At 58.3% G+C, this 57,671-nt stretch carries 48 protein-coding genes, 1 pseudogene and 1 riboswitch (1 of these 50 running past the window's edge); of the genes and pseudogenes, 11 read left to right on the top strand and 38 right to left on the bottom strand.

Going from position 1 to position 57,671, the window contains the following annotated elements; all coding sequences use genetic code 11:
- From ACFO3S_RS22755 to ACFO3S_RS22700, 12 genes are all read right to left on the bottom strand, one after another.
- Positions 1–207, bottom strand: the 5' end (the start) of a protein-coding gene (locus tag ACFO3S_RS22755; RefSeq protein WP_378100820.1) for a TetR/AcrR family transcriptional regulator. It extends 879 nt beyond the left edge of the window; only the first 207 of its 1,086 coding nucleotides appear in the window; the start codon lies at positions 205–207; its stop codon lies off the left edge, out of view.
- A 22-nt stretch (positions 208–229) separates the two neighbouring features.
- Positions 230–754 carry an NADPH-dependent FMN reductase gene (locus tag ACFO3S_RS22750; RefSeq protein WP_378100741.1) on the bottom strand — a complete coding sequence of 175 codons (525 nt, stop codon included), beginning with the start codon at positions 752–754 and terminating at the stop codon, positions 230–232.
- Complete coding sequence (locus ACFO3S_RS22745) at positions 751–1,257, bottom strand: flavin reductase family protein (protein WP_378100739.1); 507 nt, start codon at positions 1,255–1,257, stop codon at positions 751–753. The genes ACFO3S_RS22750 and ACFO3S_RS22745 overlap by 4 nt, the downstream gene beginning before the upstream one ends.
- A gap of 30 nt (positions 1,258–1,287) precedes the next feature.
- Positions 1,288–2,610, bottom strand: a complete 1,323-nt coding sequence (locus ACFO3S_RS22740) for a zinc-binding metallopeptidase family protein (RefSeq protein WP_378100737.1) — start codon at positions 2,608–2,610, stop codon at positions 1,288–1,290.
- Positions 2,607–3,236: a cysteine hydrolase family protein gene (locus tag ACFO3S_RS22735; protein ID WP_378100736.1), complete on the bottom strand. Its 630-nt coding sequence runs from the start codon at positions 3,234–3,236 to the stop codon at positions 2,607–2,609. The genes ACFO3S_RS22740 and ACFO3S_RS22735 overlap by 4 nt, the downstream gene beginning before the upstream one ends.
- A gap of 51 nt (positions 3,237–3,287) precedes the next feature.
- Positions 3,288–4,352, bottom strand: a complete 1,065-nt coding sequence (locus ACFO3S_RS22730; protein WP_378100734.1) for an LLM class flavin-dependent oxidoreductase — start codon at positions 4,350–4,352, stop codon at positions 3,288–3,290.
- Positions 4,353–4,393: 41 nt separating this feature from the next.
- The gene (locus tag ACFO3S_RS22725) at positions 4,394–5,539 is read right to left on the bottom strand and encodes an ABC transporter substrate-binding protein (RefSeq protein WP_378100818.1); all 1,146 of its coding nucleotides are present in this window, start codon (positions 5,537–5,539) and stop codon (positions 4,394–4,396) included.
- Between the two features lie 79 nt (positions 5,540–5,618).
- On the bottom strand, positions 5,619–6,476 hold the full coding sequence (locus ACFO3S_RS22720) for an ABC transporter permease (RefSeq protein ID WP_378100732.1): 858 nt from the start codon (positions 6,474–6,476) through the stop codon (positions 5,619–5,621).
- 1 nt (position 6,477) lies between these two features.
- Complete coding sequence (locus tag ACFO3S_RS22715) at positions 6,478–7,257, bottom strand: ABC transporter ATP-binding protein (protein WP_378100730.1); 780 nt, start codon at positions 7,255–7,257, stop codon at positions 6,478–6,480.
- A 706-nt stretch (positions 7,258–7,963) separates the two neighbouring features.
- Positions 7,964–9,196: a serine racemase VanT catalytic subunit gene (vanT, locus tag ACFO3S_RS22710; RefSeq protein ID WP_378100728.1), complete on the bottom strand. Its 1,233-nt coding sequence runs from the start codon at positions 9,194–9,196 to the stop codon at positions 7,964–7,966.
- A 102-nt stretch (positions 9,197–9,298) separates the two neighbouring features.
- Positions 9,299–10,357, bottom strand: coding sequence for a D-alanine--D-serine ligase VanG (gene vanG / locus ACFO3S_RS22705; RefSeq protein WP_378100726.1), 1,059 nt, complete (start codon positions 10,355–10,357; stop codon positions 9,299–9,301).
- A 301-nt stretch (positions 10,358–10,658) separates the two neighbouring features.
- Entirely contained in the window at positions 10,659–11,162 is a 504-nt protein-coding gene (locus ACFO3S_RS22700) for a YwhD family protein (protein WP_378100724.1), read from the bottom strand.
- Between the two features lie 234 nt (positions 11,163–11,396).
- On the opposite strand from ACFO3S_RS22700, the gene ACFO3S_RS22695 reads away from it, so the two are divergent.
- The 4 genes from ACFO3S_RS22695 to ACFO3S_RS22680 all read left to right on the top strand — a co-directional run bounded on the left by ACFO3S_RS22695 (position 11,397) and on the right by ACFO3S_RS22680 (position 18,125).
- Positions 11,397–13,490 carry a HelD family protein gene (locus ACFO3S_RS22695; RefSeq protein WP_378100722.1) on the top strand — a complete coding sequence of 698 codons (2,094 nt, stop codon included), beginning with the start codon at positions 11,397–11,399 and terminating at the stop codon, positions 13,488–13,490.
- 953 nt (positions 13,491–14,443) lie between these two features.
- On the top strand, positions 14,444–16,441 hold the full coding sequence (locus tag ACFO3S_RS22690) for a M1 family metallopeptidase (protein ID WP_378100720.1): 1,998 nt from the start codon (positions 14,444–14,446) through the stop codon (positions 16,439–16,441).
- Between the two features lie 11 nt (positions 16,442–16,452).
- Positions 16,453–17,268: a hypothetical protein gene (locus tag ACFO3S_RS22685; protein ID WP_378100718.1), complete on the top strand. Its 816-nt coding sequence runs from the start codon at positions 16,453–16,455 to the stop codon at positions 17,266–17,268.
- A 216-nt stretch (positions 17,269–17,484) separates the two neighbouring features.
- A riboswitch (cyclic di-AMP (ydaO/yuaA leader) is annotated at positions 17,485–17,626 on the top strand.
- A 4-nt stretch (positions 17,627–17,630) separates the two neighbouring features.
- Positions 17,631–18,125, top strand: a complete 495-nt coding sequence (locus ACFO3S_RS22680) for a C40 family peptidase (protein ID WP_378100717.1) — start codon at positions 17,631–17,633, stop codon at positions 18,123–18,125.
- A gap of 102 nt (positions 18,126–18,227) precedes the next feature.
- Here the strand turns inward: ACFO3S_RS22680 and ACFO3S_RS22675 are convergent, their stop codons facing one another.
- The 8 genes from ACFO3S_RS22675 to ACFO3S_RS22640 form a co-directional block, all read right to left on the bottom strand.
- A complete protein-coding gene (locus ACFO3S_RS22675) occupies positions 18,228–19,679 on the bottom strand; it encodes a hypothetical protein (RefSeq protein ID WP_378100715.1) in 1,452 nt (483 codons plus the stop codon).
- Positions 19,666–20,202 (bottom strand): RNA polymerase sigma factor, encoded by a 537-nt coding sequence (locus ACFO3S_RS22670; RefSeq protein WP_378100713.1) that lies wholly within the window; start codon positions 20,200–20,202, stop codon positions 19,666–19,668. The genes ACFO3S_RS22675 and ACFO3S_RS22670 overlap by 14 nt, the downstream gene beginning before the upstream one ends.
- A gap of 293 nt (positions 20,203–20,495) precedes the next feature.
- Entirely contained in the window at positions 20,496–21,968 is a 1,473-nt protein-coding gene (locus tag ACFO3S_RS22665; protein WP_378100711.1) for an FGGY-family carbohydrate kinase, read from the bottom strand.
- A 54-nt stretch (positions 21,969–22,022) separates the two neighbouring features.
- Entirely contained in the window at positions 22,023–22,859 is an 837-nt protein-coding gene (locus ACFO3S_RS22660; RefSeq protein WP_378100709.1) for a carbohydrate ABC transporter permease, read from the bottom strand.
- A 4-nt stretch (positions 22,860–22,863) separates the two neighbouring features.
- A complete protein-coding gene (locus ACFO3S_RS22655) occupies positions 22,864–23,787 on the bottom strand; it encodes a carbohydrate ABC transporter permease (protein ID WP_378100707.1) in 924 nt (307 codons plus the stop codon).
- A gap of 19 nt (positions 23,788–23,806) precedes the next feature.
- Positions 23,807–25,153, bottom strand: coding sequence for an ABC transporter substrate-binding protein (locus ACFO3S_RS22650; RefSeq protein ID WP_378100706.1), 1,347 nt, complete (start codon positions 25,151–25,153; stop codon positions 23,807–23,809).
- 41 nt (positions 25,154–25,194) lie between these two features.
- Positions 25,195–26,619, bottom strand: a complete 1,425-nt coding sequence (locus ACFO3S_RS22645) for a sulfatase family protein (protein WP_378100704.1) — start codon at positions 26,617–26,619, stop codon at positions 25,195–25,197.
- A gap of 2 nt (positions 26,620–26,621) precedes the next feature.
- Positions 26,622–27,653: a zinc-dependent alcohol dehydrogenase family protein gene (locus tag ACFO3S_RS22640; RefSeq protein ID WP_378100702.1), complete on the bottom strand. Its 1,032-nt coding sequence runs from the start codon at positions 27,651–27,653 to the stop codon at positions 26,622–26,624.
- Between the two features lie 174 nt (positions 27,654–27,827).
- On the opposite strand from ACFO3S_RS22640, the gene ACFO3S_RS22635 reads away from it, so the two are divergent.
- On the top strand, positions 27,828–28,718 hold the full coding sequence (locus ACFO3S_RS22635) for a LysR family transcriptional regulator (RefSeq protein ID WP_378100700.1): 891 nt from the start codon (positions 27,828–27,830) through the stop codon (positions 28,716–28,718).
- A 248-nt stretch (positions 28,719–28,966) separates the two neighbouring features.
- On the top strand, positions 28,967–30,154 hold the full coding sequence (gene spoIIP, locus ACFO3S_RS22630; protein ID WP_378100698.1) for a stage II sporulation protein P: 1,188 nt from the start codon (positions 28,967–28,969) through the stop codon (positions 30,152–30,154).
- 67 nt (positions 30,155–30,221) lie between these two features.
- On the opposite strand, the gene ACFO3S_RS22625 is transcribed toward spoIIP, so the two are convergent.
- The 7 genes from ACFO3S_RS22625 to ACFO3S_RS22595 form a co-directional block, all read right to left on the bottom strand.
- Complete coding sequence (locus tag ACFO3S_RS22625; RefSeq protein WP_378100696.1) at positions 30,222–31,658, bottom strand: alpha-L-fucosidase; 1,437 nt, start codon at positions 31,656–31,658, stop codon at positions 30,222–30,224.
- 107 nt (positions 31,659–31,765) lie between these two features.
- Positions 31,766–33,547: a glycoside hydrolase family 35 protein gene (locus ACFO3S_RS22620; RefSeq protein WP_378100816.1), complete on the bottom strand. Its 1,782-nt coding sequence runs from the start codon at positions 33,545–33,547 to the stop codon at positions 31,766–31,768.
- Positions 33,548–33,608: 61 nt separating this feature from the next.
- Positions 33,609–34,481 (bottom strand): carbohydrate ABC transporter permease, encoded by an 873-nt coding sequence (locus tag ACFO3S_RS22615; RefSeq protein ID WP_378100694.1) that lies wholly within the window; start codon positions 34,479–34,481, stop codon positions 33,609–33,611.
- 1 nt (position 34,482) lies between these two features.
- On the bottom strand, positions 34,483–35,367 hold the full coding sequence (locus ACFO3S_RS22610; protein ID WP_378100692.1) for a carbohydrate ABC transporter permease: 885 nt from the start codon (positions 35,365–35,367) through the stop codon (positions 34,483–34,485).
- 88 nt (positions 35,368–35,455) lie between these two features.
- Positions 35,456–36,886 carry a carbohydrate ABC transporter substrate-binding protein gene (locus tag ACFO3S_RS22605; RefSeq protein ID WP_378100689.1) on the bottom strand — a complete coding sequence of 477 codons (1,431 nt, stop codon included), beginning with the start codon at positions 36,884–36,886 and terminating at the stop codon, positions 35,456–35,458.
- A gap of 174 nt (positions 36,887–37,060) precedes the next feature.
- A complete protein-coding gene (locus tag ACFO3S_RS22600) occupies positions 37,061–38,629 on the bottom strand; it encodes a response regulator transcription factor (RefSeq protein ID WP_378100687.1) in 1,569 nt (522 codons plus the stop codon).
- Positions 38,622–40,430, bottom strand: a complete 1,809-nt coding sequence (locus ACFO3S_RS22595) for a cache domain-containing sensor histidine kinase (RefSeq protein ID WP_378100686.1) — start codon at positions 40,428–40,430, stop codon at positions 38,622–38,624. Before ACFO3S_RS22595 ends, ACFO3S_RS22600 begins: the two co-directional genes overlap by 8 nt.
- A gap of 234 nt (positions 40,431–40,664) precedes the next feature.
- Between ACFO3S_RS22595 and ACFO3S_RS22590 the strand changes: the two are divergent.
- Positions 40,665–41,483, top strand: a pseudogene (locus ACFO3S_RS22590) (ABC transporter transmembrane domain-containing protein); the annotation flags it as partial.
- Entirely contained in the window at positions 41,472–42,794 is a 1,323-nt protein-coding gene (locus tag ACFO3S_RS22585) for an ATP-binding cassette domain-containing protein (protein WP_378100814.1), read from the top strand. The pseudogene ACFO3S_RS22590 and the gene ACFO3S_RS22585, both read left to right, overlap by 12 nt.
- 764 nt (positions 42,795–43,558) lie before the next feature.
- Here ACFO3S_RS22585 and ACFO3S_RS22580 read toward each other — a convergent pair.
- The 6 genes from ACFO3S_RS22580 to ACFO3S_RS22555 form a co-directional block, all read right to left on the bottom strand.
- Positions 43,559–44,815 (bottom strand): hypothetical protein, encoded by a 1,257-nt coding sequence (locus tag ACFO3S_RS22580; RefSeq protein ID WP_378100684.1) that lies wholly within the window; start codon positions 44,813–44,815, stop codon positions 43,559–43,561.
- A complete protein-coding gene (locus ACFO3S_RS22575) occupies positions 44,815–45,912 on the bottom strand; it encodes a DUF58 domain-containing protein (protein ID WP_378100682.1) in 1,098 nt (365 codons plus the stop codon). Before ACFO3S_RS22575 ends, ACFO3S_RS22580 begins: the two co-directional genes overlap by 1 nt.
- A gap of 2 nt (positions 45,913–45,914) precedes the next feature.
- The gene (locus tag ACFO3S_RS22570; protein WP_378100812.1) at positions 45,915–46,877 is read right to left on the bottom strand and encodes an AAA family ATPase; all 963 of its coding nucleotides are present in this window, start codon (positions 46,875–46,877) and stop codon (positions 45,915–45,917) included.
- A gap of 89 nt (positions 46,878–46,966) precedes the next feature.
- The gene (locus tag ACFO3S_RS22565) at positions 46,967–47,824 is read right to left on the bottom strand and encodes an ABC transporter ATP-binding protein (protein WP_378100680.1); all 858 of its coding nucleotides are present in this window, start codon (positions 47,822–47,824) and stop codon (positions 46,967–46,969) included.
- Between the two features lie 1,350 nt (positions 47,825–49,174).
- Positions 49,175–49,513 carry a TFIIB-type zinc ribbon-containing protein gene (locus ACFO3S_RS22560; RefSeq protein ID WP_378100678.1) on the bottom strand — a complete coding sequence of 113 codons (339 nt, stop codon included), beginning with the start codon at positions 49,511–49,513 and terminating at the stop codon, positions 49,175–49,177.
- 163 nt (positions 49,514–49,676) lie between these two features.
- Positions 49,677–51,614: an ABC-F family ATP-binding cassette domain-containing protein gene (locus tag ACFO3S_RS22555; protein ID WP_378100676.1), complete on the bottom strand. Its 1,938-nt coding sequence runs from the start codon at positions 51,612–51,614 to the stop codon at positions 49,677–49,679.
- 184 nt (positions 51,615–51,798) lie between these two features.
- Here ACFO3S_RS22555 and ACFO3S_RS22550 point away from each other — a divergent pair, with 184 nt between their 5' ends.
- Positions 51,799–52,941, top strand: coding sequence for a zinc-dependent alcohol dehydrogenase (locus ACFO3S_RS22550; RefSeq protein ID WP_378100674.1), 1,143 nt, complete (start codon positions 51,799–51,801; stop codon positions 52,939–52,941).
- A gap of 31 nt (positions 52,942–52,972) precedes the next feature.
- Positions 52,973–53,404: a universal stress protein gene (locus ACFO3S_RS22545; RefSeq protein ID WP_378100672.1), complete on the top strand. Its 432-nt coding sequence runs from the start codon at positions 52,973–52,975 to the stop codon at positions 53,402–53,404.
- A gap of 100 nt (positions 53,405–53,504) precedes the next feature.
- Here the strand turns inward: ACFO3S_RS22545 and ACFO3S_RS22540 are convergent, their stop codons facing one another.
- Together ACFO3S_RS22540 and ACFO3S_RS22535 are read right to left on the bottom strand one after the other, a co-directional pair.
- Positions 53,505–53,936: a DUF6157 family protein gene (locus ACFO3S_RS22540; RefSeq protein ID WP_378100671.1), complete on the bottom strand. Its 432-nt coding sequence runs from the start codon at positions 53,934–53,936 to the stop codon at positions 53,505–53,507.
- Between the two features lie 130 nt (positions 53,937–54,066).
- Entirely contained in the window at positions 54,067–54,822 is a 756-nt protein-coding gene (locus ACFO3S_RS22535) for a class I SAM-dependent methyltransferase (RefSeq protein ID WP_378100669.1), read from the bottom strand.
- 168 nt (positions 54,823–54,990) lie between these two features.
- Between ACFO3S_RS22535 and ACFO3S_RS22530 the strand changes: the two genes are divergently transcribed.
- Complete coding sequence (locus tag ACFO3S_RS22530) at positions 54,991–55,743, top strand: 3'-5' exonuclease (RefSeq protein ID WP_378100667.1); 753 nt, start codon at positions 54,991–54,993, stop codon at positions 55,741–55,743.
- Positions 55,744–55,816: 73 nt separating this feature from the next.
- On the opposite strand, the gene ACFO3S_RS22525 is transcribed toward ACFO3S_RS22530, so the two are convergent.
- The 3 genes from ACFO3S_RS22525 to ACFO3S_RS22515 form a co-directional block, all read right to left on the bottom strand.
- Positions 55,817–56,161 carry a DUF4190 domain-containing protein gene (locus tag ACFO3S_RS22525; protein WP_378100665.1) on the bottom strand — a complete coding sequence of 115 codons (345 nt, stop codon included), beginning with the start codon at positions 56,159–56,161 and terminating at the stop codon, positions 55,817–55,819.
- Positions 56,162–56,313: 152 nt separating this feature from the next.
- Positions 56,314–56,757: an Hsp20/alpha crystallin family protein gene (locus ACFO3S_RS22520; protein ID WP_378100664.1), complete on the bottom strand. Its 444-nt coding sequence runs from the start codon at positions 56,755–56,757 to the stop codon at positions 56,314–56,316.
- A 58-nt stretch (positions 56,758–56,815) separates the two neighbouring features.
- Positions 56,816–57,436, bottom strand: a complete 621-nt coding sequence (locus ACFO3S_RS22515) for a M15 family metallopeptidase (RefSeq protein ID WP_378100662.1) — start codon at positions 57,434–57,436, stop codon at positions 56,816–56,818.
- Between the last annotated feature and the right edge of the window lie 235 nt (positions 57,437–57,671).

The raw sequence follows: 57,671 nt of genomic DNA, 5'->3' as shown, positions 1-57,671 counted from the left end.
CCACTGCTCGAACAATCGCGTTACGACTTCCATATACAGCTTCTCTTTGGAATCGAAGTAATAGTGGATGAGCGCCTGGTTGACGCCCGCTTTCGCCGCGATGTCGTTCATCCGACAGCCCGCGAACCCGATTCGGGCGAAAATATCCTCCGCCGCGTTCAGAATTCGCTCCTGCACCGTCGTTTTGGCTTCATCCAACGTTTGCATGACCAATTTTCTTCGTCTCCTCTCATGCCCCCTTGCCGAGAACGGCTCTGCGCAGCGCCCTTGCCGAAGTCTCGTACCAATCGCCGACCGTCTCCGGCAGCCGATCGATCTGGGAGTCTATTACGTACAGCCCTCGCGTCGGGCAGACGGCCCCGACCTCGACCAGCAGCGGCCGCAGATGGGCTTCCACCGCCAGACTATGCTGAGGAGCCGCCCCGACCATGACCGGAATGGCCGTCACGCCGGACAGGGCATCCATCGGCAGCTGGTCGACGAACAGCTTCAGCAAGCCGGTATAGGTCGCCTTATACGTCGGGCTGACGAACACGGCCACATCCGACTCGCATACGCGCCGAACGATTCGTCCCACGCCGGGATGCCCCCACTCCAGAAGCGAGCTGCCGTGATCCGCCAGGTCGACCAGTTCCACGTCGGACGTCTCGCCATCGGCGGTTAACCGGGCGGCAAGCTGGCCGGCAAGCTCTTCGGCGACGCCGTACGTCTTCGACCGGCTTCTCGGATTGCCCACGATCGCCGTAATCCTCATGACGCCTCCGCCCCTTCGGGAAGACTGCCCGCCAGCCTTCCGTACTTCCCTCCGAAGAAGACGAGGGGGGCTTGCTCCGTCGAAGAGACGACAAGCTTCATGCCGTCTCCGAGCAGAATTTGATGATCGCCGCCCTCTACCGCCCGGCGCAAGCCGCATTCGACGTAGGCCAAGCAGCCATCCAGCACAGGTACCCCCATCTCTCCGAAGGTATACGGAATCCCCTCGAACTTCTCCGTCCCTCCCTTGCGCGCGAACGCCCGGGAGACCGCTTCCTGCTTCTCCGACAGGAAATGGACGCAAAATTTCCTCGACTCTACAATATGAGCCAGCGTCGCGCTCTTGTTGTCCAGACAGACGAGCAGCATCGGCGGTTCAAGCGACAGCGACGTGAACGCGTTGACGGTCATCCCTTGCGGACGGCCGTCGGCATCCGTCGTCGTCACGACCGTAATTCCGGTCGCGAACCTGCCCATGGCGTTTCTCCATTCCAGCGAATCCAATCTTAGTTCCTCCCCGCGTAAAAAGATAGTCTATCCTCTCTCCAGATCGTTGCAGATCAGCCACGCCGTCGTCGCATAGATGACCGCCGCGTCCACCATATCGTCCACCGTCGGAGCGAACCTTCTCGGTCCGTAGGTGACGGCGGGTATTCGGTACATATTGAACACGTTGTGGTCCCGCCACATGCTCGAATAGATGTAATGCCCCTGCGGCGTTTCCCCTCTCCCGGCCGACACGCTGGACTTGCTGATCGCCCGCTTAAGCTCCTCGACTCTGACCGCGTCGGCCTCGAAGCCTTGACGGTAGACGACCGGCTCCACCTTGCCGTCGAAGCCCTCCTTCTCCATAAGCGCCTCCAACGAGCGTTGAACGTCGGCGATCGACTGGATCGGCGTCAGCGTAGCCCCCAGATATACCGAGCACACCTCGCTGCCGCCGCCCATCAGATGGGGGTCTCCGCCTCGAATGGCGCCGATCTGGGTTTTCGGAACGGCCGTTCCGCCGGGGGAATGGTAGATGTTGTTCGCCTCGAATTCGATGCACCATTGCTGCAGCGCCTCGATGAGGGGCGCCACCTTCACCAGAGCGCTGGGATGCCGGCGCAGCTCCTGCGGGTGTTGAAGCAGCGGGGTGAACACGTCTTCTCCATAGAGGTTGATGCGGAAATTCGCGTGTCCGCAAGACACCCAGGAGATTCCGAAGTCCGTGCCTTCGGCGGCGATGGCGAAATCAGGAGCGACTCCTCCGTGCGTCATCATGAACTGCGCGCCGATCTCCTTGCCCAGAAATTGCGGGCCCTGGAACTCCTCGACGTGCTCCGGTCCGATCTCCGCCGGGCATGCCGTCAAGTAAAGCGATCCGGCCATCGACAGTCCGGTTTTCTGCAGCGCTCTGGCTCCGATTAGGAAGCAGGCCATCGGCCCCCTGTCGTTCTCCACCGGCCTGCCGGAGAATACGCCGTCCTGCAGGCTGGCCTGCAGCCACTCGGCCTTCTCGACCGAGCCCGGCCGGTACTTGAGCTTATCCAGCTCGTTGTATTGCGGAGATTCGGTGTCCAGATGGCTCGTGATCAGCAGATTCTTCCCCCGCGTCGGCTGCTGCCCGCCGTATTCTCCGATGACGTTGAAGCGGTCGGGAACCATGCCGACCTTCTTCGGGCGGAACCCCTCGCGTTTCATCCAATCGTATACGAAATCTCCGGCCTCTTTCTCGAAGCCCGCCAGAGAGCGAATGTTGCCTAATTCCAAAATCAGATCGATCAGCTCTTGCCGGTCGATCGCGCCGCGAATCCGTTCGGAGACTTCGCGGACTTCCGACTCGGTCACCTTGGCGCCCGGGTGTATCGTAATCATGGCCTGCCCTCCAATGTCGGCGCCCAGCTGCGGACGACCTGTTGTGTCGTGACGATCGTGGCAAAGTTAAGCGCCATTCCCTTTAAGGACGCTTCGTGTACGTCGACCGAGTAAGCCGCGCAGGCGTCGGATACGACGAAGCATTCGTAATCCCGCATAAACGCGTCCCTCACGGTCGATTCGACGCAGCATTCGGTCGTAAACCCGGCGACGACCAGCTTGCGGATGCCGTTGCTCTTAAGCGCCAGCTCCAGATTCGTGCCGACAAACCCGCTGTACCGCTGCTTGATTACTTCCAGGTCTCCCGGCAGAGGCGCAATCCGGTAATAGGCCGCCCCTGCGGTCGATTGCCGGCACACGGCAACGCCTTCGGGATCCTGCCCCTGTCTCGCGTACCATTCCTTCATGGCCGGAGAGTCCGTCTCCGACGCCGTCGCCAATGCGATAAAAATAATCGGAACGCCCATCGTTCTGGCGGAGGATATCAAGCTCTCGATCCGGTCGACGGCGGGGTCGACCCCGGACAGATCCGCCCCCCATTCCGCCGATTTGCCGCCGGGAGCGCAGAAGTCATTCTGCACGTCCACCAGCGCCAGGGCGATCTGCTCGTTCGGCACCGTCCCCATGCCTTCCGCCTCCCTTTCCGCTTATTCGCTCCGTGCTTTCGTCTTCGCGCCCTATGCCCGCAGTCGCGGAAGCACGCGTTCGCCGAAGAACCGCAGATCGGCGTCGTAATCCGGGAAGGTCAGCATCATCCCGTCCAGGTTCGCCGTTTCGACGATCTCGCGGATTTGGGCCTCGATCCCCTCCGCGGTGCCGGAGATCGGCTGTGACATCAGCGCCGTCCTGGCTCTGGCCGAGATCGAGGACTCCTTGCCGTCGACCGCCAGACCGTAGCTCTCCATCAGCCCCAGGATCGCCTCGCGGTCGGCCCCTTCCTGGTACAGCTGAATCCGGGCGCTCGCCTCCTCCTCGGTTTCCCCCGGATAGATGCCGAACATGGCGTAGGTTTTAATCGTTTTGCCGCGCTCCTTCGCGATTTCCTTCGCTCTTGCGCTTACTTTCGCGATCTCCTGAACGTCCTTGCCGCCGACGAAGCAAGCGTCTCCTTCGTCGATCGTGAAGCTTAGCCCCTTGTCGGAAGCTCCGGCGCAAATAATCGACGGGCGAGGGCTCTGCACGGGCTTAGGGTTCGACATGCAGTCCGTCAACTGAAAATAGGTTCCCTGATGGTTGACCCGTTCCTCGGACCACAGCTTCTTGACGACCTGCATCCACTCTTTGGCAAGGTCGTATCGCGCGCCGTGATCGAGATGCTCCGGCCACATGCCCATCTGCGCAAACTCCTTCGAGAAGGAGCCCGACACGACGTTCATGCCGACGCGTCCGTTGCTGATCTGGTCCAGCGTCGCGAACATTTTGGCCGCAACCGCCGGATGGTACAGCAGCGTATGAACAGTGGCATAGACTTTCACTTTCTTGGTCGCCTCCGCCAGGCCCGCCATCATCGTCATCGATTCGAGCGAGGTGCCCCAGTGATTCGTCCGTCCGCCGTAGCCTCTCCATTTTGCCATCGACATAATGAAATCCAGTCCCAGCTCCTCCGCCAGGACGGCGGCGCTGCGGTTTTGCTCGTAGCTGCCGTCAATTTTCGGAGTCGCATCCGAGATAATCCAGCCGCCGTTCGTAATTGGAAGAAACACGCCAAAATCGATCCTGTTGTAGTCCACGCTAACGCTCATTGTCCTATCCCTCCACCTTCGTCGTTATCCGTTAATACGCTTCATTCCGGCCAGATCAATTCCGTCCCCTCGTAGATCGCGTCGATGTACGAATTGTCCATGACCCGGTCCAGCGGAATCGGCTCCTGGATCACCTCTGCGTCCACCAGCATATCCATCTCCCGCTGCCATTGCACGTCCGCCTGCCAAGCGACGCCGCGCCCCTCGTGCAGATGCTCCTGTACGAGCTGACTTTCCACCGCCCAGCGATTCGTCTCCGCCTCCAGATCGTAGCCCGACGCCGAGCGCGCCTCCAGCACCTTCAACGTTTCCTCCGGATGCTCCAACGCGTACTGATGCGCCTTGGACAGAGCCCGCAGGAAGTCTTCGATCGCGGTCGGATGGTCGGCTGCGAACTTCGCGTTCACCGCTACGACTCCGAACGAGGTTTCCCCTCCGAACTCCCCCGGATCGATCAAGCGAACCTTGATGCCCGCCTTCTCCATCATATTAGGCTCGTTCGTCTTGTAGACGGTTAAGGCGTCCAGCTTCTTGCCGTCCAGAATGCGCGGATCGTAGCCGACGGACACCGCCTTGATCTGGTCGCGGGCGACGCCTTCCGAGGCCAGCATCGAGATGACCCAGGACGGAATCGCGCCCTTATAGCCCAGCGTCTTGCCGATCAGATCCTTCGGACTGTGAATGTCCGACTCTTCCAGCACCATCAGAGCGTTCACGCCGACGGAGCCGAAGGTCGCCACTCCTTTAATCTCCGCACCGCTGTCCACGGAGGTAATCACCAGGCTCGGATTCCCGGCGCTGGAAATTTGGGCCTGACCGGCGGCAAGGAACTTCATCCCTTGCGAGTCGAGCCCGGGCTGAATGCGGACCTTAAGCCCCAACTCCTCGAAGTAGCCGAGCTCGTCGGCCATCACCGTCTGAACGTCGGGCGAAGAAGCCGCGTAATAGTACCCCGTCGAATAGAGGATTTCCCCGGCAGCCTGATTCGCCGCTTTGCGCGCTTCCCAGTCGATCCCGGAGGAGGCTCCCCCGGTCTCTTCGGCGGAGGGGCTGGCCGGCGCCGGCGCCTCCGAGGAAGGGGCCGGGCTGCCCGGCGGCTTCGCCTCGTTCCCTCCGCAGCCCGCAGCCGCCATCGCCAATACCGTCAACATCGACAAAGCCGCCATTCCGAACTTTCCGTTTTTCATCGTCCTCACGGTCTCCCTCTCCTATCTTGTCTCTGTTATGGGGTCTTGCCGGATTGCCTGCATTCGTCGCGGACGGCGCTCATCCTCTGCGAGCCTGAGCCGAGCTGTGCCAATACAGCGCACGCTGCTCCACAATTCGGATGAGCGCCGTAAGCACGATGCCCATGGCGGCCAGCATGGCGATCGCCGCGAACATCTTCTCGATCTGCATATAGTTGCTGAAGACCATGACCAGATTGCCCAGCCCTTTGTCCGCGCCGCTCCACTCGGCGACGACCGCTCCGATAACGCTCAGGCTGATGCACGTCTTCGAGGCGGAGAACAAGTACGGCAGACTGTTCGGGAGCCTGAGCTTGATGAAAATCTCCGCTTTGTCGGCGTGCAGCGAGCGCAAATACTCGTAGTTGTTCTGATCGATCGACCGAAAGCCCGTAATCGAATTCACCAGCATCGGAAAAAAAGTAATGATGGCGGCGATGAGCATCTTCGGAAACGACCCGAAGCCGAACCAGATGATGAGCAGCGGAGCGATCGCGACGATCGGCGTTACGTTGGCCAGCACCGCGATAGGCAGCAGCGTTCTCTCCAACGTCGGGGAGTGGGCCATCAATACTCCGCCGATTAAGGCAAGCGAAGATCCGATGACGAACCCGACGAGCGCTTCATACAAGGTGACGCTAGCGTGATCGAGATAGAAGCCGAAGTCCGAGAACAGCGCGTTCAGAACGCTGGAAGGGGACGGAAGCGTTAGCGGATTGATCCCGAACAGCCAGACGACCAGTTCCCAGCCTCCGAACAGCAGGACGAATGCGAGAGCCGGATACGCATAGCCGCTCAGCCGCCCGGCGACTCCCGGCGCAAGCTTCCATTTCATTCCGGCCTCCGGACGGCGAGCCGAAGCCGCCGCGCTGTCGATTGCATTTTGCCGAGTTGACATTTCAATGCTCCCACCTTTCGCGTAATAACCCTTTGATGTGGTGCACGTACTGCATGTAATCCGCCGTCTCCTCCAAGTCCGGAGTTCGCGGCCGGGGCAGTCCGATATCGACGATCTCGGTCACTCTGCCGGGTCGGCTCGACATGACCACCACCTGGTCCGATAGAAACACCGCCTCTCTAATGCTGTGCGTGACGAAAATGACCGTCTTCTTGTGCGAGTCCCAGATTTCCATCAGCTGATAGCGGATTCTCTCGCGAGTAATCTCATCGAGCGCCGAGAAGGGTTCGTCCATCAGAAGAATCGGCGCGCCGGAGGCGAAAGCCCGCACGATGCCGACTCTCTGCTGCATCCCTCCGGACAGCTCCTTCGGGTAGGCGTTCAGGAAGTCTCCCAGCCCGACCGATTGAAGCAGCTCCTTGGCCTCCTCGGTCTGCTCCGGCGTCTGCCGGCCTCCCTTGCGGTTTACTTCGAACGGAAGCCTCATATTCTCCAGAATCGTTCGCCAGGGGAACAAGGCGGGCGCTTGCGGAACGAACCCGAACCGTTTGTTCGACTGCGCCTCCAGCGGGGTGATGCCTTCCACCAGCACCTCGCCTTCGTCGGCCGTCTCCAGTCCGCCGATGATGCGCAGCAGCGTCGACTTGCCGCAGCCGCTCGGCCCGATCAGACTGATGAAGGTTCCTTCCTCCATATGGAGCGCGATGTCCCGCAGCGCTTCCGTCACCTGGTCCCGGCGCCGAAACTTCTTGGAAACCCGGTTCACGCTAATGTAGGTCATTGTGAAATCACCACTTTGCTTATTTTGTTTGCAGACCTCGATGCGAATCCCCTTCGACGACCGGCGGGCGGCTGGAGGGCGGCCGATTCGATTTTAATCGGTTAGTTAATCCTTTTATTATTTAGTTAAATCTTATGTCTATAAGCTATCACCGCGTTTTGTTTGTGTCAATATAAATAACATTGTAAGTTAGACGATTGGGATTTCACGATGAGGATCGAGCGGGGTTGGTTGTTTAAATGCGACAGTTCTGCCCGATCATAGGTTTCTCAAGCATAACCTCTCGTTCGTATATGTCATATATTCGTTATATAAGTTCGCAATAACTCTCGGGGCAGATCGCCGCTCTCTATTCGAGAGTCACCTCGGGCTCCGGGCTTATAGGGCCGGGACACGCGCCACACAAGGCAAAAACGCCTTCAGCGTCCTCTAGGCGCAGAAACGCGTTTTTGTCGAAGGGGATTCAGATAAGGATAACGAATTTGATCCTTTCTGAAGCACAAAAACAGGGCTGTCTCTCAGGTCATTCCTGACCTTCTGAGACAACCCCCTAGTCAAGCCGCCGTTCGCTCCCTCGAAGCCGATCGAGTCGGCTTGCAGCTCCGCTCCGCAAAGTGAAAAGACACTACACGACTCCGGCTTGCGGGAGCCGCAGCTTCCGCCCCTCCGCGCTATATACCGGGAAGGCGGAAGCCCCCCCCTTTCTTTAACGGCTCTTCTTGCCCGGAGAGCTCGCGACGTAAATCCGCTTTATCCGGCTGCCGATCGAAGACACGATCTCGTTCGAGATCGTTCCGGCCCGCCGGGCCATTTCCCCGGCGGTCAACCGGTGCCAGCCGTCCTCACCGATCAGCGTTGCCGTATCTCCCTGACTGACGCCCTCGACGTCCGTAACGTCCGCCAGCATCTGATCCATGCAGACGGCGCCCACGATTCGCACCTTCCGCCCGCGAATCAACACGCAACCGCCCCGTTCAGACAGCTCTCTGGCGATTCCGTCCGCGTATCCGATCGACAGCGTCGCAATGACGCTATCGCGTTCCGCCACGAAAGCTCCGCCGTATCCGATCCCCTCTCCTTCGCGCACTTGTTTCACCAGAATCACGGTCGTTTTCAAGGATAACGCGGGAAGAAGATCGACGGCTTTGCGCGTACGGTCTTCCTCCCTGCTGAGCAAACCGTAGAGAGCGATGCCCGCGCGAACGATATCCATCCCCGGAAAGTCGTAGTTCAACAGGCCGTAACTGCTCTGGATATGCAGGCGTCCAGGATCGAAGCCCGCTTCCCTGACCCGGGAGACCGCTTCCTCGAATCGGCGGAATTGCAGCCGGGTGAACGCCGCTTCCGACTCCGGACGGTCTGACGAAGCAAGGTGGCTGTAAGTCCCCGTTACGAGCAATCGGTCGTGCCGATACATCGACAGAATTCGTTCAGGCTTATCGAAGCTTTCGCCAAGCCGCCTCATGCCGGTATCGATCTTCACCTGAATTTTCAGGGGAGCTCCGTAAGCCTGCAGCCGCTCGGCATCGTCTGCGTCCACGGCGGTCTGGGTCAAGTCGTAACGCACGATATCCGCTAGACGGTGCGTCGGCGTGTACCCCAACACGAGCACCTCCCCCCGTATGCCCCTTCGGCGAAGCTCGATCGCCTCTTCGACCTCCGCTACCGCGAAAGAGCGCACACCCTCTTCGTACAAGCGTTTGGCTACCCGGAAGCCTCCGTGTCCGTAGGCGTTCGCTTTGACGACCGCCATGATCTCCGTTCCGCCCGGAGCGGCGCTTCGCAGCTGTCCGAGATTGTGGGCCAGACGATCGAGGTCGACTTCCACCCAGGCGCGGGCTTTGGCGGGGGCCGGGCGCTGTCGGAGGCGCAGCGGCTGAGGCCCGGCTTCGGACAGCAGGGCAAACCGACCGATACCGCCGTATCCCTCCCTAACCACGGCCGTCGCCAACCTTGGCGCTGAGAAAGGTCACGACGAATTCGATGTATTCCTCGAATTCGATGTATTCCTCCAGGCAAAACCCGAAGTGTTCCCTGCCGTTCATACCCGTCTCTCCCCAAGCGCGGATGCGATCAACCGGTCCAGAAGCTCCGGGAACGAGAGGCCGGCTTGCCGCATCATGTTCGGATACCGGCTATTGGAGGTAAAGCCGGGAATGGTGTTCACTTCGTTAAACAGCAGCCTGCCGTCGCTCGCCAGGAAGAAATCCACTCTCGCGAACCCGCTGCAGCCGAGCGCCCGATAGACGGTCAGCGCCGCAGCCTTGGCCCGCGCGGACGTCTCTGCGTCGATTCGGGCGGGCAAATGAATGAAGGAGGCGCTTAATGTATATTTCTGGTCGTAATCGAAAAATGAGCTCGTCAGCTCGATCTCGTCGATCTCTCCGATGAAGGGGTCCGAGGTTCCGAGTACGGCGCAGCCGATTTCAAATCCGTCCACGTGCCTTTCGACGACGATCTTGTCGTCATGAAGCAACGCTTGCTCGATCCCCTCTTGCAGCTCCTTCTCGTCATGCGCCTTGGTTATGCCGATCGAAGATCCGGACCTTGCCGGCTTGACGTACAGCGGATACCCCAGCTTGTCCGCCGAGCCGACGGCTTCGGCAACGGAGCTTCCAGGGTAAAGCGTTACGGATTCCGCCACGTCGATCCCCGCCGCGGACGCGATTGTTTTCGCGTACGCCTTGTCCATGCAAAGCGCAGAGGACAGCATCCCGCATCCGACGAATGGAATGTCCGACAGTTCGAGCAGCCCTTGCAGCGTTCCGTCCTCTCCGTTTCTGCCGTGCAGCACCGGAAAGACGACGTCGAGAGCGGTAAACCGATACTCGGTTCCGACGAGCTCGATCAGCCCCTTTCGGTCCCTGCTCGTCGACAAGACGGCGGGAATGCGGCTCGGATGCGTCGTCCAGCGATCCTCGCGAATGGATGCCGCATCTCCGTAATACCGGTACCACTCTCCCTCTCTAGTAATCCCGATCGGTATGACTTGATAAGAATCTTCGTTCAAATGGTCGATCACGGCTGCCGCGGAAGACAACGAGACTTCGTATTCCGTCGAGCAGCCGCCAAACACGATTGCGATCGCCGTTTTTCGCATATGGCGGCAAACCTCCCCTTATCCTTCGATAGCTTCAGAATAGGGGAAGAACTCTAAATTTCATTAAATAAACCATTAAGAAACCATAAAGATTTGGCCGCAAATCTTAACCCGCGATAAACGCTCTGCCCCTCAACCATGCAAAAACGCCTTCGGCGTCCTCTAGACGCAGAATCGCGTTTTTGTCGGAGGTGATTCAGAGAAGTATAGGGAATTTTATACTTTCTGAACCACGCCAAAAAAGCCTCTGCCCGATCCGAGAATCGGGCAGAGGCTGCAAAGACGGTCGCAACGCGTCCGCTTAAGCCAACAAATCTTTGAGCGTCTCGGGGGAGTTGTTCCACCATTCCTCGTTGTGCTCGATAAGCAGCTTGCGGAGCGCTTCCTTTTCTTCCGGACCGATATTGTCCAGCATATACTTGCGCTTGATTGCAGCGTCGAGGCGGTTGACATGATCCGGCAGCAGCTTCCAGCCCCTTCTCGCCTCCGAGTCGATCAGCATATCGCAGGAGGTCGCGCCCGCGTAATACGAGCCGATCTCGTTGCGGTCGACGGCCACCCATACGACCCAGGCCGGACGGCCGTTCGGGACGGTGGATTTGTCTGGCGAGAAGCGGATGCCCTTCTCGATCTTGCTCTTGGCGTGCATCGCTCCGACGTCGATATAGGCTTCTCCGCCGTCGATTATGACGCAGGCGACTTGGCTCAGGTCGATCGATCCCGCGCCGAAGCCTCTATGCTCCTTATTGCTGACGACGTTAAGCGACAGCTTCTTCTTCTCCGCCGGTTGATTCGGATTATCCATGATCAGCCTCCCGTAAATGCCGTTACATATGAAAAAACCGGGACCGAGACCCCGAAAATTCAAGTCCCGCCCGCTTCTTATGCGACGTCTATCGACGCGAACGTTTGTTCCGTCTCTTTTAGGTAATTCTGTACTCAACATCATAACAAAACAGAAAACATAAGTCTATTGTTTTTTGCGAAATTGCGCCACAATAGGTGAAGTCACTACGCAAAGCAAGGAGGAATCGCACTAATGGATACGCAAAGCCCGGTTTATCGGGAGGAGCAGGAGCGCCTGCAAGACACGTTCCGGGAGATCGACCGGCAGAGGGCCGGCATCGGCCCGGTCTACCGGGGCCAGGATTTCACCGAACAGCTGCTCGAAGAGAAGCGGGAGGAGAGCCGACGGCGGCTCGACCTGCTCGGCAAGGAGCCCTACTTCGGCAGGCTCGACTTCAAGGAAGACGGGAAGACCGAGGCGCTGCCCCTGTATATCGGCAAGAGAGGCATGGACCGCCAGGATACCGGCGAGCCTTACGTCATCGATTGGAGAGCTCCAGTCGCCAGCCTCTTCTACTCCTTCACCGGAGGCGACGCCCCGGTCTCTTACGATGCGCCGGACGGCACGATCCAAGGAGAAATCTACCGCAAACGCAACCTGTCGATCCGCGACCGGAAGCTCGGGCGCATCGTCGACAGCTACGAGCGCGGCGGAGACAACATCGGCCTGAACGACGAGTTTCTGCTGTACAAGCTCGGTGACAAGAAAGACAACAAGCTGCGGGATATCGTGTCCACGATCCAGGCCGAGCAGGACCGCATTATTCGCGCTCCGCGCCACAAGGCGCTGATCATCCAGGGGGCGGCCGGTTCGGGGAAAACGACGGTCGCGCTGCACCGGCTGGCCTTCCTGCTCTACCAGTACCAGCAGCAAATCCGCGCCGAGCGGATGATGATTTTCGCGCCGAACACGATGTTCCTCGATTATATTTCCGGCGTGCTGCCCGAGCTCGGCGTCGGCGACGTCAAACAGACGACGTTCGCGGATTGGGCGCTAGACCGGCTGAGCGGCAAGATCAAGCTGGCCAAAGATGCCTCGGAAGGAGAGCTTTGGTTCTCCCTGGAAGGCGCGCGGCCGCGGATCGACGACGAGACGCCGGGAAGATACAAGGGCTCGCTCGCCTTCAAGGCGCTGCTGGACGAGAAGCTGAAGAGCCTGGAATCGCATTTCCTCGAACCGCAGCCGTTCGAGCCGTGGGAGGGCCGCGTCCTGCCAGCCGCCAACATTCGCGAATGGTTCGAGGTGGAGTACCGGCATTACCCGCTCGCCCCGCGTCTGGAGCGGCTGCAGGCCCGCATGAACCGCTGGCTCGAAATGCAGCTGGGGGAGATCGGCGACCCGAAAATTCGCAAGGAGAGATCCAAGACGGGCAAGCAGCGGCTGAGAGCATATGTCAACAAGCTGCCGAAGGCCGACGCCCTAAGCTTCTATCAGCGCTTGTTCGCCTCGGACAGTGCGGCGGACATCCCCAAGAGCATCGTCCAAAGCACAAGAGCCTATTTGAAAAAGGGCGAGGTCCGGCACGAGGATTTGCCGGCGCTCGTCTGGATCCATTACGCCTTCAACGGCGCGGAGAATCTCTCGTTCGACCATGTCGTCGTAGATGAAGCGCAGGACGTGTCCCCGCTTCAGATCGCGCTGCTGAACTCATTTATGAGCGAGCCTTCGTTCACCATTCTCGGAGATTTGGCGCAGGGCATTCATGCTTACCGCGGCGTGCAGAGATGGGAGGAATTGTCCGGCGTATTCGCGGACGAATATCGCTCCTACCACGCCCTGCAGCAGAGCTACCGCTCGACGCTCGAAATCATCGAGTTCGCCAACCGCATCCTGCCGCATACCGGCACGGGCTTGCCTCCCGCCGTTCCCGTGTTCCGCAGCGGCGATCCGGTGGAAATCTTCGAACTGGACGCCGAGACCGACCGCCTGCCTCGCATCGCGCGTTTCGTCCGGGACAATCGGGATCGCGGCATGCAGACGATCGCGATCGTCTGCCGCACGGACGACGACTGCGCCCGGCTCGCCGAGCGTCTGCAAGCGGCCGGTATCGAAGCGAATCTCATTGCCGAGAACCAGACCCAATACCAGGGAGGCATTACCGTCGTCCCCGTGTACTTGGCCAAGGGACTCGAGTTCGACGCCGTGCTTGTCGCGGATGCGGACGGCCGGCGCTATGCGGCCGCGCCGCAGGACGCCAAGCTGCTTTACGTCGCCTGCACGCGAGCGCTGCACCGGCTCGCCTTAATGTATCTCGGGCAGCCAAGCCCCCTTGTCGCGGAAGCTTAGACGAGCGGCGGGCCCTCGGCTTCGCAAGGAGCTTGTCGGCGATCGCGAGACGGGGGCTCCCGCCCCCCCAAACATTCCTGTAGGGGCTAAAATACGGCCTTGGACAAAAACAGGAGCGCCTCGTATGATAGGGGTGTGAAGGGGCAGGAACCCTACACCTACCAGGAGGCGCCTACAATGAAGTTTAGTCGAAACGAATCGAAGGCGCGCAACCGGCCGGCAACGTCTAACGGTTGCAGTGGCGCTTAATCGATCGTTTTCCCGAAAAAGAAAAAGCTAACGGTTGCCACCGCGCTTATTTCGGGGTTATCGAGCGAAACGGCTCGTTTCAGCTGAAATAGCCGCTGCTGCAACCGTTACAATTTCTATATTGCGAAAATGGCACAATTAGCGGCGCTGGCAACCGTTACGTTAGTGGGCTGGCGGGGGCTCGCGGAGTGCGTAGGTTGGTCTGGACTGGCGGGGGCTCGCGGAGTGCAAGTTTGGTCTGGGCTGGCGGGGGCTCGCGGAGTGCGTAGGTTGGTCTGGACTGGCGGGGGCTCGCGGGGTTGGCGTGTGTTGGACTGGACTGGCGGGGGCTCGCGGAGTGCGTAGGTTGGTCTGGACTGGCGGGGGCTCGCGGGGTTGGCGTGTGTTGGACTGGACTGGCGAGGGCTCGCGGAGTGCGTAGGTTGGTCTGGACTGGCGGGGGTTAACGTGGATTGGCACGAGTTGGCCCTGTTCGCGATGACCGTCGGGGCTCCGCCGACAACTGGGACGATTCCTGCAAGGCCGCTTGTTGACCGTTTGCTTAACCTGACAACATGGGCTCCCGACTCCCCGCCGACCGGCAGCAGCTAGGCCGGGGAACAGGCGACGGAGCCGCGCGCAGCTTGGCCGAAAACTCCAGAAATAATCCGCGGACAACCTACATATATATCTCGTAGATGCTTGTCAACGGGAGGGTTATCCGTATGCCTAAGCGCCGTTCGCTGCGAATGCTGCTATTCGTCGCCGCCGCTGCCGTACTTGTCATGTCTGTCCGATTCGGGTTTGCCGACGCTTGGGTCGATCAGTACGCTCTGCCCGCGTCCTCCTTGTCCGGGCTCCCCGCCTCCGGCTCTCCGGCGGCGATCGTCCAGTCCGAGCCCGTCCCCGGACCGGACGTTCCGCAGAAGCCGCAGGCCGCTGTCCTCAGCAATCGCGTAACGGAATATCATATCGCCGTCTCGCTCGACGAGAGCCTCGGAACGCTCCAGGGGGAGCAAGTCGTGACCTGGAAGAACCCCGGCCGCAATTCCGTCTCGGAGATGTTTCTTCACCTTTATCCCAACGCGTTCTCGCCCGGAAGCACGTTCCTCCTCGAATCGGGAGGCAAGCTGAGGGGAGACAAAATGAAAAGCGGCAGCTACGGCGGAATGGAGCTGACCGCCCTGACGACCGAGGACGGGGAGACGCTGCTGCCCAGAGTTCATTACGTGCAGCCGGACGACGGCAACCGGAACGACCGCACCTTGGCCGCATTCCGGCTTCCCGAGCCGGTCAAGCCCGGAGACTCCGTCACGCTGCGCATGAAGTTCTCGGTTACGCTCCCCGACGTCTTCGCGCGGATGGGCAAGGCCGGTCATTTCGTCATGGCGGGACAGTGGTTTCCCAAAGTTCCCGTATACGAGACGACCGGCATGCGCGGTCGTAGCGCCGAGGGCTGGAATCTGCACCAATACCACGGAGATTCCGAGTTTTATTCCGACTTCGGCATCTACAGCGTGCGCATTGAGGTTCCGGACGGCTACAAGGTCGCGGCGACCGGCTTTCTCACGAAAACGCCGACCGTGGCCGGAGGGAGAAAGAGCTTCCAGTTCTATGCCGACGACGTGCACGACTTCGCCTGGTCGGCTTCTCCGGACTTCGTCTACGTGGAAGATTCCTTCTCATCGCCGGGCATACCGGGCGTTCGAATCAAGCTGTATCTGGATCCGCTCCATCAGCACCTGAAAGACCGCTACATGCATGCCGCCAAATCCGCGCTCGCCAAGCTGGGACAATGGTATGGAGAATACCCGTACTCCACCCTGTCCGTCGTCGTGCCTCCGGCCGACGGCAACGGCGCCGGGGGCATGGAGTATCCGACGCTCGTCACCGCGGCAGCGGCCCAGAACGACAACCCCGGCTACGAGCTGGAGCGAACGCTCGTCCACGAGATCGCCCACCAATATTGGTACGGGCTTGTCGCTTCCAACGAATTCGAGGAAGCTTGGCTCGACGAAGGCTTCGCGTCCTACACCGAGGATAAGCTGATGTCCAGCATTTACGGCGTTCTGCCCCATCACCCGATCGAAGCCAGCTATTTGACCCATCCGGAGCCGCTCGCCCTCTCGTCCTGGAAGTTCCGCTCTTCCGACGGATACGCCGAAAATGTCTACATGCGGGGCAAGCTTGTGCTGACCGCTATCGAGAAGCAGGTCGGCGACAAAACGATGAGCAAAATTATGCGGACTTATTTTCAGAAATATAAGTTCAGACATCCTTCCTTCTCGGACTTCCAGAGAGTCGTGGAAACGGTGACCAAGGAGAAGTGGACCGATTTCTTCCGGGCGTACGTCCTGCACGGCGAGATGGCCGACTATTCCGTAGAATCGATCCAGACAAGGAAAACGGATGCCGGATACGAGAGCGTCGTCCTTCTGCGGCGCAATGGCGGCAGTCCCGAGCCAGTGTCCGTCTGGCTGCAGTTCCGGGACGGACAGTCGGTTCGCAAACAGTGGGACGGCGTGCAGTCGCATATTCAATTGAAGCTCGAATCGGCGGCTCCGCTGCAATATGCGGTGATCGATCCCGGCAACCATATCGTGCTCGACAATCGCAAGTTCAATAATTATCTGAAGGCGGAAGTGCCGCCCGGGCAGCGTACCCGCTACGCGACCGGCATCGCGCAAATATTGGAAGGTTTGTTCGGATCATTGGCCTGGTGAGGGGGAAGAACATGCGCGAACGTCTAAAATTGGGATGGGACATGACCGTCAGGCATAAATATGTAGTGGTTCTCCTGTTCCTGTATCGCTTGCTGTGGGGTTTTTTCCTGTACCGGCTCGTCGACTCGATCGTAACGCCGGTGCTGGCGCGCTATCCGGACGAACATCCGAACTCCGACGCCGCCCATCTGTTCCTGATCGAAGCCCAGTTCCGCTTGATGAAAACGGATCTTGTCGACGACACGCTCTGGCTGCTGGGCGGAATGCTGCTGCTGCGGATGGTGCTCACTCCGCTGATCAACGCCGGCCTGTTCTATTCCTTCCGCTACTCCGCCGAGGAGGAGGGGACCCGGGTTTGGTCGGGAATACGCAGCGCCTGGAAGCCGGTCACCCTGCTGTACTGGATAGAGAACGCGTTGATTCTGCTCCCCGCCGCATGGCTGGTGCCGATGGCCAGGAACCGCTTCTTCTCCGGGCTTTCCCTGCCTCATTGGCTGATCGATCTGCTGCCGTATGCGGCGTCATGGCTGCTGTACGGGTTGGCCGTTCACCTCGCCTGCCAATTCATGCAGTTCGGCGCGGCGGCTCGGGAAGGCATTCTAAGCAGTCTGGGAGCAGCGTTTCGCCAAGCCCTCCCCCTGCTGGGAATCACTTTGGTTTTGCTCGGCATCGGTCTGGCAGTGTCGGCCGCCGCCTGGGCCGTCTCTCTGCTCTGGTCGGGTTTTCTCGCCGTGACGCTGCATCAAGCTTTTCACTTCGTGCGCTCCCTGTTGAAGCTGTGGACCTCCGCATCCCAGCATCAAGTATGGCGCGACGCGAAATCGTAAGCTTATCACGTCCCAACAATCGACAATATTTCTCCCCGGGACATTCCCCGGTTGCGCCGTCCTTCGGCCGCAACCGGGGTTTGGCGTTATAATCGGCGGGATAAATCCGGGACGAAAGGAGGGGGTGCGAGCCAAATGACGCTCCGTAGATTAAGGAATTCTAATATAGAAGATGCAGGAAATTCGTCACAATACCCGAATATATAAAGCTAAAGAAATCATAAAATGCCGAGTCTCCGTGAATCGGGGAACGGGGGAACCATCTTTTCGGGTGAGTTGGCTTTTGTACGCGAAGAAGCCATAGGGAACCTTCTACCGAACCCTTAAGCTAACCTCGTAGGCATTGGAAGGAGTCACCGGTTTTGCGCAAAGTTTCAGTCTTCTTGTTTGGCCTTGCTCTGCTCTTGGCATTCCAGGTCGGAAGCGTATTCGCCGATTCGAAGCTCGACAAGACGATCGAGCCGTTGATCGGATCGAGCTACAAGTACGGCGGAACGACACCGAAGGGATTCGATTGCTCCGGCTTCACCGGATACGTGTTCGAGCAGCTCGGCATCGATCTGCCTCGCTCTTCGCGGGACCTGTACAGCTGGGATAAGAGCAAGAAGATTTCCGACGATGACCTGCGTCCGGGCGATCTCGTATTCTATAATACGAGCGGCAACGGCGTCTCCCATGTCGGAATCTACATCGGCAACAACAAGTTCGCTCACGCCGCTTCCAAGGGCGTGACGATCACCTCGCTCGATGACAAATACTACGCCAAGCGTTATCTTGGGGCTCGCCGCTTTCTGGACGACGAGACCTACGAGAAGATCGCAACGGAGATCGAAGCCGAGGAGACCGCTAAGCAATAATCCTAAAGATGACAAAGGCCCGCCTATGGCGGGCCTTTGTTTAAGGGTTTCCTGTTTAACATAATGGAGCTTTTGTTCGCCTGGTGTGTTGAAATTTATAGTTTAAAGACCTTGTGATTTAACAGGTATTCGAGTGCCATTTATAATGATTGCTTTAACTTTGGTAACCTCTAAAGGTGCTTTCGTATCCCAACTTGAATTGAAGGTATGTTTATCAGGGTTTTGGCTTCCTCCACCACCTTCCAATGGGATAATACCGTCTGCTGTTTCAATTTCAAGCCGCATATCGCTGACCATGCAATTCTCGCCTTTATAGGTACCGATTACTTGTAATCCCAAAGGACTGAGGGTTATATATTCAAAAAGATGACCTTCCACTGAAATATCATTTTTCCATGTACGTAAATTGGAAGCTGTATCACTTAAATTTGCTGCCACCTTCCAGTTGCCTTCAACCCCGGAATAAACGGAACCCGTATAATAAAGAGTGTATTTTCTAAGATTATCTCGGTTTACAGGAAATACAAACTCTTCATATTTATACACAACGTCACCATAGTCGTTATTTTCAAGATCAAGAAGGTTATTTTTCTTATCGCTGAGAAATACCAAACTATAATCACTGGTGATTAAATTACCGTCGGGACCCTTTAGAGAAAGCATGGCATCAGTAGAACCAAACTCTTTTTTAAAAATTTTGCCTATCTGCACATGCAATTTTCCATTTATAATCCCGATATTTGAAACCCATTGGTCTTTTTCACCATGGGGCATGGAAGCATACTCCCCTGGCAGAAGCGCCTCTGTTAATGAACTGAGGTCGCTTGGCACATTACTGCCTCCCCAAATCTGTGCTTTTTCAATAGGAGCCGTTTCTACCTCTTCGATTCCTGCAAGGGATACGGAAATGGGTTCGTCTATATAGGCTTTTCCGTCAAAATAAATAAGGAAGCTGCCAAGCTCTAACGGATCTGCTAATGGTGTGTCTGGATCAGCCGTTATATTAAACTCATAATAAATGGTATTCGTATCTTTATTAAAATAAAGCATTTTTTGTTTCCATGACAGGCTGGCTGATAAAACTTCGTCTCCGCCTTTGGCTCCCTCTTTTGTTTGCGAACGCATTTTTACATGGAATCCGTCTCTAAAATCAGTCTGTTCCGTCAATCGGTTTTGGCCTGTTCTATCCTGAAGAGAGAGGTAAATAATCGCCTTATTTTCATATTTCTGCGCACCGATAACCTCCATGCGAATTCCTTTGTCCTCGCTATAGACCCCAACTGGTTCAACTATTTTTCCAAAATCAGGATTAAATCTTTCTATGAACCAATCCAAATTCCCTAAAGATGCAGCAGTTGCACTAGCAACTAATACGAACGACATCGCGATAGCTGCAATGGTTGATCTTGTCCACCGTTTGCGATGTCTAGAAGGCATACCGCCACGATCCTCATGCAATCGGCTTTTAACCCGATCGGCAAGTTTACTTGAATCGACTGTAATTTTGGATAACATTTCATGTATATGCTGTTCGTCCGTATCAAATTTGCTCATAGTTAGACTCCTTTCTACCATATTCAATATTAAAATATTTAACGATTTTATCTTTGGCCCGTTGATATTGTTTGCGTAATGCGCCTGGAGAACTTCCTGTAAGCTGAGATAGCTCCTCGTAACTCTGCCCATCCATAATCCGCCCATATAACAAGGCACGTTCCATAGGTTTAAGCTTCTGTAACGCACGAAGCATCTCATCACTCAAGCCTTTATCTATCTCCGGTAAAACGACTTCACTGCGAATATCATGAAAATATAGGATTTTACGCTTTTTTAGTAGATTTAAACAGCGATGATAGGCCATTTTATACAACCATGCGGATAGGTTATTGCCATCAAAAATATTCCGATTTTGATAGGCTGAAAGAAAGACTTCTTGTACAATATTTTCTGCTTCATGATAGTCGCATAGAATCGCCGTTGCATAGCGAAGAAGTTTTTCACCATAGAGCTTGATAATCTCTTCCAGTTCATCTTCTCCGCCATTAACAAACCTTTTTCCAATGTCTATTTCCTCCATAGGCTCACCTCCTATTATTTATCCGTCGAGTGTACCCTTATAACAGCTCAAAGAGCTGTTTTGTGACAACATTTTTATGCAAGCTCGATTTTCACCGCCAAGATATAGCCAGCCCATGTCAGGCACACAAAAAAATAGCCCCCCCTCGATGGCAAGGGGATTAGCTATTAAGCTTGAATGTCGATTTTTTAACATATGGAGGGGAACTACGAGACCTTCTGCTTATTTTTTCCTGTTCAGATTTGATATTTCGACCTTCCTACGTTCCTGCGCGAAGCTCCGATTTCCTCTCGCTACCGAATCTCCAGCTGCTTGAGGATTTCTACGTTCTTGAGGTAGCAATCTACATAGAACTCCTGATGTTCCTCCGTTTTGTCCCCATTCGGCATCAGCGTCAACGAGGGAGGAATGGAGATTTCGCCGATATCGCCGATCGACTTGGCGGCCAGAACCGCCGCGCCGCGCGAGCTTCCTTCCCAATTGCGGCAAATATGCAGCGGCCAATTGAGAATATCCGCCTTCATTTGCATCCAATAGGGATATTTGGTCGATTCTCCGGCAACCATGAGCCGTTTGATCGGGATATGCAGATTCCGCAGCTCGTCCATGCTGTAACGGAACAGGCAGCTCAGGCCCCGGATGATGGAAGCGGCCATCTGCTCCGGGTTGCTGTTCGTCAGCTGTCCGCCAAACCAGGACATCTGGGCGGAGGTTTCGTTCTGCCTGTCTCCGTGCCACACCGGGTAAAAGCCTAAATTTTTGGTCGTTCCGTTCGCCTTGGACAGCACGGTAAGCAGCTTTTGGTAATTCCATCCCGTAACCGACAGAAACCATTCCACGATGCCGCCCGTCCTTCCGACGTCCAGCAGCGCATAGTGGTGATCGGGAACGACATGGCAGCCCACCGTAAATTTGGGCGTTTGCTCGAACTGGTTCATATTTTGGTTAGGAAGCGTAATAATCAACGCTTCCATCATGTCGCAGACGTTCGTGACGTCCCCTTCCAACACGCCGCCGATACCGAACGCGCCGACGATCGGATGATGACCGGCAATCGTAACGGGCGTCCCTTCGGGAATTTTGGTATAGGCGCTGGCCGTCTTGTGAACATAACCATGCACCTTCCCGGCCTGCACGTTTTCCTGAAAGAGCTCCCGCTTGAGATCAAACGTCCTGATCAGCTCTTCGTCCCAGGTCCGCGTATTGATGTTGAACAGCAGGGAGCGGCTGGCCAGCGAATGCTCCGCTTTTTTCTCGCCCGTCAGACAATATACGATATACTCCGCGATATGCAGCCACGTCCTGCCTTTTTGCCACGCCTCCGCCATATGGTCCTTCATCCACAAAAACTTGAGCAGCGAATGAATCGCTTCCGGACTCAGTCCCGTTCTCCGGTAAAACTCCATCGCCGGCACCTGCTGCTTCACGTCATTCAGATAGGGGTGCGGGCGGGGATCGTACCACGCCATCACGGGCCCGAGCGTTTGCCCGTCCTCGTCGATCAGCACGCCAGCCTCGGCCACGCTGCTGACGCCGATCGCTTTGATTTTGCATCCCTGAACGCGCTCCATGCAGGAGAGCAGCGTTTCGACGGTTCTTTCTCTCAGCTCGTCCGGAAGATGATAGATCCCCCCGTTCTTCGTCATGTGAACGGGCGTCGGCGTGCTGGACACCGCCTTCATCGCTCCGAATCGATCGTAAGCTCCGACTTTAATATGCGTAGAACTGATGTCCAGGCCGATATACAGCGATTCCTTCTTTTTCACGACGTCCTCCGTTCCCGGATCTTCCCGAGGGCGATCTCGTCCCTTAATATGGACTTAACCTTTGACCGCTCCGCTCGTCAAGCCCTGCACGATATATTTCCCCATAAAGAAAATAACCGGAAGTGTCGGCAGCGACAGAATCAAGCCGGCGGACGCGATTCCGCCCCAGTTATAGCTCGATTCCGTCAAAAAATTCATGACGGCGACTGGGCCGGTCGAGGCGTTCGTCCGCGTTAAAATCAGCGCAAAGAAGAAGTCGTTCCATGCGATGATAAAAGCAAGAATGCCCGCGGCCACCAGCCCCGGCGTCGACAGCGGCAGGGCAACCTTCAGAAAGGAGCGCCACACGTTGCAGCCGTCTATCCAGGCGGCCTCCAGAATCTCATTGGGAAGCTGGGCAAAAAACATCCACATCAGCCATACCACCAGCGGCACCGTGAAGGTTACGTAGGCGATCACCAATCCCGGCAGCGTATCGATCATTCCCATGCGAATATACGCCAGGAACAACGGGATCGCGAATCCGACAGGCGGCGCCATCCTCAGCAATTGAATAAGCCATTTATAGACGAACTTCCGTTTTAGCCCCCACTTGGCCAGCGAGAATGCGGCAGGCGTTCCGATGACCATGGAGATAGCCGTAGCGGAAACGGCGGCAAGCACGCTGTTGAGAACGGCCTGCAGAAAGCCCGACTGCATCGTCGTCACGAACGTATCCGTCGAGAACGAAGAAAGCGATTTCCAAAAAGGCTCGAACATGGCGTCGGGCGTGCGAAAGGCCAGAAACACCATCCATATTAACGGAAACAGGCAAAACATCACCAATAAGACGAGAACAACCGTCCGTAAAATCGTGCTGTTGCGTTTGCCGGATGCTATCGAACGTTGCACGCGATCAGGCCTCCTCTGCGTTTCTGTCCAGATAAATCGTTACAAAGCTGATCACGACGGTAAACAGAAAGAGGAACAAGGCAAGCGCGCTCGCATATCCGATCTTGGAATATTGAAAGCCTTGGACAAACGCGTAAAAATTCGTCACCTCGGTACTGACTCCCGGTCCTCCGCCCGTCATCACGTAAATAAGCGGAAACGACTTCAAGCTTTCGATGAGTCTGATCAGCCCTACCAGAATTAACGCCGGCTTCAATGCGGGCAGCGTAATATGAAGCAGCGCCCGCCATTTGGTCGCCCCGTCTACTTCCGCCGCTTCATAAAGATCATGAGGAATACTTTGCAGGCTGGCAAGCAGAATCAAAATGACAAAAGGCATGTTATTCCAAGTATCTGCGATCACGATCGAGAAGATGCTCAGCGCGGGGCTGGACAGCCAGCCGGGTCCGGGCAGGCCGATCGCCTCCAAAACGCTGTTGATCGGGCTGACCGTAGGCGTAAAGAGGGTTAGCCAGATTAGGGCGACGACGACGGCCGGAATCATGAACGGAGCCATCACGATTCCCCGCGCCCATTTGAATTTCCCCGAGGCGCCGTTCAGAGCAATGGCAGCCGTCAAACCCAGCAGCAATTGCGCAATCAAAATGAAGAAGCTCAGAATCAGCTGCACCTTCATGCTGTTCAGAAATCTCGCGTCCTTGAACATGCTGACATAATTGTCCAGTCCGTTGAACTTTGGCGGAATGGTGGAGGCCAAATCCCAGTTCACGAAAGAGATGCCGACCATTCCGAGCAGCGGTACGACGGAAGTGATCAGGATGCAAAGAACGGCCGGCACCAGCATCAGAAAATAGGTGACCGATTTCCCCGCCGCTTTCTTCGGCATGGCGCCGTTGTCCAACGGGGAAATGGATTCTGTTTTAGACATGCGTTAACTCCCCTGATTGTTATTGATCATATCCGGCGTTTTTCAGCACCTCTGCCACTTGTTTGTTCGCTTCCTTCAATACGACTTCGGCCGAAGCCGCTCCCGTCGCCGCAGCATTAACCTGGGCGGCGATGATATCGCCGATTTGCGGCCATTCGGGAATCAGCGGCCGGTAATCGGAACGCGCCAGATTCAGCGACTCGCTTCTGAGCTTCATAAAGTTCCCGCCGTCCAGATCGTATTTTTGCACGATCTCCGGATCCTCCGCGACCGAATTGCGGGTGAAATCCATCCAATAATCGTTCATGGCCACCTTCTTTTGAACTTCGGCGCTCGTGGCCCACTTAATGAATTCGAACGCGGCTTCCTTTTTATCCGAGGATTTCGGAATGGCCAGTCCGTGAACGGCAATCATCGGCGATCTGCCGCCCGGGCCTTGCGGAACCAACGCGACCTTGGTCTGTTCCGCGTATTTGCTCGTTTCCCGGTCGAAAAGCTGCGAAATAATGGAGGTTCCGTCTACGGTCATGGCGGCTTTGCCCTGCTGATAAGCGGAGATGACCTCGGCAAAGCTGAAATTGCTCGCTCCCTGCGGCGAATAGTTCTGCACCAGATCCGAGTAGAATCGAAGCGCTTCTACGTTCTCGGGGCGATCCAGAATCGGCGTCATATCGTCCGGATAATTTTTGAAATACGATCCGCCGAAGCCCCACATCATGGACGGGAAGATGAACATGTTAAGTCCTTGGCCGCGTTTTCCTCTCAAGGCAACCGCAGCGGTCTCGTTCGTATGAATCGCTTTCGCCGCATCCATAAACTCCGTCCAGGTGTCGGGAGGCGTCGCGATGCCTTTGCTCTCCAGAATGTCCTGGCGGTACGCCATCAGTCCGGTTTCCGCGAAGGAAGGCAGCGCCCATATTTGTCCGTTTAACGAGAGGCTTTCAACCGGAGCGGTCGCGAAGTCGTCCATTTCGACATCCGTGTTCGCCTGGATATATTCGTCCAGCGGCACCACCCAGCCGGCCTTCACCCAGCTCTGCATCATGATGAAAGACATGTAGGCGACGTCCAGAGCGCCGGTATTGCCGATAAAGTCCAGCTGCATCCGCTTTTCGGCAACGTCCTGGCCCAGCAAGGTAATGTTGGCTTTAATGCCCGTTTTCTCTTCGAACTCGTGGGACAGGGCGCTAATGCCTTGGTTCGTCAAATTGTCAAACAACACAATGTTCAGCTCGGTTGCGGAAGCTCCCTCTTGAGTCGCTCCTTCGCTGCCGCCTCCGGAATTGCCTCCGCATGCCGTCAACCCGATGGCCAGAACCGCGCCAAGCATTCCAGAAACCGCTTTTTTCCATCTCCGTTCGCGCATTTGAACTTCCCCCTTGGTTAATTGTTCCCTCTTTTTTTCTTCTAAACGTACCCCGCAGCCGTCTTGAGATCGCTGCGGATTCTCCAGGCCAAAATCTCTTGGATCAGCATCTCCTTGACGGCGGAGCAGGCCGGCTCCCGCCACAGATTGTTCCGCTCGCCGGGGTCGTTGGCCAGATCGAACAATTGGCCTTCGGCATCGTCGACGAAATGAACGAGCTTCCACTTTTTGCTGCGAATCATCGTCATGAATTCTGTGCCTTGCAGAATGGCGTCCCGGCTATGCTCGGCGAAGACGTAATCCCTGCCGACGAATTCTTCCCCCAGCAAGGCGGGCCGCAGTGAATGCGCCTCCATCTTGTCCGGAACGGAAATTCCGGCAAGGTCGAGAACCGTCGCCCCCAAGTCCATCAGTTGGACGAGGGCATCCACTTTCCGATTCTGAAGCACGCGACCGGGCCCCCACACAACGGCCGGCACCCTCGTCACGGCATCGTACATGTTCCATTTCTGGCTATGCCCGTGATCCCCCAGGCTTTCCCCATGATCGGAGGTAAACACGATCACCGCATTGTCGAGATATCCGGTCCGTTCCAGCGCTCCGATGATCTCTCCGATCTGCTCGTCGATCATGGTGACGTTGGCGAAGTACGCCGCGCGTTGACGGCGCTGCTGCTCGGGGGTCGCCCGATCGAGATGGACCACGGCGTCGTGGTCGACCTCCATATGCTGACGACGCAGTTCCCGAAGGGCGTTCGGCTGGGATTCCAGTTCCTCCCCCGTTACTTCGGGAAGCGGAAATTCCTTGTCCATATAAGGCTCCGTATAACGGGGCAAAGAGTCGAACGGCGGATGCGGTCCCGGGAAACCGATCTGCAGGAAAACGGGCTTCTCCACTTTCTTGCGCTCGGTAATCCACCATTTGGCGACATCGCCCACGAACACGTCGGGATGCATGTCCTCCGGAAGCTCCCACTCGAATACGCCCAAGCTGTCCCGGTAATCCTCCCTCGACCGGTAGGTCTCCCGCCCCGGCTTCCGCAACCCGCGAGCCTTGAGCGCCTTGTCCCACTCGTCGAAGAAGAAGGGCAGGTCCGGATGCTGCCGGTCCTTGTTCTCCACCACATACCTCTCATGGAAGCCCATCGGAGCCGTATAGGGCGAAGTATGCATTTTCCCGATATTCACACAGTGATAGCCCGCGTCGGCCAACAGCTCCACCCATGAGCGGGACCAAGGGTCGTCGTTCTTGTATACTCCGTTCGAATGCGGATACATGCCGGTAAACAGGCTGGCCCGGGAAGGGGCGCAGGAGGGCGCGGTAATGAACGCGTTGGAGAAACTCACGCCCTCCCGCACCAGCTTGTCAAGATTGGGCGTATCCATATAAGGATAGCCAAGCTCCCGAATTGTATCGTAACGCTGCTGGTCAGTCATGATGAAGATGATGTTGGGTTGGCAAGACAAGTTTACTCCTCCTGACCGATAATCACTTGAACTTTAAGCATATCCGCCGCCTTGGGCTTCGACAGCATGTCCGGCAATTGCTCCAGCGCGATCGTGCCCGAGAGGAGCGGCTTAACATCGATGCGGCCTTCCTGCACCCAACGCAGCGCGGGAATGAACGTTTGATTGATCGCCATGGACCCGATCAGGCTCCAGTCCTTCTGGTACAAATCGAACGGGTTAACCGCGATCGTCGCGTTCTTCGGCGTGACGCCGAACTGCAAGAAGCGCGCGGTCGGTCCCATATGACGAAACTGCCGCTCGATAACGCTGGGTATTCCCGTAACATCGATGACGACGTCGAAGCCTTGCGGGTAGTCCCGGGAAAGAACGTCCTGCGCCTCCTCCGCGAGCACCCCCCGGGTGGCGCCCAGCCGAAGCGACAGCTCGAGCTTATCCTTGGATACGTCGACGACGACCAGCTCGGAAGCGCCCGACCGGGCGATTGCCTGCACGAGCTGCAGCCCCATGGCTCCCGCGCCAAACAGAACGACTCGCTCCCCCATGCGGATTTGCAGCCTGTTCATGCCGTGCACGACGCAGGCAACCGGCTCGACGAAAGCGCCTTCAGCAAAGGTCATGGCCATCTTCATTTTCACGACGTTTCTAGCCGGCACCTTGACATACTCCGCCATCGCGCCGTCGACGGTATTTCCGAGAGCTCCCCAGTTGCTGCATTGGTTGGTTCGATGGGTGAGACAGTACTCGCATTCCCCGCAATACAACGTCGGGTCCGCGGTTACGCGATCTCCGATCTTGAATGAGCTCACGCCCTCTCCCACCTGCTCGACAACGCCGGAAAACTCGTGTCCCGGAATAATCGGGTACGGAGACAAAAACGTTCCTTCATAAATATGGTAGTCCGTTCCGCAAATTCCGCAGTTTCGGACTTGAATCGTCACCTCCCCCGGTCCGGGGACGGGATAATCGACCGTTCGGATCGCCGCCCGATGCGGCGCCTCGATTACAAACGCTTTCATTTTTCTGACTGACACTTGGTTGTCCCCCTTGATTCCGCATTCGACTACAACGGCAGACAGGCCTGTCTGTGATCTCCATCACATCCGGATGAGATGACTACATTCTATAACCGTGATATTCTATTGTAAAATATATAAATTCAATTTTTTCATAAGTTAAACTTATGTTCGGAAGCGGGAGGTTATCGAATGAACCTGCACCACCTTTACGTATTTTGCGTCGTAGCCGAACTGAAAAGCTTTGCCGGGGCGGCCAAAGAAATTAACATCAGCCAACCTGCCATCTCGCAGCATATTAATAAATTGGAAGCAACGATGGGAAAAAAGCTCATAGAGCGCAAGGGAAAAGTCTTCCGTCTGACCTATTACGGTGAGACGCTGTACGATTACGGCCAGCGGATCTTTCATATGGTCGAGGAGGCCGAGCACGCGCTAATGCGCGTCGGCAGGCATCAGGAGAAGCTGTTCATCGGCGTATCGAACATTACCGGCACCTATTTCCTGCCGGATATGATCGCCAACTTTATCGAATACAACCCTCATGTTTCCTTTAATCCGGTATTTGAAGACAGCAACATCGAATTAATAGAGAAACTTATCAAAAATCAGTTAGACATTATTATTACTTATGAAAGCATGGTGCTGCGCGACGAGATTCAAGTCCTTCCCATCGTGCAGGATGAAATCGTGCTCGTCTTGCCCGGCAATCACCCTTGGGCCTCTAACCGGCTGCTTTCCTTCGAGGAAGTCGTCACGCTGCCGTTTATTTTCCATTCGCCGGACACCTTCATCCAGCCGATTATGGAAAATATTTTGACCGGGGCCAGCATCAATGTCATCTTGCAGCTCGGCAATCTCGAAGCCGTCAAAGCGGCGGTCGTCCGCGGGCTCGGCATCTCCATGCTTCCTTACTCGTCCATTCGTTTCGAGGTGGAGGCCGGGCTGCTGGCCGTCGCCAATTGCCCGGTTTTTCGGGTGCCGCGCAATCTGGTGCTTATGCGCAAAAGGAACGCCGTTGCGACCGGCGTGCTGACGGCGTTTAACGACTTCCTGCTGAGTCACGAGTGGACGGGCAAATAAACGGGTTGCAGCCTTGTCGGCCCTTTCGCCTCCTACGGGAGCCGGAAGGGCTTTATTTGTGATTCAGAAAGGATCAAATTCGCTATCCTTTTCTGAATCCGCTCCGACAAAAACGCGATTCTGCGTCCAGAGGACGCCGAAGGCGTTTTGGCATGTGGTTTACTTTTTTTCCGACAAAATAGAAGGCTTTTCCTTAGGCTCTGTCGAAAAAAGTATAACCGAAATAAGCGACAGGGAGAGAGAATGCTTTGTTTCCTCGTAAATTCGCAGTCAGCGCAGCCGTAGTCGTCCTGCTTCTATTCGTTTCTTTCGCTTCCGCATACGGAGAGGACCGGTCGGCCGGGTCCGCGGCCGATGCCGACAGCGCCGGCGAGAAGGCCGTTGTCGCCAATCCGGACGCTTCGGGAAGCGTCGTGAAAATCGTCGACGTGACGAATCTGAGGAGCGGGCCCGGCCTGGATCACCAGATCGTGGGCAAAGCCGTGCCCGGCGTCACGCTCCCGATCGTCGACGAAGAAGGAGACTGGTATGTCGTCGCTCTTCCAAGCGGAGAGCAGGCGTATGTCGCCAATTGGGTTGTGGAGACCGCAACGCCCGTTCGCTACGCGGTGTTCTTGGAAAATACCAATCTGCGAGCCGGGCCCGGGCTCGAATACGAGATTGTGGGCAAGGCGGCTCCGGGAGAGAGATGGCCGATCGAATCCGTCGAAGGGGATTGGTACTTGGTGGCGCTTCCGGACGGGGAGCGGGCCTATGTCGCCAGCTGGGTCGTCGACACGGAGCTCGACGACGGAAAAATGCCCGCCGTCTACATCTATCACACTCATAACCGGGAGTCGTGGAAGGATGTCGCCCGCCATAAGAGCGGTTCGTCCGTGGACGATCCCGAAGTCAACATTACGCTGGTCGGCCAGCATCTGGGAGAGCGGCTGCAGCAAGCCGGAATTCAGACGCTGGTCGAGACCGTAGATTTTGCCGAGAGGCTGAAGATTCAGAAGCTCGGATTTTCCCAGTCTTATGAGGAATCCCGGAAAGCCGTCACCCAAGCGATGAACGCTTATCCGACCTTGGCCTACTTCTTCGACATTCATCGCGACGCGGACGTCCCGCGCAAGCAGACGACGGTCACGATAAAAGGCAAAAGCTACGCGCGAATATTGTTCGTGATCGGAACCGCCCATCCCGACTCGGCGGCCAACAAGAAGCTGGCCGAAGAGCTGAACAAGCGCCTGAACAAGAAGTATCCCGGGCTGTCGCGCGGCATTATCTCCAAAAGCGCCCACCAAGGGAACGGAGAGTACAATCAATCCCTCTCTCCGGGAAGTCTGCTGCTGGAGGTCGGAGGCGCGAACAACACGCTGGAAGAAAGCCGGCGAGCCGCAGAGGCGTTCGCGGACGTCTTCTCGGAATACTACCAAGCGACAAAAAAGAAGTAGAAGCGCACAAGGAAGCGCCGCTCCCCGGCACAAGGCCGGGAAACGGCGCTTTCCTCTGTCCTGTCGGTCAATCGCCGTGCGCGCTCCGGTGCACGCCGATCATCGTCAGCGTCGGGCTCCAGCGAGACTCCTCGATCGTCAGGCGCAAGCGGCTGGCGGATGTCTCGGCGAACTGGCAGATTTTCTTGTAGCCGACGACCGTGCCTTCGTACAGCGGGCGCCATCGTCCGTCTCCGGACGACGCCTCGAGCCGGAAGCGCTCGATTCGCTGACCTTCGCGAATGTTCTCCGCCAGCACGAAGCGGTCGAACGCGAGCTCGCTCCCGAGGTCGATGACGAATTCGGCTTGTTCGACGCCTTTCGGGGCCTGCCAGAACGTCGATCGATCTCCGTCGGTCAAGCGCCCGGCCCCGTGCTCAGCGTCCTTCCCTTCCGTTCCGATAACGGAGGCTCCGGCAGCCAAGTCGGCGCCGTACGTCCGTCTGATCCGTTCGCCCAGCTCCTTCATCCTGGCGACGTCGTTCTCGTGAATGAGGCCTCTCTTGTCCGGAGGAAGGTTCAACAGGAACGTCGAATTGCCCCCGACGGTCCGTTCGTACAGCTCCGTCAGCTCGTCCGCGGTCTTTACCCGATCGTCCTCGGCCGCGTGATAGAACCAGCCCGGCCGGATCGACGTGTTCGTCTCCGCCGGATACCAGATCGCTTCGTCCGCCGCCGCAAGCACGGCGCGGCTGCCCAGATCCTCTTCCGACGAGCCGACGCGCTTCGCGAACTCCCCGTCGTCGACCTGCTGCGAATTCGCTTGAATCTTCTCGTTATCCCTCATCGTGGCGGGAACGACGCTCCATTCCGACGAGCGCGTATGGCCGGCTTCGTTGCCGCACCAGCGCACGTCCGGACCGCAGACGGAGATGACGGCGTTCGGCTGCAGCTCGCGAATGATGCCGTAATAGGCGTCCCAATCGTACGACTGCCGCTTGCCGTTCGGTCCTTCGCCGCACGCTCCGTCGAACCAGACGCAGAACAGCTCTCCGTACCCGGTAAGCAATTCCCGAAGCTGATTGACGAAGAAGGCGTTGTACGCGGCAGAATCCCCGTAGCTCGGCTCGTGGCGGTCCCAAGGGGAGACGTAGATGCCGAACTTCAAGCCGGCCTTGCGGCAGGCGTCCGACACCTCGCGCACGAGATCACCCCCGCCGTTGCGCCAAGGGCTGTTCTTGACCGAATGCTCCGTATAGGCGCTTGGCCACAGGCAGAATCCGTCGTGATGCTTGCAGGTTAGAATCAGCCCCTTCATGCCTGCGGCGAGGCAAGCCTCGACCCACTGCCCGGCGTCCAGCCCGGTCGGCTGAAACACGGAAGGACTCTCGTCCCCGAGTCCCCACTCCCGATCGGTGAACGTGTTGACCGTAAAATGAATAAATGCGTAAAACTCCAGCTCCTGCCACGCCAGCTGGCGAGGCGAAGGCGCGATCGTTGCGGCTTCCCGTACCGTTACTCCCATTCCGTCGTCCCTCCGTTCTCTGTTGCGCCGCTCGATTGTCCTTCCTTTCTCCGTTCCGAGTTCACGGCTTCGCCCATGGCCGCCCAACAAGCGGCCGGCTCTTCCGCTTAGCCCAGATCCGCCTTATCTGTCAGACGAACGACCGGCGCCGACGTCCCGTGCAGCTCAAACACGATCAGCTCGTTCTCCCCTTCGCGCAGCAGCGGCGCGGGGACGTACAGCGTTCGCGTCGGCCCGACCTCCCAGTACCGTCCCAGATTAAACCCGTTCAGGAAAGCGACGCCCTTCGTCCAGCCGTCGAAGCGAACGAACGTGTCGGAGCGCTCCTCCACCCGGAACGTGCCGCGGTAGAACGTTGGATGCCCGGTCTCGGACGCCGATCCCGACGCCCGACCGGCTTCGTCCTGCCCCTCGCCTGCCGAATCGAACTCCAGCCCCGCCAGAGAATCCAGCGGCAGCGGACGAATCGTCCAGTCGTACAGAAACTGATTGCCCAGCCGTACGCCTTCCGTAATCCCTTTCGGGTCGCGCATGAGAGGCCCGTAATTGACCCGTCCCATATTTTCCACGAGAATGTCCAGCCGCAGCCCTTCCGCCGGAACCTCCAGCGGCAGCTCGACCGGATTCCACCTCTCCACCGTGCCGACGTGCTTGCCGTCCGCGAATACCAGCGCCCGGTCCCGCACCTCCTGCAAGATCAGGCTCATCCCCGACCGCGGACCGGTGACGCGCGTCGAATACAGAATGAAGCCGTAAGCCTGGCCGACTTTCTCCATCGGCTCGGGCGCCGCCCGGCGCACCGGGGAAGACAGCCGATCCAGCTGACGGAACAGATCGGCCGTCTCCTCCAGCCGCACTTCTCCGTACGCCCGTTTCGGAATCGGCGCGGGCAGCTTCGCCTCCGGCAGCTCCGCGTACCGCTCCAGCACCCGGCGCACCGCCCAGAATTTCTCCGTCGGCTCGCCGGATTCGTCCAGCAGCGTATCGTAGTCGTAGCTGTTGACCGTCGGCTCGTAGCGCTTGATGTGATTCGCTCCGTTATAGAACCCGAAGTTCGTGCCGCCGTGGAACATGTAGAAGTTAACCGAGGCGCCCTCCCGAAGCATCTCCTCCAGCGCCTCGGCGACGTCGGCGGCCGGACGGGACTGATGCTCCTCCATCCAATGATCGAACCAGCCGTTCCAGAATTCCGTGCACATGAGCGGTCCTTCCGGCTGGTATTCCCGCAGCTTGCGGAACGCCTCCGCCGCCCGGGAGCCGAAGTTGACCGTCTCGAGCACGCCGTCGATCATGCCGCCCTGCAGCATATGATCCTCCGGACCGTCGGAAGTAAACAGCAGCACGTCCATGCCGCGTTTCTTCATCCCGTCCCGGATGTACTCCAAATACGCCTTGTCGTTGCCGTAGCTGCCGTACTCGTTCTCGATCTGCATCGCGACGATCGGTCCGCCGTTCGTGCAGAGCAGCGGCTTGAACCGCGGCAGCAGTTCGTCGAAGTAGGCGTCCACCTTGGCCAGGTAGGCCTCGTCGAAGCAGCGAAGCCGAAGGTTGGCGTCCTCGAGCAGCCACGCCGGCAAGCCGCCGAACTCCCACTCCGCGCAGATATACGGGCTCGGCCTCACGATGACGTGAAGGCCCGTCTCTCCGGCCAGCCGGACGAATCGTTCCACGTCCGCCAAGCCTTCGAAGACGAACTGTCCGGGCGTCGGCTCGTGAACGTTCCACGGCACATAAGTTTCCACCGTATTGAAGCCGCATGCCTTCAGCTTCAGCAGACGATCCTCCCAATATTCCGGCACGACGCGGAAATAGTGGATCGCCCCGGACAAAATCCGGATCGGCTTGCCCTCGTATACAAAATCGTTTCCTTGAATGCCGAACGTCGCCACGGGATCGACAGCTCCTCTCCTATGCAAGATCTTCTCCCAATCTTTCTCTGCGCGCCGGGGATTATCCTTTCACCCCGCCGAGCATCATGCCTTCCGTCAGCTTCTTCTGCAGCAGCGCATAGATGACGATCGTAGGCACGAGGACGATAACGAGACCGGCGAACAGCGAGCCCCAATCGGTCGCGTACTGCTGAATCTGCATCAGGTTCGACAGGCCGATCGGAATCGTCTTCTTGGCGTCGTCGGTAATGAACGTCATCGCCAGCACGTATTCGTTCCAGAAGTCGAAGAAGCTGAAGACGATCAGCGTAATAATGCCCGGCCGGGCCATCGGCATAATGACCTTGAACAGCGTGCCGAAGTAGCCGCAGCCGTCGATCATCGCCGCCTCCTCGAAATCGTGAGGGATCGACTTCATAAACCCGGTCAGCAGAAAGACGGAGAACGGCAGGCTGCCCGTCGCGTATACGGCGCTCAGCCAGAAGCGGTTATCCAGCATGCTCAGGTCGTTCATCATGATGAACAGCGGAACAATAATATAGACGCCGCCGATAAACAGGCCGGCCATGTAGAAATTGGTCAGGAAGGAGCGACCGCGGAATCTCATCCTTCCGAGCACGTAGGCCGTCGGGATGGCCGCCAGCAGCAGCACCGCCATCGACATCGCCACGACGATCACCGAGTTCAGCATATAATCGCCGATCTTGGCCGTCGTGAACGCCCGGACGTAGTTGTCCCAGTTCAGGCTCTGCGGCAGGGTCCACGGGCTCTCCATCACCTCGGCGTTCGTTTTCAGCGAGGCGATGACGTTCCAGAGCAGCGGATACACGACAATCAGCGCCTGCACGATTAGAAACAGGCGGACGAGCAGTCTCCCGACAGCTCCGCCGGGCGACTTTCGGCCCGGCTGCAACGATGCGGAATAAGCCGACATGTCAGTGCGACCCCCTCTCGGTCAATTTGTTGCTGATCAGCGCGAGCAGCAGCGAGATGATGAAGATGAATACGCCGATCGCCATCGCGTAGCCGAAGTTGGAATTCGTGAACGCCTGGCTGTACAGATAGGTCATCACGACCTCGGAATGGCGATTGGGCCCGCCGGCGGTCATGACCGACACGATGACGAAGCTGATCGTCAGCACCCCGTTGATGCTGAAGATGATCGTCACGCGAATAATCTCCCACAGCATCGGAATCGTAATGTGAAAAAACTGCTGGACGCGAGTGGCCCCGTCCAACCCGGCCGCTTCGTACAGGTCCGGAGAGATGCCGTCAATGCCCGCCATATACATGACCATGTAGTAGCCCGCCGCCTGCCAGATGAGCGTAACCGCGAGCGCCCACAGCACCGTCCGTTCGTCGCCCAGCCACGCCATCGCCCATTCTCCAAGCCCGAGCAGCTCCAGCCCGGAGTTGACGAAGCCCATAGTCGGATGGTAGATGAACGACCACAGGATCGCGATGACGACGAACGACAGAATGCTCGGAAAGAAGAAAACCGTCCGGTAGAAGCCTCTTTCCTTCAGCTTGGATTGCGTAAGCAGAGAGGCGTTGACCAGCGCGATCAGCAGCGTCAGAACGGGAACGATCAGCATGAGGAAGCCGGTGTTGCGCAGAGAGAGCAGGAAGACGTCGTCCCGGAACATATCGACGAAGTTCTGCAGCCCGATGAACTTCGGCTCGTCGCCTACGCCGGTCCATAAATAAAGCGATTTGTGAAAAATCTGTATCGTCGGATAGACTTTGAACAGGAGAAACAACGCCAGCCCCGGAAGCAAGCAGACCGCGATGAACAATCCCCTTCTTGTTTTCATATTCATGATCTCAACGATCCTTTCCGCCTCTTAAGATGCAGGAAGCCTGCCGGGTTCATCCAAACGCGCGGCAGGCTTCCGGGATGATGAGACTTTATTCTTGCGCTCCGTTTTGCTCCAATTCCTTCTGAATATCGGTGAAAATGTCGTACATCTTGGCGCCATACTCTTCCACGGTCATTTGCTTGTTCATAATCGAAGAGATCGGTTTGAAGATTTCGTCGCTCGGATTGTACTTGCTGCCTTTGGCCACGGATTGGAACGCTCCGTTGACCGTTACGATGCCTTCGTCAACCGCTTTGTACACGTTGTAGGTCGACTCCGAGATAAACTCCTTCGCCATGTCCGGAGCGCCTTTGACGGCGAGCACGCCTTTGGACTTCTCCGCGTTCAGCTTCACGCTCTTGTCGGTATACAGATACTTCAGGAATTCCTTGGCCAGCTCCGGATTTTTCGCTTTTGCCGGAATAACCATCTGCTCCACGTTCGTCATCGCCATCGCCGGCTTATCAGCCGTGAAGGCGGGAGCGCCGAGGAAGCCGAACTGGAAGCCGTCCTCGCGAGGAGCGTCCTTCATCTCGTCCTCGAACCAAGTGCCGTTCGGGATGAACATCGCCTTGCCCTGCATGAAGGCGGTCTGGGATTGGGTATGGTTCAGCGCGATCGTGCCCTTCATCAGAGCGTTGTCCTCGTTCGCGATCCGCTCCATCAGTCCCCATACTTGCTTGAACGTATCGCTCTTCCAGAACTCGGGATCGAGATTGTAGAACTGATCGAGCGCTTCCTGCCCGCCGACGCTGTAGATCGACGGAACGATCATCTCTTCCAGATAGCCCGGGTACAGGCCTTGGTACGTGAAGAGGGCGCGTCCGTTGTCCTTCGCCGTAGCGTTCAGAGCGAACCATTCGTCCCAAGTCTTCGGTACGGGAATGCCTTTCTCGTCGAACAGCGTCTTGTTGTACCACAAGCCCATTACGCCGAAGTTGTAAGGAGCAAGATAGACTTTGCCGTCTCCATACGGAGAACTGGAACGGGACTCCAGCACGCCCGGAAGGATTTTGTCCTTCAGCGGCGCTCCGCCTTCTTCCGAAGGCTCGTTAAAGACGTCGGTCAGGTCGAGCAGCGCTTTATCCTTGATCAGTCCGTTCAGAATCGGCGTATTGTCGCTGCCCGAAATGTACATGAAGTCGGGCGGATTGCCGGCGACGATCTTCGGCCGGACAAGCTCGGCGATTTTCGGGCTGGCCGTAATGTTGATCTTCGTGCCCGGATAGTCCTGCATGAAGTCTTCGGCGATCGTGTCCCAATACTCGCGGCCGTAACCGCCCTGGAACACGGCCACGTTCAGCTCCATGTTCTCGAACTGCTTGCCGCCCTCGGAAGGGCTGGACGCGGATGCGGACGGAGAGGCGGCCGACGGTGACGCTTCGTTCGACCCGCCGTTGTTGCCCGAGCCGCAGCCTGCCAATACGGACATCGCCACGACCGAAGCGGCGACCGTCGTGACCCATTTCTTTGTTTTCATTTCATGACCCCCTTAGCCTGTGTTGGTCTCATTATAAGCGCGCGGGGCGGCCGGCCATATCGACAAAACGCATGAACTTCATGGACGATTTTAATCCCGGCGGGCAACGGGATCGAAGGAAAGCTGGACGATCTTGAGATTCGCCATCTTAAAATCCTACAGGTCGGAAGCCCCTCAGTGCGCCTTCACGTTCTTGGGAGCGATTCCGAAGCGTTTGCGGAACAGACGGTTGAAATAGAACGGATCGGGGATGCCGACCTCCAGCGCCGCCTGCTTGACCAAATATTGGCCGGAGGCCAGCAGCTCGTACGCCTTCGTCATGCGGATTTCGTTCAAATACGTGAGGATGCTCAGACCGGTGTCGGCTTTGAACACCTGACACAGATACGGCTCGGATAAGCCGACCTGGGCCGCGATATCGGCGATCGCGACCCGATGCGGGTAGTGCTCCTCCAAATACCGGATCGCCTGGCGCACCTCTTCGCGCGCGACCGTTCTGGCAGCGCGCGTCCCGGCTGCGTCGGACGCGGCTTCTTCGCCCAGCTCGCGGATCGTCTCCTTGAGCTGGGAGTCGGTTTCCGCCTCCTCCACCTTCTCCAGCCAGGGCTTCTCGTCCCATTCGCGTCCGACGCCGAGCGCTTTCGCGCTGGCCAGACTCCAGACGCCCCCGCTGAGCGCCCGCTTTAACGCGCGAGGATGGACGCGCTGCTCCGCCGCCACGTCGACCAGGTTCAGCGCGCTTTCCGTCCACAGATCGATCGCTCCCGCGACAGGCTTGCGCAAGCTGTCTCTCAATGCAGCTTCCGCCGCCCGGAAGCGGGCGTCCTCCTCGTTGGCCGTCACGCGATTGGACAGGGTGCCCAGCGTCGGCAGCGAATAGAAGAGCAGCCCCTCCGCCTGCCGGCAGCGCGCCATCTCCAGAGCCAGCGACTCCTCGTCCGAAGCGCAGCGCGCGTAGACGACGCTGATCTGTACGCTGTAATACATCGAGGCCAGACTGGCCAGCCTCCGCGCCAATTCCTGCGGATTGACCTCGGCCGTTTCGGCGGAGTAGGCGACGACGAGCAGGAAGCGCAGCGCGTCGGTGCGTATCGCGCGCGACCAGCGGCTCCCGGTAAAGAGGCCGTCGGCCAGCTTGTCCAGCGCGTCCTGGAACGCTCCGGCCCGGCGAAGATTCTGCTCGTCGTTCCGGAGAACGACGACGAAAGCGTACGCCCGCTGGCCCGGCTCCAGCACCCGTTCTCCGCGCCACGGCGACGAGCTCGAGGAAGCGGCGTCCATCTCCCGCAGCAGCTCGGTCAGCCGGTGGGGAGCCCCGGTCCGGGAAGCGGGATCAGACGGCTCTCCGTCGCTCTGCCCTCTTCTGCCGTCCAGCTTGGCGGCCATCTCCTCGAGCGTCTCCATGAAGCTCTCCGTTTTAAGCGTCAGCTTCAGCATATAGTCGTGCGCGCCGCATTTCAGCGCTTCTCGCACAAGCTCGAAGTCGTTGTAATTGCTGAGCACCAGCACCTCGCCGTCGAAGCCCTCCGCCGTCAACCGCTTAATCAGCTCCAGTCCGTCCATTTCCGGCATCTTGATGTCGGTAATGACGATGTCCGCTCCCGTCTCGCGGACAAGCTCCAGCGCGGACGCCCCGCTGGCTGCCGCTCCCGCATATTCGAAGCGGCTTTCCTCCCAGCGGATCAGCGTCTTGACCGCATGGCGGACGATCATCTCGTCGTCGACGATGACCACTTTATACATCGCTGCGTTCCTCCTTCGCCACGATCGGCAGCGTAATGACCGTCTCCGTTCCTTCGTTCGGAGCGCTCCGGGTCTTCAGCCCGTAGGCCGGCCCGAAGTGGATGCGAATGCGCTCGTCGACGTTGCCGATTCCGATGCCCGACAGCTTCGCATGGGAAGAGGATTTGCGGGCGCTGACGTCGTCCATGTCGAAGCCCTTGCCGTCGTCGGAGATCACGAGCTTCAGCAGCTTGCCCTCCTTGATCCCTTCGACCTGGATGCCCACTCTGCGGCCGTCCTCCGTCCCCGCATGCAGGATGGAGTTCTCCACGATCGGCTGCAGAATAAACTTCGGAACCAGGCAGGCGTACAGCTCACCGTCGCTCATCGCGAAGCTCAGCTTAAAGGAATCTCCGTAACGGATACGCTGAATTGTCGCGTAATGGAGCAAATTCGCGATCTCGGCCTCCAGAGGAATCAGCTCCTCCTTGACGAGAATCGTGTTGCGAAGCAGCTCGGACAGCGATTCGATCCCCATCTTCACCGACTCGTTGCCGCTCATCATGGCGCTCCACTTGAGCGAATTCAGCGTATTGAACAGGAAGTGGGGATTGATCTGCGCCTGTAGCATTTTCAGCTCGGCCTCCCGCTTCGCCTGCTGCTCGGATTCGACTTGGAAAATGAGCCGCTTAAGCTGCTCCACCATCCGGTCGATCGTCTCCGTCAGCTTGCCCATCTCGTCGGGATACGATCGCCCGATCTTCGTCTCCAGCTGGCCCATTCGAATCTGGTTGGCGTACTGCAGCAGCGATCTCATCGGGCTGTGAATGCTGAAGTAGATCCACATCGCCAGCGCGCCCGAGAGCAGGAGAGTCGCCAGACAGAAGAGAACGATGTTGCCCCGCATCTCCTTCAGCTCCGACACGAGGAAGGAGTGGGGAACGAGCCCGATCAAATGCCAATCCGCGGCGCGAAGATACGAGCTGACGGCCAGCGTTTTCCGTCCGCCGACGTTCGCGTAGAACGCTTCGTTTTTATTTTCTCCTTTCACGCGGTCGAATACTTCGTTTTTCTCGAACGCCGAGCCGTGCGGGATGTCGGGCGACACGGACGAGACGACCGTGCCCTCCGAGTCCGCAATATAGATCGTGCTGCCCTCGCCCAGATCGACCTGTCCGTAAGTATTGCGAGTCAGCACCTTCTCGTCGATCAGAATCATGACGTAGCCGAGTCTCTCGTTCAGATTGTCTTCGGCGAATACCGCGCGGCTGAGCACGATCCGGTTCGCTCCCCGGTTGGAGCGCATATACGACCAGTAGGCGTTGCCGGGAGATCCGTTCACGGCGTTCGTCAGCTGGTCCAGCTGCAGCTCGGGATACCATTCGAAGCCGAGATCGAAGATCGTCTGCCCGTCGTTCGTTAAGATGACGACGTTCGTCAAATTGCTGAGGCGAAAAATCTGCTGCCCCAGTTCCTCGTTGATCTGCGTCCGCAGCCCGTTCTTCTCGTAGTCGCTCATTAGGTGAAACTTGGGCAGGCCGCCCTGGATGGACTTGTTAATAATAATCGTCTCGCTGAGCGTCTCGTACTGCTCGAGCTCCCGGGTCATGTTCTGGGTCAGCTCGGACAGAATCTGCTGCGAGGACGCGCTGATTTTGTTCGTAATGGACGCCTCGTATTTCATGTTGGAATACAGCGCGACGAAGACGACGGGGAGCAAGGAGGTGATGAGAAAAGCGGCAAGCAGACGATTTTTGAGCGAAATTCGCCTCAGGAGCGGAGAGCCGCTCCCCGAGCCGCCCTCGGATGATCCGTAAGCCAAAACGGTCGCCTCCCCGGGTAGGATGATTAATTACTTAGGTTATCCGATGTTCATCCCCCGTGCAAGGGCTCTCCCGCGAACGCCTTTCCCCCGAGCCGTTATACGGGGCGTCTCCGCCGACTTGCCGCTTTCGGAAAATTAAGGGTAGTATTTTGTCCTCTCCCTCTCTATGATTAAAGAGACAATAGCGTTCAATACATAAGGCAGGCGATCGATTTGCGTTTGATTCGGACCATGACGAGACATTGCGCCGGGCTCAAGACGCTGCTCGCCCTCTTCCTGACCGGTCTGCTCCTCGAGGTCGCTTATGCGGTCGCTTCCCCCATAAGCCTGAAATATTTAATCGACGAAGCTTTCGGGCCGAAGGACGTTCAGGCGTTCTACTGGATCTTCGCGCTGCTGCTCTGCGGGGGGCTGCTGAGCGTCGCGGCGGGCTTGGCGGGAGAATTCGCCCTGAACCAGCTGAGCGGCCGGGTCGTGCAGAGACTGCGTACCGAATTGTACCGTCACATCCAGAAGCAATCCGCTCCGTTCTTCCAGCGTTACCGGGTCGGCGATCTCGTGGCCCGCTTTTCCTCCGATATGGCCTCCGTGGAACGGGTGGCGACCTTCGCTTTTCCCTTTTTCCTGAAGGAAGCCTTAAGCGTCCTCCTCGGCCTCGCGATGCTGCTCCTCATCGAGTGAAAGCTGACGCTGGTCATGGTCGCCGGTTCGCTGCTGATGCTGATCGGCCCCAGACTGCTTCAGCACCGCGCGGAAGCGGCCAATCTCCGGTATAAGGAAGCGCAGGAGCGATTCTCGAACCTGATCGACGAGACGGTCAAAGGGCATCGAACCGTTAGAGCCTATCACAGACAAAGCCTGCTGCTCGAACGGGCTCGCTCCCATATTCAGTCGATGCTGACGCTCGGCTTGAAGATGCACTTCACGAACGCTCTGCTGGAGCGTCTGCCGCTAACCGTCCTGCTGCTGCTTAACGGCTCCATGATCGGGTTCGGGGGCTACTTGATCTTCCGGGACCAGCTGTCGATCGGCGGGTTTATGGCCTTCTTCACCCTGTTCATGAGCGCCGGGCAAGCGGCTTCCAACCTGACGCTGCTCATTCCTAACCTGATCGATTCCGGTAGCAGCTTTAAGCGGATCGGAGAAATTCTCGACTACGTTCCGGAAGTGCGCGAGGCCGCTCAACCGCTCGAGCTTCCTCCGATTGCCGGAGAGCTGCGGATGGAGAACGTGACGTTCGGGTATGCCGAGGACAGCGACCAGCTCAAAGCGGTCAGTCTGCGCATTCCGGCCGGAAGCTATGCGGCGTTCGTCGGGCCGAGCGGCTCCGGCAAGAGTACGGCGCTTCAGCTGTTGGCCAGGTTCTACGATCCGAAGGAAGGGAAGGTGTCGATCGACGGACAGGATTTGCGCGAAGTAGCGGAAGCTTCCTTGCGGCAGAGGTCGGCCGTCGTTCTCCAGGAACCGTTCCTGTTCAACACGACGATCCGGGACAACCTGCTTCTGGCGAGGCCGGACGCAGGCGAGGCGGAGATGATCGAAGCGGCGAAGCTCGCCCGCATACACGAGACGATCGCCGGCTGGCCGGACGGCTACGACACGCCTGTCCATCAAGAGGGAGCTTCGCTGTCCGGCGGCCAGCGCCAGCGCATCTCGATCGCTAGAGCGCTGTTGAAGAACTCCGAGCTTCTGCTGCTGGACGAGATCACGTCCGCGCTCGACCCGGCGGCCGAAGCCGGCATCAACGAGACTCTTCGGCATCTCCGCGAAGGACGTACGATCGTCTCGGTTACTCACCGGCTCGATTCCGTCGTTCACGCGGATCTGATTTTCGTGTTCAACGACGGACGGGTCGTCGAATCCGGCTCTCACGACGAGCTGATTCGACAGGCCGGACTGTATCGAGAAATGTGGGACAAGCAGCACGGCTTTCTTCTGTCGCAGGACGGCCTGCACGCCAGCGTCGACGAGGAACGGCTCGCCAGGCTGCCCTTCTTCAAGGACGTCGAGCCTGAGCAGCTGCGCGAGCTGGCCGGGTTGTTCGCGACGGAGACGTATCCGGAAGGCGCCGTCGTCGTGCGCGAGGGAGAAACCGGCGACAAATTCTATCTGATCGTCCGAGGCAGCTTTGAGATCGTCAAAAGGAGCGCGGGCGGCGAGGCACAGAGAGTGGCGGTTCTGCAGGATGGGGATCATTTCGGGGAGATTGCCTTGCTGAAGGGCGTTGCGAGAACCGCTACAGTTCGGACTCTCGGCCCTTCGGTCGCCGTCTCAATGAGAAGGGACGCTTTTTTGGCGCTGACCGCTGGCAGCCCCCGAATTCTGCAGGTCGTGGAAAAGACCCTTCGAGCTCGTCTGTGACCGAGGTCTGTCATAAGAACAGGCAGGCGGGGGGGGGGGAATGTTGTCAGGTTAAGCCGTTGTCGTATGCGATCGGCGGCATGGCGGGCTTCCTGCCGGCAACGTCTAACGGTTGCAGTGGCGCTTAATCGATCGTTTTCCCGAAAAAGGAAAAGCTAACGGTTGCCACCGCGCTTATTTTGGGGGTATCGAGCGAAACGGCGCGGTTTCGGCGGAAATAGCCGCTGCTGCAACCGTTACAACCTCCGTACTGCGAAAATGGCACAATTAGCGGCGCTGGCAACCGTTACGTTAGTGGGCTGGCGGGGGCTCGCGGGGTTGGTGTGTGTGGGCCTGGACTGGCGGGGGTTCGCGGAGTGCGTAGGTTGGTCTGGACTGGCGGGGGTTGACGTGGTGGTTGGCGCGAGCTGGCATAGGTTGGCGTGGATTGGCACGAGTTGGCCTTGTACGCGATGACCTTCGGGGCTCCGCCGACAACTGGGACGATTCCTGCAAGGCCGCTTGTTGACCGTTTGCTTAACCTGACAACATCCCTCGTATTTAAGGGTTTCTCTCACGAATGCTCAGCCATTCGCAGGATTTCATCGATTCTGATTGGGGGGGGGAAGAACCCCCGCGAACTGCAAACGCTGCGAGAAGACAAGCATAAACGGCTTACGCCGCACTTAGGATCGGCGGGACAACGTTGATGCCGGAGGTGATTCAGATCAGGATAGCGTATTTTATCCTTTCTGAATCACCAAGAGGAATGCCTCGGGACGGGTTTAAGACAAGCCCTTCCGCAGCTCCTCCACTTCCTCGGCGGCAATGTCGTGCGGGCTGTACCGGGCTCTTCCGTACAAGCCGGCAAGCAGGCTCCGTACGCGGCTGAACCAGCTCCAGTAAGCCGCCTGACGCTCCTTGTCCTTCGCCGGACCGCGAGACGCTTGCCAGCTCTCCAGCTTGGCGAGCGTCTCGCCGGGCGTATCGGCCGGCACGAAAGCATAGCCCTGCCGGATGCCCTCCGCCACCGCTTCCTCGTACAATCTCCGAACCTTCTCCGCGTTGCTGAGCCTCTCCCATTCCAGTCGGGCGCGGGGCCTGCGAAACCGCGAGCCGAAGAGACCCTGGCCGGGCTTCTTCTCCTTCCGCAAGCTGCGCCGTTCCTCCACGTAGGGCAGTTTTTCCGTCCGCCGCTCTCTCACGAACCAGTCCCGAACTTTGGCCAGCAGGCTGCGCCACGTCCAGGTTCTTTCCTTCCACAGCCATCTGACGAACCAGAGAAAGCCGATAGCCGCCAAAGCGGCCATGCCCCAGAACAGGTAGTCCCAGATCGGAGACGGCTTGCCTTTGTCCTCCTGCAACAGCCCCTCTAGCGGGCTGTTCATCTGTTGAGGCGGCGGGATCAGCTGCTCCGGCTCGATCCATCGCGGGCTCGGAACGGCTATCTCCCGCGGAGTAAGCAGCTTCTCCCCGTAACCGACGGTCAGCGCGATCGCCAGCACTCCGACGCCCGCGAATAAGAGAGCGTACTTGCGGCTGGATTGCAGCACCGGCCGAGTTACAATTCCGTTGTCGAGGCCGGCTCGATCGATCAGGCTTCGATTCAGGGCCGCGAACCAGCCGATCATCCAGAAGACGGCGAGCGCGATCACGGCTGTGCGGTAGCCCAACCATGCCTCGTTCAGAGAAATCGCAAACAGAACCAAGCAGCATACGCCGAAGGCCAACCCGAATTGCCCGTAACCGAACCGGACAAATCTTCCTCGCCAGAGAACGACGCACAGCCAGACAAGCATCGGAAGATGGTCCGCGAACCGGGCGATCCCCGCCGCGGTCAGCGCGACGGCCGCCGCGATCAGAACGAGTCTTCGCCACAGCGCCGGCAGTCCGTTCAGACCAAGCCCCAAGGCGGCGCACAGCAGCACGCCGGCAGCCAGCCCGGCCTTGCCCGCTCCCCCCATATTCGCAGAGAAAATGAGCGTCAGCGGAAGCCACAGCAACCATTCGGCCAACGCCCTTAGCCCGAGTCTTCCCGCCATTATCGCTCGCCTCCTTTCCCGATGAGCAGCACCTGAACCGTATTGCCCTGACTTTTGAGCCGGCCGATCAGGTTCTCCTGCTTCGCGTCGAGAAACGCCGAGATGAGCATGTAGTTCACCCCGACGGCCCGCTCCTCGAGCAGCTGCTCCAGCAGATAGGAAAGTCCGAGAGCCGTAACGGGGCGGAAATCGGCCATCGCTTCCAGAAGGCCGTCCATATGGGCGGCTCCCGCCCTGGCCGGCGCGCGGTAGGCGCCGGTCGCTCCTTCTCCTCGCATTCCGTTAAAAATAAACCCCGCTTTGCCTCCGCCCGAAATGACGTAATTCGCAGCCGAGGCCGCATAGCTGAGCGCGTCTTCGAACTGCTCGGCGCTAATGCGGCGGTTATGCTCATGATCCAGCAGCTCGGCGTTCAGAATAAGGGTCAGATCGTTGTCCCTCATGCTTTCCCGCTTATGAACGAGCAGCTGTCCTGTCTTGGCCGTCGCGCTCCAGTTCACCATCCGGAAGGAATCTCCCTCCCGGTAAGGCCGAATTCCCGCGACGTACGGGTGATCCTCCATAATCGGACTCGCCATGCTTCGGACGCTCTGAAGATACTTCCGCGCGTCCAGCGGAAAATCTCGGATGTCCCGGATCGCAGGATACACGACCAGCTCGCAACCGGCCTCCCGCCTAGTCGACTTGCCGGGAAATCCGATCCAATCGCCCAATGTAATCGTATAGCTGTCGACCCGGTATTTGCCTCTGCTGGGACATAAGATCTCGTGCTTGCGCACGATTTCCGTATAGGACGGAACGCTGAACAGGCTGGCATGGTTCTGAAGCCGATCTCCGCTGCGAATCGACATATCCGCTTCGCGATGCTTGAAGACCAGCTGGGCCGGAAGCATCGCCTCCACGCGAAGCCAAGGAATCGGCATTCGCTTGCGATTCGCGATCGTCTCTTTCATCCATACCGACTGTCCCGCATGAACCCGAAGGGCGCTGAACGATCTGTCGTACGACAGCGCCCGGAACCCCGTCCAATTAAATACGAGCCGTTGCGCCGAATAGAGAACGAGCATCAGCAGCACGATCCAGACGATCGCCGCCATCTTTATCTTGACTCCAACGCGGCTTCCGTCGGAACGGGAACGTCCACCAACAGACTGTCCAGCAGCGGATGGGCCCGGTTCGCCTCGCCTCTGAACGTATCCTTCAGAATCAATCGATGCGCGAGTACGGGATGAACGAGCGCCTTCACGTCATCGGGCAGCGCGTAGTCTCGCCCGTGCAGCAGCGCGCGAGCCTGAGCCGCCTTAAGCAGCTGCAAGCTGCCCCGCGGGCTGACTCCGAACGAGATGTCCGGGTGGCTGCGCGTGGCTGCCACGATGGCCAGCAAGTATTCGTAGACAGCGTCGGAGACATGGACCTTCGGCACCTCCGCCTGCAGCTCCCGGATCTCCTCCCGACTCAAGACCGGCTGCAGCTCGTCCAGCGGATTGCCGGCCGTAAATCGCCTCAATATCGCCAGCTCCTCGCCGTTCGTCGGATACCCCATCGAGACGCACAGCATAAACCGGTCCAACTGGGCTTCCGGCAGCGGGAACGTCCCGTGGTTATCGATCGGGTTCTGCGTAGCGACAACGAGAAAAGGAAGCTCGAGCGGATGGGTGACCCCGTCGATCGTAACCTGACGCTCCTCCATGCATTCCAGAAGACTGGACTGGGTGCGGGGAGTCGCCCGGTTCAACTCGTCCGCCAGCAAGATGTTCGTGAATACCGGCCCCTGCCGCAGCTCGAACTGCGAGGTTTGCCGGTTATAGACGTTGATCCCCGTGACGTCCGAGGGCAGCAGATCGGCCGTAAATTGAATGCGCTTCATCTGGCAGGCAAGCGAACGAGCCAGCGACTTGGCCAGCAGCGTCTTTCCCGTGCCGGGCACGTCTTCCAGAATGACGTGCCCCGACGCCAGCAGCGCGATCAGGAGCTGCTCCAGCACCCGATCTTTCCCGACGACGACGGAGCCTACGTTATCGATGACAGACGACAGCTTATTCTCCCTGTTGGTTGGATCCACGAACAAGAAACACCCCTCCTCCGTTTTCTATATTCTAGCAATCGGCAGGAAGGGTGTGAACTGTAAGAACTCACAACTATTCGATTGTTTTACGCCATCGCTTGAACTCTGCGGTCCTCGTATTCCACCTGCTCCGCTTCGCCTGCCAGGCTAGCCGCCGGCTCTTCCGCCAATCCGTACGGCAGGCACATCGGAGCCCCCGTACGAGGGTCGGGAATGACGTCGGCGTCGATATTGAACACATCCCGAAGCATCTGCGACGTCATGACGATTTCCGGCTTGCCTTCGTACAGAACCGTGCCGTTCTTCAAGGCGACGAGATGCTGGGCGTATCTCGCCGCATGGTTCAGATCGTGAACGACCATGATAATCGTACGCTTCTGTTCCTTGTTCAGCTTCTCCAGCAAGATCATGACTTCCATCTGGTGCGCCATGTCCAGGAACGTCGTCGGCTCGTCGAGCAGAAGCACTTCCGTTCCTTGCGCCAGAGCCATGGCGATCCAGGCCCTCTGGCGCTGGCCGCCCGACAGATGGTCGACGGGACGGTTGGCGAACATCGACATTCCCGTCGCCTGCAGAGCCCAGTCGATCATGCGATTGTCTTCCGAGGACAGAATGCCGAAGCCCTTCTGATGCGGATACCGTCCGAACGATACGAGCTCGCGAACGGTTAGCCCTTCCGGAGAGGTCGGATTCTGGGGCAGGATGGCCAGGTTCTTGGCCACCTCCTTCGTTGGCTGACGGTGGATCAGCTTGCCGTCCAGATAGACGCCTCCGTTCGCGGGGGTTAGAATGCGGGCCATCGATTTCAGAATCGTCGACTTGCCCGATCCGTTCGCTCCTACAAGCGCCGTAATCAGTCCGTCCGGGACTTGCAAATTCAACTCCTGCACGATGCTCCGGCTCCCGTACGCCAAAGACAAGTGACTTGTGCTTAATCGGGACATGCTCTCATCCACCCTTTTGTATGTTTGAAAACGGTTCTCAATAAACATCTACGCTATGAATGATAATCGTTCTCACTGATAATGTCAATGGAAGATAAGCAATTCCCAGCTGAAAAATGCTTGATTTCGGAGAACCGAATTCACTTTTAACGGATGCAGTAGCGCCTAATCGATCGTTTTCTCGAAAAAGGAAACGGTAACGGTTGCCTTCGATTGCCTGATTAGTATGCGATCGGTGGCGCGCATCCTGTCGGCAGCTTCTAACGGTTGCAGTAGCGCCTAATCGATCGTTTTCCCGAAAAAGGAAAAGCTAACGGTTGCCACCGCGGGGTTATCGAGCGAATCGGCACGTTTTCAGGTGAAATAGCGGCGACTGCAACCGTTACAATCTCCATATTGCGAAAACGGCACGATTAGCGGCGCTGGCAATCGTTACGTTAGTGAGTTGGCGGAGGGCTGGTGGGCTGGCGGAGGCTGGTGGGCTGGCGGAGGCTGGTGGGCTAGCGGAGGGCTGATGGGCTAGCGGAGGGCTGGTGGGCTGGCGGAGGTTGGTGGGCTGGCGGAGGCTGGTGGGCTAGCGGAGGGCTGGTGGGCTAGCGGAGGGCTGGTGGGCTAACGGAGGCTGGTAGGCTGGCGGAGGCTGGTGGGCTGGCAGAGGTTGGTGGGCTGACGTAGTTTGGTGGGCTGGCGGAGGCTGGTGGGCTGGCGGAGGCTGGTGGGCTGGCGGAGGTTGGTGGGCTGACGTAGTTTGGTGGGCTGGCGGAGGCTGGTGGGCTGGCGGAGGCTGGTGGGCTGGCGGAGGCTGGTGGGCTGGCGGAGGCTGGTGGGCTGGCGGAGGCTGGTGGGCTGGCGGAGGTTGGTGGGCTGACGTAGTTTGGTGGGCTGGCGGAGGCTGGTGGGCTGGCGGAGGCTGGTGGGCTGGCGGAGGTTGGTGGGCTGGCGGAGGCTGGTGGGCTGGCGGAGGTTGGTGGGCTTTCGTATGCGATCGGTGGCGCGCATCCTGTCGGCAGCTTCTAACGGTTGCAGTAGCGCTTAATCGATCGTTTTCTCGAAAAAGGAAACGGTAACGGTTGCCACCGCGCTTATTTTGGAGTTATCGAGCGAATCGGCACGTTTTCAGGTGAAATAGCGGCGACTGCAACCGTTATAATCTCCATGTTGCGAAAACGGCACGATTAGCGGCTCTGGCAACCGTTACGGTCACCTCGAGGCCGGGCAAGTTCATTATCGGCATGGCAGCCCACTCGAGTTCATCGTCCCGTTCAGGTTCATGCCGAATTCGAACCGAAAAAAACAAAGCCAACCGGGACTTCCCGATTGGCTGGAACGCCGATTGGCGACTGACGACGCTTAATCGAACAAATCTCCGAAGAGATCCATGACGCTTTTCTTCTTTTTCTTGTAAGGGTAGCGGCCGTGCCCCGGATAAGGCTGCTGCGGCGGGTAGGACTGCTGGGGCGGATAAGGCTGCTGAGGCGGCTGCTGGCCTCTGGGCGGCTCATAGGCTCCCGAAGAATTGCCGTAATACCATTGGTTGTAATCCTGACGAACCTCTCTGACGTCCTGCATCAGCTTCTCCAGCTCTCCGCGATCCAGCCAGACCCCTTTGCATGTCGGGCAAACATCGATGAGGATGCCGTTCTTCTCCACTTCCCTCATGCGAGTATCGTCACATACCGGACAATTCATTCCTGTTCCTCCTTTGTTAACGGATCTTGTCTGTAATACGGCATAGCGGCTCTTCGGTTTCCACGCCTTTATTCTCTCCTGACGCCTCCTCCCCGCATTCGCTTTCCCGCCATTCAACCCCCTGCGGAAAGGCAGTCCCGCCCCAATTCTTCAGCGGCTTGCCTTACCCCCGCCCGTTCTTGCTAGCGGCGATCCGTTCGGCCAGCTCGTTCAGCTCCGTCCAGCGCTCCAGCAGCTCGTCAAGCTTCTCCTCCAATGCCGTCTGCTCCTCCAGCAGCGCCTGCAGACGGGCAGAGTCGCTGGCGGCTTCCTCCATGCGGGCGGCCACGACGGCAAGCGCCTCCTCCGTCTCCGCGATCCAGCCGTCGATCTGCTCGAAGTCCTTCTGGTCCTTGTACGACATTTTTATTGTCGGCCGGTTATTGCGGTCGCGGGCGCCCATCGTCGCTGACTCGGCGCCGGACTTGGGAGCAGGCGCCGCAGAGCCCGGTCCCTCTGTCTCACGCCGGGCGGCGAAGGTCTGATAGTCGGAATAGTTGCCCGTATGCTCGGTGACGACGCCGTCGCCCTCGAACGCGAGAACCCGGTCGACCGTTCGATCCAGGAAATAGCGGTCGTGCGACACCGCGATCACGACGCCGGGGAAATCGTCCAGATAATCCTCCAGCACCGTCAGCGTGGCGATATCAAGATCGTTCGTCGGCTCGTCCAGCAGCAGAACGTTAGGTGCGCCCATCAGCACCCGCAGCAGCTGCAGCCTTCTCTTCTCCCCTCCGGACAGCTTGGAAATCACCGTCCATTGCACGGCGGGAGGAAACAGAAACCGCTCCAGCATCTGTCCTGCGGAGACGGTTGCGCCGTCTTCCGTCTTCACCTGCTCCGCTCCCTCGCGGATATATTCCATCACCCGGAGCGATTCGTCCATCTCCTCGTGCTCCTGGCTGAACCAGCCCAGCTTTACCGTCGGTCCGAGCTCCACGCGCCCGCCGTCCGGCTGCAGCTTCCCGGCGATCAGCTTGAGCAGCGTCGACTTCCCGCTTCCGTTCCGCCCGACGATGCCTACGCGGTCTCCCGGCACCGCAATATAGCTCAGATCGCGAATCAGCTCGCGGCCCGCGACGCTCTTGCGCAGATGTTCAATCTCCAGAATCTTTCTGCCGAGTCTGGTCGAGGCTACGGACACGTCCAGCTTGCCTGCCGCGCTCTTGGGCCCCTGTTCCTTCAACGCTTCGAAGCGGTCGAGCCGGGCCTTCTGCTTCGTCGAACGGGCTTGCGCGCCGCGGCGAACCCACGCCAGCTCGTTGCGAAGCAAGTTCTGCCGCTTCGCCTCGGACGCCGCCTCGCGTTCCTCCCGCTCCAGCTTCAACTCCAGATAGCGGCTGTAGTTGGCCTCGTAGAAATACGCCGTGCCCCGATCCAGCTCGATCACCCGATTGCTGATCCGATCCAGGAAATACCGGTCGTGCGTGATCATAAGCAGCGCGCCCTTGCGCTTCTGCAGCATCCCCTCGAGCCAGGCGACGGAGTCGTTGTCGATATGGTTCGTCGGCTCGTCCAGAATCAGCACATCGGACGGCTGCAGGAGCGCAGCCGCCATCGCCACCCGTCTTCGCTGACCGCCGGAGAACGTTGCCACCTTGCCGTGCACGTCGTCGATTCCGAGCCTGGTCAGCGCGGCCTTCGCTTCGCTCTCCGTCTGCCAGGCCCCCAGCTCGTCCATTCTCTCGTGAGAGGCGATCAGACGCTCCTGCAGCCGTTCGTCGTCCGGGCGAAGCTCCAGCTCCGCCAGAACTGCGGCATGGTCGCGCACCGCCCGAAGCTGCGGGGAATCCCCGCCAAGCACATGCTCCAACGCAGTCTCCTCCGGGCCGAATATCGGCTCCTGGGCCAGCATCCGCAGCACGACGGCTCGGCCGATCGACACTTGCCCCGAATCGGGAGGCTCGATCCCTGCGACCACCTTCAGCAGCGTCGACTTGCCCGTGCCGTTCACGCCGATAATGCCGATCTTGTCCCCGGTCTCCACGCCGAACGTCACATTCTCGAACAACGTCTTGTCGCTGTAGCTCTTGGATATATTTTCAACGGACATCAGATGCATCCGGCATCAACCTCTTTATCGCCAAAGTGAAATACGCTAACCATATCATATCATAGTTCTTCCGAGCGCCGCCTTGCCGCCGCTTCGAATCGAGCCGACATTTGCTCATCGGCTGGCATGTTCCGTTCGAATAATAGGCACACTACTTCGATGAAACTTCTCTTAGCAAAGGAGCCTAATGCGCATGAAAGCCCTCACCTATCAAGGAATGAAAAGAGTCGAAGTGAAAGAGGTGCCCGATCCGTCCATCCGCAAGCCGGACGACGTTCTGATCCGCGTGACGACGACTGCCATTTGCGGCTCGGACTTGCACATTCTGAACGGGGAAATTCCGAATATGCCCGCGGATTTCGTCATCGGGCACGAACCGATGGGCATCGTCGAGGAGGTCGGCCCGGAGGTGACCCGGGTCAAAAAAGGCGACCGCGTCATCGTTCCCTTCACCGTCGCCTGCGGCCGCTGCTGGTACTGCACCCACGAGCTGGAAAGCCAGTGCGACAACAGCAACGAATTTCTGCACGGAGGCGTGGGCGCTTACTTCGGCTATTCGGAAACGTTCGGCGGCTATGCCGGCGGCCAGGCGGAGCTGATGCGGGTGCCGTACGGCAATTTCGTGCCGTTCAAGGTGCCGGAAGACGCGGAGCTGGAGGACGAGCAGCTATTGTTTCTCTCCGACGTGGTCCCGACCGCTTATTGGAGCGTGGACAATGCCGGCGTCAAGTCCGGCGATACGGTTATCGTGCTCGGATGCGGACCGGTGGGCCTAATGACGCAGAAGTTCGCCTGGCAGAAAGGCGCCAAGCGCGTCATCGCCGTAGATCATGTCCCCTACCGGCTAGAGCACGCCAGGAAGACCAATCAGGCGGAAACGTTCAATTTCAAGGAATTCGACGATCTTGTCGGTCATCTTCAGGAAGCGACAGGGGGCGGCGCCGATGTCGTCATCGATTGCGTCGGATTGGATTCGGAGAAGACGCTGCTCGAGAAAATCGAGACGCTGTTGAAGCTTCAGGGCGGAGGCTTGGGGGCGTTCCGGATCGCGGCCAAGACGGTGCGCAAGGGCGGCACCATCCAGGTGACCGGCGTCTACGGGCTCAACTACAACGCTTTTCCCTTCGGCGATCTGTTCAGCCGCAATATTACGGTCAAGCTCGGACAAGCCCCGGTCATCCACTACATGCCGGAGCTGTATCGGCAGATTAAGAGCGGAAAGCTCGATCCGACGGACATCATTACCCACCGGTTGAGCTTGTCCGACGCGGAGTACGGCTATTGGGTGTTTAACGGCAAAGAGGACGGCTGCATCAAGGTCGTTCTCAAGCCCTGACGAGCTCAGGCTCGCGATAAGGAGGTTCGGCATGCTTTTTCACCATATTCTCGTTCCGTACGATGGCTCCGATCCGTCGGCGAGGGCGCTGGACAAAGCGGCGGACTTCGTGCGGTCGGACCCGGAAACCCGGCTCACCGTCGCGCACGTCATCAATCTGGAGCCGGTTCTGATTGCAGACATGACGTTCGTTCAGCCCGAATCCTATCAAGAGCAGGTTCAGAAGCGCGGAGAAGCGATTATCGACAGCGTGCACCGGAGAATCTCCGAATCGGCAGAGGCGAAAATCGTCATTCTGGCCGGATCGCCGGCGCCGGCTCTTCTCGACTATGCCGAAGAAGCCGGCTGCGATCTGATCGTCATGGGAAGCAGAGGCTTAAGCTCGCTCAGGGAGCTGATGGTCGGCAGCGTCAGCCATAACGTGATTCTGCACTCCCGCATCCCCGTCATGGTGTTGAAGTAGCTTCAGCGGTGGAACATCAGCGTTCATTCCGGCGCTTATGCGGATGACGGCCGGGAGCGCATCTGGGAACTTTCTGTGCTAACCGCCGGAAACCATAAGACTACTTCCGGCTGCTGCGCATGGCGGCCAGCACGCGCAAGCCGGGCTCGCCCCCGCTCGTCAGCCGATCGTACTCCGCCGACTCTCTGGCGACCAGCGCCACTTTTCCCTGGGAATCGAAGCGCAGTCCCCATCCGTATTTCTTCGGAAGCATCGAGGCGCGCATACAGGCCGTCGGCTTGGAGAAAAACTCTCTTCGCAGCTCGGCCTCCCTCGCCGCCAGCTCCTCGTTCGGAATTTGCTTATGCAGGACATGCGTCTGAAACAGCAGCTCCTCCTGTGTATATCGATACGGATGATCGGCGATGAGATCATATTCGATCCTCGGCTTCGTTCGGCCGTTCTTTCGTTCCGGCGGAACGACGCCCCTCTCCGCGGGACAATCCGGAGCCACCGTTATGAACGTGTTATAGTAATTCCATTCCATAGCCATCTGGCATCCTCCTTAGTCGTCTAGTCGGAACTCGCGGCAGGAATTCCCCGATCCCGCCTGCCCCCCATAGGTCGCTCGCCGTCTCGTCCGGGAAGAAACAGGAGACTCGCCGACAGTTGGCGGAACTCGCTTATACCTCGCCCCAATAGACCTCGGTGACGTAGTCGAAGTTGACCGTCCCGTTCTCCGAAGTGCGTTCGAACAGCTCCCGGAGCTCGCGCATCATCGGCTCGTAGCCGGGATGCCCCGGCTGCGGGGTATAAGACGACGACCGGAGCCGCCCGGCAATTCCGTCGAAATCAAGCACTTGGCGATTGTCGAATCTCGCCTCCGACAGCCCGTCCTTCCGGAAAAAATCGTTCAGCATCTCCCGAGAGATGTTCTGGTGGTTGACCTGCTCGTAATCCGTTCCGAGTCCGCGAAGCAGCTTCTCGTAACCTTCGAGGAACGGCGTTCCCTCCTTCAATCTCGTATTCCAGACGAGAATCGTCTTGCCGCCCGGCTTCAGCACCCGGCGGAACTCCCGCTTGGCCGCCGCACGGTCGAACCAATGGAACGCCTGGGCGGACACGATGTAATCGTACGAGGCATCCTGAACCCCCGTCTCCTCGGCTGAGCCGGCCACAGCTTGGAATCGCGGGTGATTCCGGGACGCGGACAACGCGGCCTCCCGCATCGCATCGTTCGGTTCGACCGCGGTCACGCGGCTCCCCCTCTCCAGCAGCAATCTGGAGAAAATGCCCGTACCCGCTCCGACGTCCAGCACCTCCGACGTCTCGTTCAAGCCGACAACCCCGTACAGGTAATCGATCGCTTCCGCAGGATAGCTTGGCCGGTACTTCGTATACGTCTCGACTCTGCTGGTGAACCTCGTCTTGCTGTTCATAACCGCTGCCCCTTTCCTTGCGCTTCTTCCGAGTGACGGAAGGCATGCAACAAAACTTCATGATCATGATACCCTATAAGAACTGCCGGGTTCGTTCCGGCCAGACGAGCGAAACGGTCCCGATTTTGGTAAAATGGAGAGCACGAGCCTGAGAGCGGAGGTTGCACATTGGATTACATTATTCTGGATATCGAATTTAACGGACGGAAGTTCGCCAGCGATCTGCCGATGGAGGTGATCGAGATCGGCGCCGTTCGTCTCGATTCGTCGCTTAAGCCGGCGGGAGAGTTCTCGTCCCTGGTCAAACCGGTCTACTTCTCCAAGCTGAACCCTTTTATCAGGAAAAAAACCGGAATTCCCCAGCACGAGATCGACGCGGCTCCGGGCTTCCCCAGCGTCATCGCCGAGTTCGAGAGCTGGCTCGGAAGCGGCGACTCGTTCCTGCTCGTTACGTGGGGCGGCGAGGACATTAAGCGCATCGTGTTCGATACGCGAATGCACAAGCTAAACGAAGCCTACTGGACAGGTCTTCATTACTTCGATCTGCTGAAGGGCTACCTGCGCTACAAAAAAGTGTCGAACGACGTCAGCGTCGAAGCCGCTCTTCAGGAGCTGAACCTCGTTCCCGAAGGGTCCGCCCACCGCGCGCTGGACGACGCCCGCATGACCTCCGAAGTGTTCCGTAAAATCTTCGCCGAGCTGGACTTCAGCCTGAAGCAGCAGTACAAGGATCAATTCTCGAATTCGAAGGAGCGCCGGCTGGTCAAGAACGCCGTCCGGACGATGCTTGCCCAGAAGAAGCCGCAAACCTGGGAGGCCTTCGCGGAAAGCGAACTCGCCGCCAAAATTCCGCTGACCGACCCGAGAAAAACGGCCGAGCTGCGCGACTACTTCCTTGCCGAGCTGGAGAAGAAAAAGTAACTAACGCCGAGGGTTGATCCTGATATCCTCCGGGCGGTCGACGAGACCGCCCGCGATCCTCGCCCGAGCCGCTTCAGCTGTAGACGAAGGAGCTTCCCCACTCGGCGAACGTAACGAACGCGAGCAGGAAGAGCAGCAACAGAAAGGCATAGATCGCCGTGCCGACGATCCCGCAGACGAGACCGGCAATCGCCATTCCCCTCCCTTGCTCGTGCGTCTGCCTGATTTCCTTAAGCGCCAGAGAGGCAAATACGATCGCGACAATTCCGATCAGGAAACCGATGTACGGAACGGAAACGGCCAGAATTCCCAACACGAGCGCCGCGATGGACTTGCCGTTCGTCTTCGGGGGCGCATGCGGCGGCGGCGGAGTAAAACCGTAATGCTGCGAGCCTTGCGAATATGGCTCCAAGGCCATTCCTCCTCTGTTCTTCTGAATAGATCCATTATACCCGATCGGGGGCTAAGCCGCTCTCCGATTTCCGCAGGGACGGCATGACAAAGAAACCGTACCCTGCCGGGGCTTCCCGCTCGGCAGGGTACGGTTTCTTTGCGGTTTTGACGAGGCGGCTAATGAAACTGAATGTCGATCTTCCGTTTCGAGTCGCCTTTCAGCTTCGGCATGCGCACTTCCAGCACGCCGTTCCTGTAGGTCGCCGACACGCCTTCGGAAGAGACCTCCGCCGGAAGTCCGATCGTGCGGTGAAACCGGCCCGTGTAACGCTCCTGACGGTGGAATTGCTCCTCCTTCGTCTCGCTCGTCCGGTTCAACGTTCCGCTTACGGTCAAGCGGTCGCGGTCGACCTCGATGCTCAAGTCTTCCTTTTTGTCCAGACCCGGGATGTCGCATGCGGCGACGATCTCGTCGGCCGTCTCGTGAACGTCGACGCTGAAGTGGCCGAGCCGCTGATGGAGCCCGGTCTTGATCAGAGACAGATCGTCCGGAAAAAAACGGTCCAGCTCGCGCCGCATATGGTCCAGCTGTCTGAACGGTTCGTACGGAATCAAAGGCATACTCGTTTCGCTCCTCTCGAGTGATCGACAAGTATGATTTGCCCGATTTTCGCCCCGTCTATTCAGGCCGGGAGGGTGGCCGCCACCCGCGCTGCAGCTCGCCGATCGAATAGCCGAAGTCCATCTGCAGATGGGGATAGTCCGGGAACGACTCCCAGTCCCCTCCCCAGGAGAACCCCAGCTCCTTGGCAATGGCCACGACCTCCATCCAATCCGATTGCCCGTTGCCGTTGCCGTCGTATTTCAAGTCCCAGATGACGTCTCCTCCGGGAATCCTCAGCGCAAAATCGATAGCCAGGCCGTAGTTGTGATAAGAGCCCCCGCCCTTCACCTGCGTGACGATCTGCCCTTCCTCGGTACGGCCTTGACGGTACAGAGCGTCCTGCTCCTCCGAGCTGCGGTAATCTCCGGTAATGACGACGTCGATGCCGATCGCCCGGCTCTTGGCGACGAGCTCGTCCCGCTTCTCGGCAACGACCGGATGCAGGCCCGTAACAGGCTGCGCTTGCCTGAACCATTCGATCGGCAGCAGCCTCTCTATCGTCTTGAATTGAAGCAGCATATAGACGGCCGCGACGGCCGCCAAAGCGATCAGCAGAGCCCTGCCTCTACGGCGGCGGCGCCCCTCGGGGCGCGCCCGGGTCCGAACGGCCGCCGTTTCCCCATTCCATGCACTCATCCGGTTCTCTACTCCCGTTCTCTTTTCTATTAGCAGGATCGAATCTCTTACTAGCGTACCCTATTCCGGTTTCGATAACCTTAATTTTCTCTTAATCTTTCGATTCGGCAGGCTCCACGCACCTGAATCAAAAATGAATCGTTAAAGCCATGTGGGAGTAAGGTTGCGAGGGTATTGTCGAAAATAAAGAAAATCCAAATTTTACTGGCAATTTTGGAGGAGGAAACGGCTTAAA

The sequence above is a fragment of the Cohnella hongkongensis genome, from assembly GCF_042654645.1.
Taxonomy (GTDB): domain Bacteria; phylum Bacillota; class Bacilli; order Paenibacillales; family Paenibacillaceae; genus Cohnella; species Cohnella hongkongensis.
This window is presented reverse-complemented; position numbering and strand designations above follow the sequence as displayed.

Bases quoted from the DNA above. Each gene is read 5' to 3' on its own strand.
- ACFO3S_RS22750 (WP_378100741.1), bottom strand. From the start codon at position 754: ATGAGGATTACGGCGATCGTGGGCAATCCGAGAAGCCGGTCGAAGACG.
- ACFO3S_RS22740 (WP_378100737.1), bottom strand. From the start codon at position 2,610: ATGATTACGATACACCCGGGCGCCAAGGTGACCGAGTCGGAAGTCCGC.
- ACFO3S_RS22735 (WP_378100736.1), bottom strand. From the start codon at position 3,236: ATGGGGACGGTGCCGAACGAGCAGATCGCCCTGGCGCTGGTGGACGTG.
- ACFO3S_RS22730 (WP_378100734.1), bottom strand. From the start codon at position 4,352: ATGAGCGTTAGCGTGGACTACAACAGGATCGATTTTGGCGTGTTTCTT.
- ACFO3S_RS22725 (WP_378100818.1), bottom strand. From the start codon at position 5,539: ATGAAAAACGGAAAGTTCGGAATGGCGGCTTTGTCGATGTTGACGGTA.
- ACFO3S_RS22720 (WP_378100732.1), bottom strand. From the start codon at position 6,476: ATGTCAACTCGGCAAAATGCAATCGACAGCGCGGCGGCTTCGGCTCGC.
- ACFO3S_RS22715 (WP_378100730.1), bottom strand. From the start codon at position 7,257: ATGACCTACATTAGCGTGAACCGGGTTTCCAAGAAGTTTCGGCGCCGG.
- vanG (WP_378100726.1), bottom strand. From the start codon at position 10,357: ATGCGAAAAACGGCGATCGCAATCGTGTTTGGCGGCTGCTCGACGGAA.
- ACFO3S_RS22700 (WP_378100724.1), bottom strand. From the start codon at position 11,162: ATGGATAATCCGAATCAACCGGCGGAGAAGAAGAAGCTGTCGCTTAAC.
- ACFO3S_RS22695 (WP_378100722.1), top strand. From the start codon at position 11,397: ATGGATACGCAAAGCCCGGTTTATCGGGAGGAGCAGGAGCGCCTGCAA.
- ACFO3S_RS22690 (WP_378100720.1), top strand. From the start codon at position 14,444: ATGCCTAAGCGCCGTTCGCTGCGAATGCTGCTATTCGTCGCCGCCGCT.
- ACFO3S_RS22685 (WP_378100718.1), top strand. From the start codon at position 16,453: ATGCGCGAACGTCTAAAATTGGGATGGGACATGACCGTCAGGCATAAA.
- ACFO3S_RS22675 (WP_378100715.1), bottom strand. From the start codon at position 19,679: ATGAGCAAATTTGATACGGACGAACAGCATATACATGAAATGTTATCC.
- ACFO3S_RS22670 (WP_378100713.1), bottom strand. From the start codon at position 20,202: ATGGAGGAAATAGACATTGGAAAAAGGTTTGTTAATGGCGGAGAAGAT.
- ACFO3S_RS22655 (WP_378100707.1), bottom strand. From the start codon at position 23,787: ATGTCTAAAACAGAATCCATTTCCCCGTTGGACAACGGCGCCATGCCG.
- ACFO3S_RS22650 (WP_378100706.1), bottom strand. From the start codon at position 25,153: ATGCGCGAACGGAGATGGAAAAAAGCGGTTTCTGGAATGCTTGGCGCG.
- ACFO3S_RS22635 (WP_378100700.1), top strand. From the start codon at position 27,828: ATGAACCTGCACCACCTTTACGTATTTTGCGTCGTAGCCGAACTGAAA.
- ACFO3S_RS22625 (WP_378100696.1), bottom strand. From the start codon at position 31,658: ATGGGAGTAACGGTACGGGAAGCCGCAACGATCGCGCCTTCGCCTCGC.
- ACFO3S_RS22615 (WP_378100694.1), bottom strand. From the start codon at position 34,481: ATGTCGGCTTATTCCGCATCGTTGCAGCCGGGCCGAAAGTCGCCCGGC.
- ACFO3S_RS22610 (WP_378100692.1), bottom strand. From the start codon at position 35,367: ATGAATATGAAAACAAGAAGGGGATTGTTCATCGCGGTCTGCTTGCTT.
- ACFO3S_RS22605 (WP_378100689.1), bottom strand. From the start codon at position 36,886: ATGAAAACAAAGAAATGGGTCACGACGGTCGCCGCTTCGGTCGTGGCG.
- ACFO3S_RS22600 (WP_378100687.1), bottom strand. From the start codon at position 38,629: ATGTATAAAGTGGTCATCGTCGACGACGAGATGATCGTCCGCCATGCG.
- ACFO3S_RS22585 (WP_378100814.1), top strand. From the start codon at position 41,472: ATGGCCTTCTTCACCCTGTTCATGAGCGCCGGGCAAGCGGCTTCCAAC.
- ACFO3S_RS22580 (WP_378100684.1), bottom strand. From the start codon at position 44,815: ATGGCGGGAAGACTCGGGCTAAGGGCGTTGGCCGAATGGTTGCTGTGG.
- ACFO3S_RS22575 (WP_378100682.1), bottom strand. From the start codon at position 45,912: ATGGCGGCGATCGTCTGGATCGTGCTGCTGATGCTCGTTCTCTATTCG.
- ACFO3S_RS22565 (WP_378100680.1), bottom strand. From the start codon at position 47,824: ATGTCCCGATTAAGCACAAGTCACTTGTCTTTGGCGTACGGGAGCCGG.
- ACFO3S_RS22560 (WP_378100678.1), bottom strand. From the start codon at position 49,513: ATGAATTGTCCGGTATGTGACGATACTCGCATGAGGGAAGTGGAGAAG.
- ACFO3S_RS22555 (WP_378100676.1), bottom strand. From the start codon at position 51,614: ATGCATCTGATGTCCGTTGAAAATATATCCAAGAGCTACAGCGACAAG.
- ACFO3S_RS22550 (WP_378100674.1), top strand. From the start codon at position 51,799: ATGAAAGCCCTCACCTATCAAGGAATGAAAAGAGTCGAAGTGAAAGAG.
- ACFO3S_RS22545 (WP_378100672.1), top strand. From the start codon at position 52,973: ATGCTTTTTCACCATATTCTCGTTCCGTACGATGGCTCCGATCCGTCG.
- ACFO3S_RS22540 (WP_378100671.1), bottom strand. From the start codon at position 53,936: ATGGCTATGGAATGGAATTACTATAACACGTTCATAACGGTGGCTCCG.
- ACFO3S_RS22535 (WP_378100669.1), bottom strand. From the start codon at position 54,822: ATGAACAGCAAGACGAGGTTCACCAGCAGAGTCGAGACGTATACGAAG.
- ACFO3S_RS22525 (WP_378100665.1), bottom strand. From the start codon at position 56,161: ATGGCCTTGGAGCCATATTCGCAAGGCTCGCAGCATTACGGTTTTACT.
- ACFO3S_RS22520 (WP_378100664.1), bottom strand. From the start codon at position 56,757: ATGCCTTTGATTCCGTACGAACCGTTCAGACAGCTGGACCATATGCGG.
- ACFO3S_RS22515 (WP_378100662.1), bottom strand. From the start codon at position 57,436: ATGAGTGCATGGAATGGGGAAACGGCGGCCGTTCGGACCCGGGCGCGC.